The organism is Sphingopyxis sp. A083, from assembly GCF_001468495.1.
GTDB classification, from domain to species: Bacteria; Pseudomonadota; Alphaproteobacteria; order Sphingomonadales; family Sphingomonadaceae; genus Sphingopyxis; species Sphingopyxis terrae.
In genome coordinates this window covers 109,650-164,140 of sequence record NZ_LNSK01000001.1, presented here as the reverse complement: position 1 = coordinate 164,140, position 54,491 = coordinate 109,650, and the positions used below count along the sequence as shown (strand labels likewise).

Sequence of the window (54,491 nt, the reverse complement as noted above, 5' to 3'; positions counted from 1 at the left end):
CCGCCGCCGTCGCTGCGACCGACGAGTTCGGGCGCCAGCGCGTCGAGTTCGGCGCGCAACTGCTCCAGCGTCACCGGATCGCGCGACGTATCGATGATCGTCTTGACCGCATTGGGCTGGTCGTCGCCGAAGCGCAGGCGCAGCTGCGCCTCGAGATAGCCGAGCGGCAGACCGCGATCGAGCGCACGGCGCACCGCGAAGGCGACCAGCAGCCCTTCGGCGCGCGAGGCATTGCCCGACGCCGACGCCGCTTCGAGATTGAGGCGCGACAGCCGCTGTTCCAGCTCGGCCACGCGCGCCGCCAGCGCGTTCGCGCCATCGACAGGCGCGACGACCAGCGCTGGCTGCCCGCTCTGCCCCGCATCGGGTGCCGCTCCAGCGGACGCCGCACCCGGCGCGGTGCCGGTCGCGGGGACATCGGCGACCTTGGCGACCGGCGGCACATCCTTGCCGGTCAGCAGTCGGCTCATCGCCCAGCCGCCGCCGACGATCCCGACCACGAGCAGCGCGAGCGCCGCAATTATCAACGTCCGGAACGATAGCCCCCTGCTGCGGACGCCATCGTCCATACGCACGGGTTTGTCGTTTTCGATTGCCATATTATTCTTTCGCACGACCCTGTCTGGGGCTCTTGTGGCACAAAGCGCGGGCCTGTGCCACCATCGCCGCATCGTCGGGCCGGTCGGCAAGCGCGATCGCCTGCCAATCCCCCCCGGCCCTTGCTGCCACAGCGGGGCTTATCGCGACAAGCGTCAAATGCCCGCGTTGCCCATCGGTCAGCGCCGCGATCCGGTCCGCACCGCGCCCCGAATGGGCGAGCAGCACCGCCGGCGCAGCGATCAGCGCGGCCCAATCGGCGGGCGGCTCGACGGGATCGACCGCATAGCAGGGCAGCGGGGTCAACGCAGCATCGCGCGCCGCCAGCGCGCTATAATCGCGGCCGCAAAGCCACAGGATATGGCGATAATTTCTGGACGTCATGCCATCAAGAAGCTGTTGGCCATCGCGCGTACCGACCTCCACGACGCGCAGGCCCGCCGCTTCCGCGGCTGCAGCGCTCGCGGCGCCCACGGCATGAACGGGCAACGCGGCAAGGGCCTGCAAACCGGGTCCGGCCAGCCGCACCGCCTGCGCGCTGGTGACGAGCAGTGCGTCAAACCCGGCGGGATCGGGCAGCGTCCAGTCGATCGCGCGCGCAGCGAACAGTGGCATACTGCGCGCGTCGAGCCCCAGCGCCCGCGCCCGCGCCACCGTCGCCGCGCCGCCGGGGTCGGCGCGCGTCACGAGTAGCGGCAGCGATTCGGTCATGCCGCGAACAGGCGCCGCACCGATTCGGGCGCCTCGACCAGCAGACGCCGCGCCAGCGCTTCGGCTGCGGCCGGATCGGGCACCAGCGTCTCGCCGATCGCATGGTCGGCGCCATCTTCGGAATAGATTTCGGCATCGAGGCGCAGCGTCCCGTCGGCCAGCCAGCGCGCATAGGCCGCAACCGGCGATCGGCAATCGCCGCCGAGCGCCGCCAGAAACGCGCGTTCGGCCGCAACCGCGCGGTGGGTGGGTTCGTGATTGACCCCGCGCAGCAGCCCCCGCGTGACCGCATCGTCGGCGCGGCATTCGATACCGATCGCGCCCTGCGACGCGGCGGGCAAGAGTATCTCCGCCGGCTGCACGGTTCCGACCGCATGCATGCCAAGCCGTTCGAGCCCCGCCGCGGCGAGCAGAGTCGCATCGACCTCCCCCGCCGCCAGCTTGCCAAGCCGCGTCGCGACATTGCCGCGCAGCAGCGTCGTTTCGAGGTCAGGACGCAGGCGGCGGATCTGCGCGGCGCGGCGCGGGCTGCTCGTACCCAGCCGCGCACCGTGCGGCAGGTCGGCGATCGCCGCAGCCGCGATCCCGTCGCGAACCACCAGCCGGTCGCGCGGGTCGGCGCGCTCGAGCATGGCGCCGAGCGCGAAGCGCGGATCACGCAGCGTCTCGACATCCTTCAGACTGTGCACGGCGATGTCGATCCGCCCGCCGTCGAGTGCCGCGTCGAGCTCGCGCGTCCACAGCGCCTTACCGCCTACCTCGGCGAGCGCGCGGTCCTGGATCTTGTCGCCGGTGGCGGTCATCGGAACGATTTCGATCGCCTCGGGCGCGATGCCATAGGCGGCGATCAGCGCCGCGGCGGCCATATTGGCCTGCGCCATTGCCAGCGGCGAGGCGCGCGTACCGAGGCGGAGCGGGCGGTCGGGCGTGGGAAGCGGAATCGATGCCATGCGCGCCTGCTAGGGCTTCGGCGCGCGAAAGAAAAGGTGGCGCACGGTCTTGCAGGGACTCGATCGTCCGCCGCTTGCCCCCGCCCCCCTGGCACGGGTAAGGGGGCGCAACATTATGTCTCTCATCCTTGGCCTCGAATCGAGCTGCGACGAAACCGCGGCAGCGCTCGTCACCGACGACCGGCGCATCCTCGCGCATCGGGTCGCGGGGCAGGAGGCCGAGCACCGGCCCTATGGCGGCGTCGTTCCCGAAATCGCGGCGCGCGCGCATGTCGACCGCCTCGCCCCGATCGTCGAAGGCGTGCTCGCCGATGCCGGGGTGACGCTCGCCGATGTCGATGCCATTGCCGCGACCGCCGGCCCCGGGCTGATCGGCGGCGTCATGGTCGGGCTGGTCACCGGCAAGGCGCTCGCCCATGCGGCGGGCAAGCCGCTGATCGCGGTCAACCATCTCGAAGGCCACGCGCTCAGCCCGCGGCTAGCCGACCCCGACCTTCGCTTCCCCTATCTGCTGCTGCTCGTCTCCGGCGGGCACTGCCAGCTTCTGCTCGTGCGCGGAGTCGACGATTATCGGCGGCTTGCCACCACGATCGACGACGCCGCGGGCGAGGCCTTCGACAAGACCGCAAAGCTGCTCGGGCTCGGCTATCCGGGCGGTCCGGCGGTCGAACGGCTTGCGGCGGACGGCGATCCGCATGCGGTGCCGCTCCCCCGCCCGCTGGTCGGTAGCGCCGAACCGCATTTCTCCTTCGCCGGTCTCAAGAGCGCCGTGGCGCGCGCGGTCGCATCGGGCGCGCACCGTCCCGCAGACGTAGCCGCGTCTTTCCAGCAAGCGGTCGTCGACTGCCTGATCGATCGCAGCCGCATCGCACTCGCCGCCTGCCCCGAAGCGACCGCCTTTGTCGTCGCGGGCGGCGTCGCTGCCAATGGCGCAATCCGCGCCGCGCTCACCGGCCTCGCCGCCGCGTTCGACAAGCCCTTTGTCGCGCCGCCGCTGTGGCTCTGCACCGACAATGGCGCGATGATCGCCTGGGCGGGCGTCGAGCGCTTCGCCGCGGGGCTCAGCGATCCGCTCGACACGGCGGCGCGGCCGCGCTGGCCGCTCGATCCCGCCGCCGAAACCGTGCGCGGCGCCGGAGTAAAGGCATGACGCGCGACAGCATGACGTCATTTGAAAAGTTCGGCGTCGTCGGCGGCGGCGCCTGGGGCACCGCACTCGCCCAGCTTCTCGCCGCCGAGGGCGCACCGGTGCGCCTGTGGGCGCGCGAGGAAGACGTCGTGGCGGCGATCAACGCCGAGCATCGCAATCCGCTGTTCCTGCCCGGTGCGGCGCTGTCGCCTTCGCTCACGGCAACGAGCGACCTTGGCGCGCTTTCGGGGCTGGACGCGCTGCTCGTCGTCGTGCCGGTGCCCTATCTGCGCGCCGTGCTCGCGGTGCTGCCCGCAGGCGATGCGCCGCTGATCTTCTGCAGCAAGGGGATGGAGGCGGGCAGCTTCGACTTCCCGGTCGACATCGCGCGCGAAATCTTTCCCGGCCGCGGCTTCGCCGTGCTGTCGGGGCCGACCTTCGCGCACGAGGTCGCAGCGGGGCTGCCGACCGCGATCACGCTCGCTGCCGAAAACCCCGCGCTCGCCGAGGGGCTCGCCCGCGCGCTCGCCCGCCCGCATTTTCGTCCTTATGTGTCGACCGACATGATCGGCGCCGAAATCGGCGGCGCGATCAAGAATGTCCTCGCCATCGCCTGCGGCATCGTCGACGGTGCCGGGCTGGGGCTCAACGCGCGCGCCGCGCTGATCAGCCGCGGCTTTGCCGAGATGACGCGCTTCGGGCTCGCGCGCGGGGCGCTGGCCGAAACGCTCGCCGGACTCGCCGGGCTCGGCGATCTGGTCCTTACCTGCACATCATCCAACTCGCGCAATTTCGCGCTCGGCCAAGGGCTGGGGCGCGGCGAGAGCGCAGCGGCCCTGATGGCCGACCGCCGCACCGTTGCCGAAGGCGCGTTCAGCGCCCCGGTGATCGCCGCCGCCGCACGCGCCGATGCGATCGACATGCCGATCACCGACGCGGTGGCGCGGCTCGTCGCGGGCGAAACGCGCGTTGCCGACGCCATTCAGGCCCTGCTCAGCCGCCCGCTGCGACCCGAGGGCCGATGATGCACCGCTGCCGATTGCCTGGATTGCCCGGATTGCCTCGCCCTTTTTCGCACGCTAAACAGCGCACAGGGGAGCAGCAGAAGGGGCGCCAGGCTTGAGCCAGTCGGACAGCGCAGCCGCGCCCCCTTCCGCATCCACCGTGGCCGACCCGGCCGGGCAGGATGCCGACACCGCCGCGCTCGCCAGGGGCGGCCGCACCAATTTCTTCGGCTTCATCCTGCGCCTCGTCGCGCGCCTGCCCTTTCTCTATTTCGCCGGTCGCTGGTATGGCCCCGAAGCGGTCGGCCGCTTCGCCTTTGCCGTGCTCGTCATCGAGCTGGTCGCGCAGCTTGCGACGCTCGGGCTCAAGCGCGGCCTCGCCGAACAGCTCAGCAAGCCGGGCGCCGATCATCGTCATATCGTGTGGGACGGCATGTTCGTCGCCTTCCTCGCCTCGGCGTTCGGCTCGGCGATTCTCTTCGCCTTTCCGCAGCTCATGTTCCCCTCGGGCGATATCGACGGCTGGGATCGCTGGGTGGCGATCACCGTCTTCGCGATCGCCGGGGCCGACATCGCACTCGCGGCCTGCGCCTATCGCTACGACATCGGCGCTACGGTCCGCGCGCGTTCGATCGTCGAACCCTGGGCGATCAGCGCCGCCGCGTTCGGCTTCGCCTTCTATTCGCTGCGCGACGGGTTGATCCTTTCCTACGCCGCCGCGATGATCGCGACCTTCTTCACCGCGCTCATTCCGATGATTCGCCACTATGGCGGCCCCGGCGTCTGGCGCCCGCATCCCGCGCAGCTCATCTCTCTCGCGCGCCGCAACGCGCCGCTCGCCGCTGCCGATGCGATCGAATGGGGGACCCGCCGGCTCGACCTGTTCATCCTCGGCCAGTTCACCTCGCCCGCGATCTACGGCATTTATTATATGGCGCAGCAGGTTGCCTCGCTGCCGCAAAAGCTCAAGACCAGCTTCGAGCCGATCCTCGGCCCCGTCATCACCCGCAATCTGGCGGAGAACCGCCTCGCCGCGGTCGCCGCGCAGGTCAGCCAGGTCGGCTTCTGGATCATCGCGGCGCAAGCAGGAATCGCGCTTGCGCTCGGCATTCCGGGCGAAGCGGTGATGGGCCTCGTCGGCCCGCAGTTCGTCGAGGGCAATGTCGCACTCGCCTTCCTGCTCGCGGCGGAGGTCGTGGCGGCGACGGCGGTGGTGAGCGAAGCCGCGCTCGTCTATGTCGCGCGTCACCGCAATCTGCTGATCAGCATCGCGACGCTTGCACTGCAGGCGGTGCTCAGCGTCGCGCTGATCCTCACCGCCAAATCGATGGGGTTGCCGCCGATCGCCTATGCCGGTGCGGTCGCGCTCGCGCTGATGCTCGCGCTCGGCTTCGCGTCGATGGTGAAGGCGCGGCTGCTTGCGCGTATCCTCGGCGCACCGGTCAACAGCCTGCGCTGGGCGCTCGTCTGGGCGACCGCCGGGGCGACGGTTCTCGGCTGGGGTGCGACGCAGATGCCCGAATGGGCCGAGCTGCTGATCGGCGTTCCCTTCATCCTCGGCATCTATGCGTGGCTGATCTGGACGCGCGGCTTCGGCCAGGCCGACCGGGCGCTGTTCCGCAAGCAGCCTGACGCGGCCGCCCCCGCAAGCTGAACCGCCGCATCAGCCGAGGCGCGCGGCGACCTCCGCTTTCAGATCGCTTTGCGCGCGCGGGCCGACCTGCGCGATGATTTCGCGCGCGCACACCGCACCCATCGTCAGGCAATCGGCGAGCGAGCGGCCCTCGGCCTGGCCCGCAAGGAAGCCCGCAGCGAACAGGTCGCCGGCGCCCGTGGTGTCGACAACCGTCTCGATGGGCTCGGCGCCGACCTCAACGCGCTCACCGTTCGCGACCGCGATCGCGCCTTTTTCGCTGCGCGTCACGACGAGCAGCGGCACGCGCGGCGCGATCGCCGCGACGGCGGCTTCGAAGTCCTGCGTTCCGGCGAGCGCGCAGATCTCGACCTCGTTGGCGAACAATATGTCGAACAGTCCCTCGCCGATCAGCGCGCGGAAATCATCGCCGTGGCGGTCGATGATGAAGGCGTCAGACAGGGTGAAGGCAACCTTGCGGCCGGCGCCGCGTGCGACGTCGATCGCGCGGCGCATCGCGGCGCGCGACAGCGGCGGATCCCACAGATAGCCCTCGAGATAGAGGATGTCGGCGTCGGCGATCCAGTCTTCGGCGATCATCGCCTGTTCGAGCAGATGGCTCGCGCCGAGGAAGGTGTTCATCGTCCGCTGGCCGTCGGGCGTGACGAGGATCAGGCAGCGCGCGGTCGGCGCGCCTTCCTTGAGCGCCGGGGTTTCATAGGCGACGCCGAGCGCGCGCAGGTCGTGCGTGAAGACGCTTCCGAGCTGGTCGTCGGCAACCTGGCCGATGAAGGCGCAGCGGCGGCCGAGCGCCGCCATGCCGGCGAGCGTGTTCGCTGCCGATCCGCCCGACATTTCGATCGCCGGACCCATCGCCGCATACAGGCGCCCCGCCTCTTCGGCATCGATGAGGCGCATCGACCCTTTGGTCAGGCCCTCGGCCTCGATCAGCGCGTCGTCGGCGCGGGCAATGACATCGACGATCGCATTGCCGATCGCAACGACTTCGAAACGGGCGGTGGAGGCCATGAAAAATCCTGTGATGCGTGGGAAAATATGCCGCGCGCCTTAGGGGGCCGCGCGCGCCAAGGCAAGCGCGACGCTTGACGACGCAGCGCCCGCCGCGCCATTCGGACGCATGGCCCGTGCCGTCCAAGCCCTGTTCCTCGCCATCGGCGACCTGTCGAGCCCGCGGGTGCTGCGCATCCTGGCGATCAGCCTTGCCCTCACCCTGCTGCTGTTCATTGCGGCGGGCGCGGCGCTTCTGGCTGGGGCGCGCTGGGCGCTCGCGCATTGGCAGTGGCTGGGCGCGGCGGGGATCGACATGGCGAGCGTGCTGATCCTGCTGCTGCTGATCGCGGGGAGCTGGCTCTTGTTTCGCGCCGTCGCGATTGTCGTCGTCGGGCTGTTCGCCGACGCCATCGTCGCCGATGTCGAGGGGCGCCACTATCCCGCCGCCGCGGCCGGCGCGGTCGATGTCGGCTGGCGGCAGTCGGCCGCCCTCGCGCTCGCATCGCTCGCGCGCCTGATCCTTGGCAATCTTGCCGCGCTGCCCTTTTATGTCCTCCTCCTGGTGACGGGAATCGGCACGCCGATCCTCGCCCTCTTCGTCAACGCGCTGCTGCTCGGCCGCGATCTCGAGGCGATGGTCCTCGCGCGCCATCCCGGCCGGCCACGCCTCGAGCGGCGCGCGCGCTGGTCGCTCGGCCTGCTGTCCGCCGCAAGCTTTCTGGTTCCCGTCGCCAATCTGTTGGCGCCCATCGCGAGCGCGGCTATGGCCGTCCACATGCTCCATCTGCGCCGGGCAGACAGATAAAGGGGAACCGGCTTGACCCGCACCACCAATTTGGCCGCACTCGCCGGCCTTTCGCTGATGCTCGGCGGCTGCGCCGCCACCGCGGTGCCGCGCGTGACGCCGCCGCCGACAAGCAGCGCCCCGGCGCCGCTCAACCCGCCGCGGGTCACCCAGAATAATGCGCTCGTCGGGCGCGATGCCAACAGCGCGCTGCGCCTGTTCGGCAAGCCGCGGCTCGACGTCAGCGAGGGCGCGGGTCGCAAGCTGCAATTCGCCGGGTCGGCGTGCATATTGGATGTTTACTATTACGCCCAGCGCTCAGGCGCCGAAGCGCTTGCCACCCATGTCGACGCGCGCACCCCCGACGGGCGCGACGCGAATGTCGACAGCTGCATCGCCGCGCTGCGGCGGTAAGGCAAAGATCGATCCGGAAATAAGTGCGCTAGGCGCGATCGATCGCGCCCGTATCGAGTAACGGCGCGGCGTCGATGTCGGCGGCGCCGAGCACGATCGCCAGCCGCTCGGTCGCGGCGAGGATCATCGCCTGTTCCCATGCGGGCAGCGCGGCGAAGCGGTCGGCGAATATCTGTTGCAGCATATCGGGCGCCTCGGCGACGCGGCGCCGACCCGCGTCGGTCGCGGTCAGCAGCATCTGTCGCTTGTCGCGCTCGCTTCGCGTCCGCGTCACCAGCTCCATGGCAACCAGCCGATCGACGATGGCGGTGATCGTCGCGTGGCTGAATTGCAGGCGCTGTGCGACCTGCCCCGGCGTGGCGCCCTGCGCCCCCGCCACATCGCGCAGCACGAGCAGCTGCGACGGCGTCAGGCCGGTCGCCGCGCCCAGCTTGCGACTGCCCGTCTCGGTCGCGCGCAGGATGCGCCGCAGCGCGCGCAGGGTGGCGTTGGCAATTTCGGACTCCATCCCGCCTTGTTAGCCGCGCCCGCGGAGGGCGCCAATTGCAAAGTCGCGCCCGCCGGGATGCAGAATTTTATTTCATTGTATGAAACATTATGATCGCCGCGGGGTTGAACGAGGCGACGAACATCCTATATTTCGCGGCATGCCGGGCCGGTTGGCTCGAATGTGCGCATAGCAATATTTCAGGAGATGAAAGATATTTGACCGGCCACAGGAACGGGACACGGCGCCATCCGCAAAGGACACGCCGTCCGGCCGACCCGCCGCGTCGCTGCAATTTCGCAAGCCGGTCGCAACCGACGGGCCGGCGATCACCGCGCTGATCGCGGCCTGCCCGCCGCTCGACCGCAATTCGCGCTACTTCAATCTGATCCAGTGCACCCATTTCGCCGACAATTGCATCATCGCCGAACGCGGCGGTCGCATTCTCGGTTGGATTTCGGGGCATCGCCCGCCCGCCGAACCGAGCGCCTTCTTCGTCTGGCAGGTCGCGGTCGCGCCCGAAGGACGCGGCCAGGGGCTCGCCAGCCGTATGCTCGACGAACTGCTCACGCGGCCGGCGCAGGCGGGCGTGACGCACGTTCTGGCGACGATCACCGCCGACAATGCGGCGTCTTGGGCGCTGTTCCACGGCCTTGCCCGGCGCCACGATACGACGCTCGACCGCAGTATCGTCTTCGAGCGCGACGCCCATTTCGCGGGCGTCCATCCCAGCGAGTTTCAAGCCCGCATCGGGCCATTCGCCATCGATACGACACCGACCGATACGACATCGCCTGAATGACTCAGGCACAATGACACAGGCAGAATAGGGGTATTCACATGATCAACGCACCCAAACCGTCCGGGTCCATTCCCGACCGGAGCATTTACGAACGCCGCGAATCGGTGGTCCGCAGCTATGCCCGCGCGATGCCGCGTCAGTTCGGCAAGGCCGAAGGCGTATGGATGCACGACGATCAGGGCGGTCGCTATCTCGACTTCCTGTCGGGCTGTTCGACGCTCAACTATGGTCACAACCATCCGATTTTGAAGCAGGCGCTGCTCGATTATATCGCCGCCGACGGCATCGCCCACGGGCTCGACCTGCACACCGATGCCAAGGCTGCCTTTCTCGACACGTTCGAGGATGTGATCCTGAAGCCGCGCGCACTCGACTATCGCGTCATGTTCACCGGCCCGACCGGCACCAACGCGGTCGAGGCAGCGATCAAGCTCGCGCGCAAAGTGACGGGTCGCGAACTGGTTATCGCCTTCACCAACGGCTTTCACGGTATGACGCTCGGCGCGCTTGCCTGCACCGGCAATGCCGCCAAGCGCGGCGGCGCGGGCGTCCCGCTCGCCCATGTCGCGCACGAACCCTATGACGGCTATTTCGGCCCCGAGGTCGACACCGCCGAACTGCTCGACCAGCGGTTGGCCGATCCGTCGAGCGGCCTCGACGCCCCCGCCGCGATCCTCGTGGAAACGGTGCAGGGCGAAGGCGGCCTCAACGCTGCCTCGCCCGAATGGCTGCGCAAGATCGCCGACATCGCAAAGCGCCACGGCGCGCTGCTGATCGTCGACGACATCCAGGCGGGCTGTGGCCGCACGGGAAGCTTCTTCAGCTTCGAGGAAATGGGCTTCACCCCTGACATCGTCACGCTTGCCAAATCGCTGTCGGGCATGGGCCTGCCCTTTGCGCTGACCCTGTTCCGCCCCGAACTCGACCAATGGTCGCCCGGCGAACATAATGGGACGTTCCGCGGCAACAACCACGCCTTCGTCACCGCGACCGCCGCGCTCGGCCATTTCTGGAGCAGCGACGCTTTCGCCGACGATGTGCGCCGCCGCGGGGCGCTGCTCGAAGAGCGGCTCGCGCGCATCGCCGCCGAACATGGCTTCGAAACGCGCGGCCGCGGGATGATGCGCGGCATCAACGTCGGGTCGGGAGAACGCGCCGGGGCGATCACCGCCGCCTGCTTCGACGCCGGCCTCATCATCGAAACCAGCGGCGCGCACGACGAAATCGTCAAGGTGCTCGCGCCGCTCGTCATCGATGACGCCCTGCTCTCGGCAGGGCTCGACATTCTCGAAACCAAGATCCGCGAAGCGATGGCCGACGATTACGCCGTCGCCGCCGAATGAAGACAGGAGACCGACCATGATCATCCGCAATCTCGACCAGATCCGCAAATCCGACCGCAACGTCCGCTCGAACGGCTGGGCCAGCGCGCGCATGCTGCTCAAGGACGACGGGATGGGCTTTTCCTTCCACGTCACGACCATGTTCGCGGGCAGCGAGCTGAAAATGCATTATCAGAACCACCTCGAGGCGGTGTTCGTGCTCAAGGGCACGGGGACGATCGAGGATCTGGACAGCGGCGAAATCCATCGGCTCGAACCCGGCGTGATGTATGCGCTCGACAAGCACGACCGCCACATCGTGCGCCCCGAAACCGACATACTGACCGCCTGCGCCTTCAATCCGCCGGTCACCGGCAAGGAAGTGCATGACGCAAGCGGCGCCTATCCGGCTGAGGCCGACATGGCGAGCGAGCCGGCGCGCGAGGCCGCGCCCGCAGCGTAAAACCCATATCAACAGGGGGAAGTCCCATGACCGACATCTACCCATCGCGTCACGCGGCCGCGCCAGAAATGCGGCCGCGGCTCGACCCGGTCGTCCGCAGCGCGTGGACGCCCGACGCACCGATCAGCCGCGAGCAGGCGGAGGGCTTCGATCGCGACGGCTATCTGCTGCTCGAGAACCTCTTCGACGACGAGGAAGTGACCTATTTGCAGCGCGCCGCGGGCAAGCTGCTCGCTGATCCCGACGCGCTCGACGAGGAAACGATCGTCACCGAGCCGCAGAGCCGCGAAATCCGGTCGATCTTCGACATTCACAACCAGAGCGCGATCATGGCGCGGCTTGCTGCCGACGAGCGGCTGGCGGGGATCGCGCGCTTCCTGCTCGGCGACGAGGTTTACATCCACCAGTCGCGCCTCAACTACAAACCCGGCTTCAAGGGCAAGGAATTCTATTGGCACAGCGATTTCGAAACCTGGCATGTCGAGGACGGCATGCCGCGGATGCGCGCGCTTTCAATGTCGGTTCTGCTCGCCGAGAACACGCCGCACAATGGCCCGCTGATGGTCATTCCGGGGTCGCATCGCACCTATCTGACCTGCGTCGGCGAAACACCCGACGACCATTATCGCCAGTCGCTGAAGCGCCAGGAATATGGCGTTCCCGACGAGGACAGTCTCGCCGAACTGGCGCATGATCACGGTATCGTTGCGCCGACCGGCGCGCCGGGAACCGTGATCCTGTTCGACTGCAACCTGATGCACGGGTCGAACGGCAACATCACCCCCTTCCCGCGCGCGAATGCCTTCCTCGTCTATAATGCGGTGAGCAACCGGCTCGAAAAGCCGTTCGGGGTCGACAAGCCGCGCCCCTGGTTCCTCGCGCATCGCGGCGTCCCCGAACCGCTCGCCATCGAGGCGGGCCCGCTCACCGAAAGGATCGCGGCATGACACAGGACGTCAAAAAGGGTGGACACAGCGTCGAAAAGATCGGCGGCACGTCGATGGCGGCGACCGCGACATTGTTCGACAATGTGCTGATCGCCGGCCGCTCGGGCGCCGATCTCTACAATCGCATTTTCGTGGTGTCGGCCTATGCCGGAATCACCAATCTCCTGCTCGAAGACAAGAAGACCGGCGAACCCGGCGTGTTCGGGCGCTTCGTCGCCGACGACGAGGACAGCGATGGCTGGCGCCGCGCGATGGAGGCGGTGCGCGGTGCGATGCACGCGCGCAACGAGGCGATGTTCGCGCGCCGCGAGAGCCGCGACGAGGCCGATGCCTTCGTCGACATGCGACTCGATGCGGTCGCCGCCTGCCTCGACGATCTGGCGCGGCTGCGCAGCCACGGCCGCTTCTGCGTCAAGGAACAGCTCGTCACCGCCCGCGAATTGCTCGCCGGGCTGGGCGAAGCGCACAGCGCCCACAGCACCGCGCTGCTGCTGCGGGATCGCGACGTCAACGCTCGCTTCATCGATCTGACCCCCTGGGATCAGGAGGATCTGCGCACGCTCGACGAGCGGATCACCGAGGCCTTTGCCAACATCGATCTGGCGACGACGCTGCCGATCGTCACCGGCTATGCCGGCTGCCAGGGCGGCATGGTGAAACGCTTTGCGCGCGGCTATACCGAGATGACCTTCTCGCGCATCGCGGTGCTGACCGGCGCGCGCGAGGCGATCATCCACAAGGAATTTCACCTGTCGAGCGCCGATCCCAAGCTGGTCGGCGAGGATAAAGCGCGCAAGATCGGTCGCACCAATTACGATGTCGCCGACCAGCTCGCCAATCTGGGCATGGAGGCGATCCATCCGGGCGCCGGACGCGGCCTCAGGCAGACCGACATTCCGCTGCGTGTGCGCAACACCTTCGATCGCGAAGATGGCGGCACGCTCGTCACCGGCACCTATGTCTCCGACGTGCCGCGGGTCGAGATCGTCACCGGCATCCGCCAGATGCAGGCGCTGCAATTCTTCGAACAGGATATGGTCGGGGTGAAGGGCTATGATGCCGCAATCCTCGACGTGCTGACGCGTCACGGCCTGTGGATTGTCAGCAAGGCGTCGAATGCCAACACCATCACCCACTATCTGTCGGCCAGCGCCGGCGCGGTGAAGAAGGTGATCGCCGATCTGCAAAAACAATATCCCGACGCCGCGATATCGGCGCATCCGGTCGCAATGGTGTCGGTGATCGGCAGCGACATCGCGCGGCCGGGGCTGGTGCCCGATGCGCTGCGCGCGCTTGACGCCGCCGGTGTCGCGATGATCGCGATGCAGCATCAGATCCGTAACGTCGATGTCCAGTTCATCGTCGAAAGCCGCGATTTCGATGCCGCCGTCCGCGCGCTGCACCGCACGCTGGTCGAAGCGGATTCCGGCGGGGCAGAAGGGCGCCGCGCCGCCTGACGCGCGGCACCCGCACCCTTCCGATGCTCGCCACCCTCGCTCCCGTTCGCAGCCTGCTGCTCGCCATCTTCGTGATGATGGCGGGTAGCGGCTTCTTGTCGACGCTGATCGGCCTGCGGCTCGAGCGGGCGGGCAGCGACACGATCCTGATCGGGTTGGTCGCCACCGCCTATTTCGGCGGATTGACGCTCGGCGCCTTGCGCGCCGGCGCGATCGTCCGCCGCGTCGGGCATATCCGCGCCTTTGCCGCCTTCGTCGCGCTGCTTTCAGCGAGCACGCTCACCTATGCGCTGGTCCAGCACCCGCTGCTGTGGGCCTTGCTGCGGCTGGTCGACGGCCTGTGCGTCGCAGGCATGTTCATCTGCGTCGAAAGCTGGCTCAACGACCGCGCCGAACCCGATACGCGCGGCGGTATCCTCGCCGCCTATATGGTCGCCCTCTATTCGGGACAGGCCGTCGGACAGCTTTTCCTGAGCACCGGCGCGGCAACGCCGGCCGTACCCTTCCAGATCGCCTCGATCCTCATTTCGCTCGCCATCCTGCCGGTCTGCCTCACGCGCAGCACCGCACCGACCTTGGGAGAAGCCGACAATCTTCCCCTCGCGCGGCTGTTTGCCGCCTCGCCGCTCGGGCTGGCGGGGGCGGCGATCACCGGGCTGATCCTCGGCGCCTTCTACGGCATGGCTGCGATCTATGCGCGCGGGATCGGCCTGGGGCTCGGCGCGATCGCCACCTTCATGATGACGGTGATTCTCGGCGGCGTGGCGCTGCAATGGCCGCTGGGACGCCTCTCCGACCGCTATGATCGCCGCCGCGTCATCATCGCCTGTTTCGCGCTTGCACTGGCGGTGAGCGTGGCGCTCGCCGCCGCGCCGGGGGGCGCCCTGCTGCTGCTGTTCGGCGCGGCCTTCGGCGGGCTCAGCTTCGCGCTTTATCCGCTGTGCGTCGCGCACGCCAACGACCGCCTGCTCCCGGCCGAGCGGGTAAGCGCCAGCGGCCAGCTTGTGCTTCTCTATTCGGCGGGAGCCGCGCTGGGCCCGCTTGGCGGCGCCGCGGCGATGAACTGGATGGGTCCGGGCGGCCTGTTCCTGTTCATCGCGGCCTGCGCCGCGGCGATGCTGGGGTTCAGCCTGTGGCGGCTTGCCGCCACCGCGCCGGTGCCTGGTCCGGCGCAGCAGGATTTCCAGATGTTGCCCCGCACGACCCCGGTCGCGGCGCTGCTCGACCCCTCCGGCCCCGAAGCCGCCACCGTAAAGGATTAACCGACCCATGGACCGTTCGTCCCCGCTCCCCGCCGCCGGACAGCCCGCGCCGCTCCCCACCCAATCGACGCTGCGCCGCGCGATCGGGGCGTCGGCGCTCGGCAATGCGGTCGAATGGTTCGACTATGGCATCTACGCCTATGGCGTCACCTATATCTCGGCCGCGCTTTTCCCCGGCGAGGCGGGCGAGGCGGTGCTGTTCGCGCTCGCGACCTTCGCCATTTCCTTCCTTGTCCGCCCCCTCGGCGGGCTGTTCTGGGGGCCGCTCGGCGACCGCATCGGCCGCAAGTCGGTGCTCGCAATGACGATCCTGATGATGGCGGGCGCGACCTTCGCCGTCGGCCTGATCCCATCCTATGACAGTATCGGCTTCTGGGCGCCAGCGATCCTCGTCCTGCTGCGGATGGTCCAGGGTTTTTCGACCGGCGGCGAATATGGCGGCGCGGCGACCTTCATGGCCGAATATGCCCCCGACGCCCGGCGCGGCTTCTATGGCAGCTTCCTCGAATTCGGAACGCTCGCGGGCTTTTCCTTCGGCGCCGCGCTGATGCTTGGCTATTCGCTGCACCTTGGCGATGCGGCGATGCACGAATGGGGGTGGCGCATCCCCTTCCTTGTCGCCGGTCCGATCGGGCTGATCGGCATGTATGTCCGCTCGAAGATGGAGGATACGCCCGTCTTTCTGGAGGCGCAGCAGGCGGCCGAGGACCGGCCCTCGCCCGGGCTCGCCGCGCTGGGCCGGAATCACTGGCGGCCGCTGCTCGTCGTCGGCGGGCTCGTCGTGGCGCTCAACGTCGTCAATTATACGCTGCTCAGCTATATGCCGACCTATCTGGAACGGCGGATCGGCCTCGCGCCCGATCAGGCGCTGCTCGTCCCGATCATCGGGATGCTGTTCATGATGGTCTTCCTGCCCTTTGCGGGGGCGCTGTCGGACCGGGTCGGACGGCGGCCGATGTGGCGCTTTTCGCTCATCGCGCTGCTCGTCGCGGTCGTGCCGCTCTATATGCTGATCGGCACGGGCTTCGCGGGAGCGGTCGCGGGTTTCCTGCTGCTCGGCCTGCTCTACGTGCCGCAGCTCGCGACGATCTCTGCGACCTTCCCCGCGCTCTTTCCGACCGCGGTGCGTTTTGCCGGCTTTGCGATCGCCTATAATATCTCGACGTCGATCTTCGGCGGCACCGCACCGATGGTCGGCAGCGCGCTGATCTCCGCGACCGGCGACCCGCTGATGCCTGCCTATTACATGATGGCGGCGTGTCTCGTCGGGCTCGTCGCGCTTCATTACATGCCCGAAACCGCCGGCCGTTCGCTGCGCGGCGACCCGTTCCGGCGCTAGAAACCGGCACAGTTCCGGCCCGGCTTATCGATCAGGCGCGCGAAACCCTCGCTTTGGCTCGCACGGGCATTGACCTGGCGGGCGCAGTTTTCCAAGCGGCGACCTATGGATTGAGCGAGCGAAGGCCGGGGGGCGGGGCGCTTGTATCGGATTCTGGAAGGATCGAGGTTTCGCCCCGCTTATGAAGATTTTCCAACGCTTCGCATCGCACGCACAGGATGTCGCGATCGATCTCGGCACGGTCAACACCGTCATCTATGTCCGCGGCCGCGGTATCGTGCTCAACGAACCATCGGTGATCGCGATCGAAACGCGCGACGGCGTGCGCCGCGTCAAGGCGGTCGGCGCCGATGCCAAGCTGATGATGGGCAAGACGCCCGCCAATCTCGAGGCGCTGCGACCGCTGCGCGACGGGGTGATCGCCGACATCGACCTGGCCGAACAGATGATCAAGCATTTCATCGACAAGGCGCTCGACGGCACAAGCCGCCTGCGGCGCCGCGGCCATGTCGTGGTCTGCGTGCCGTCGGGGTCGACGCATGTCGAAAGGCGCGCGATCCGCGACGCGGCCTCCAACGCCGGCGCGAGCAGCGTTCAGTTGATCGAGGAACCGCTCGCCGCGGCGATCGGCGCCGGCCTGCCCGTCACAGAACCACAGGGAACGATGGTCGTCGACATTGGTGGCGGCACTACCGAAGTAGCCGTGCTGTCGCTCGGCGGCGTCGCGCACAGCAGTTCGGTACGCGTCGGCGGCGACAAGATGGACGACATGATCGCGTCGTATATCCGCCGCAAGCATAATATGATGATCGGCGAGATGACGGCCGAGCGCATCAAGCTCGCGATTGGCTCCGCGGTGCCGCCGCAGGACGAAGGCGTCGTCATGGCCGTCAAAGGGCGCGATCTCGTTAGCGGCCGCCCGTCCGAAATCAGCGTGTCCGAAGCCGAAATCGCCGAGGCACTGGCCGAACCGGTGGGTCAGATCGTCAGCGCAGTAAAGGCGGCGCTGGAACGGACCCCGCCCGAATTGTCGGCGGACATCATCGATGCGGGGATCATGCTCACCGGCGGCGGCGCGCTGCTGCGCCGGATGGATCAGGCCATCTCCGCGGCAACCGGCTTGCCGGTGCTGGTCGCCGAAGATGCGCTGATCTGCGTCGCCATGGGGGCCGGGCTGACGTTCGACGATCGGTCCTACAGCGGCATATTGATGGCCGCCTGATTTCCCTCGCCGCGCCGTCCTGCGGTGCGGGCGCTTTACCGCGCGCTGCTCGCGCACGCAAAAAGGGCGGCTCAGCGCCGCCCTTCGCAATCCCGGCCGTGCCGGGACAAGCCGTTGCCGGCCCGCGCCATCGGGACGCGGGTAACGCGCTTACTTGATCTTGGCTTCCTTGAACTCGACGTGCTTGCGCGCACGCGGGTCATATTTGCGCACCGACATCTTTTCGGTCATCGTGCGCGGGTTCTTCTTGGTGACGTAGAAAAAGCCCGTGTCGGCGGTGCTCACCAGCTTGATCTTGACGGTCGTCGGCTTGGCCATGGCCCTGATCCTCGAACTATTGGCACATCCGCCGGATCGTCCGGCACATGTGGCGGGACTGGGGGCCCCGACGGTTGCTATGAAAAACAAAGAGGGCCGCGCGCGGGCGCCGCCCTCATTTATCCGGGCGCCATTGGCCGGATTCGCGGTCAATGTCAAGCAATCTGTGGTCGAAAAGGGGGCGGGCCGATGGGGTGTGCCCGCCCCCCGGGAGGGGTCTTGCGATGGGGTCAGCCGTTGCGGATCTGGAAATGCACGACCATCACCTTCCAGCTTTCCTCGGCCACCCCGCCGCGCGTCGCGGGCTTGAAGCGCCATTTGGCGAGCGCGCGGCGTTTCGTTTCGGCGAAAAAGCCCGGGCTGTCGGTGCTGACCAGCTCGACCGCCTTCACCCGGCCGTCGGTGCCGATCAGCACGCGCACCTTCGCGCTGCCTTCGATCTCGCGCCGCTGTTCGCTTGCGGGATAATCGGGCTGAAAGCTGCCGGCAAAGCGCTGGTCGAGTTCGGCCAGGACGAGCGGCGGCGGCTTGGGCGGATCGGCGGGCCGGACCGTCGTCGGGCCGGGATCATAGGGAAGCGGGTCGGGCACCACTGGCTTCACCTCGACCCCGCGGTCGGCCGGGGGAAATGTATCGACCAGCGGCCGCACCGCCTCGGTCGGCGTGTTGCTTCTGGGGCTGGGCTTGACCTCGGGCTTCGCCTCGGGCGGCTTGGGTTTTTCGATTTCAATCAGCGTGCCGGTCAGCGGCGCGAGCACAGGCGCCTTTTCGATGATGATCGGCGACAATGCGACCGCAACGACGAGCGCCACCGGCAGGCCGACCGCGAAGGCGAACGCCACGGGTCGATGGCCCGCGCCGGGATCGTAGCTATTGCGGCGCGGCGGCGCGGCGCCGGCAACTGCGGTGGTCGCCTCGGGCGCCGATACGATCGCCGAGATCAGGGGAATCAGGGTCATGGCCTCTCTCCTTGCCTGTGACCGGCTCCGCCCGTTTCTGACCGAGCTGTCTGCCGGATCAGCTTGTGTGATATTATAACGTCACAAATATTGTCAAGCGGCAAGATAGGAATACGCCGACGCCGCGCGTTCAGGAAATGGAGAGACGCGCTATCGCCTGATCCTTGGTGATCAGCGGCAGCAGTTCGGCCATATCGGGCCCATGGTCGCGGCCGGTGAGCGCGCGGCGCAGCGGCAGGAACAGCGGACGCCCCTTCGCGCCGGTCGCGGCCTTCACCGCGGCGGTCAGCGCGTGCCAGGGGTCGGCATCCCAATCGAGCGCGGGTGCCGCGGCCGCAGCGGCGGCAAGTACCGGGCGATCGGCGGCGTCGGGCACGGGCGGCACGAACGGCCCGTCGAACACCGGAACCCATTCCGCAGCCTCGGCCACGGTCATCAGATTGGGACGAATCGCGTTCCAGCGCGCGGCGCCGATCGCGAGCGGCAGGCGCGGCGCAACCGCATGATAATCAGTGTGGTGCAGAATCTTCTGGTTGAGCAGCGCCAGCTCGGCCTCGTCGAAGCGCGCCGGCGCGCGGCCGAAGCGCGCGAAGTCGATCCCTTTGATCAGCGGTGCCGCGCTCGTCACCGGCTCGACCGGATCGCTCGTCCCAAGGCGCGCGAGCAGCGCGACGAGCGCGATCGGCTCGATACCATTCTCGCGCAGCGCTGCCATGCCGAGCGAGCCGAGGCGCTTCGACAGCTTGCCTTCGGTGCCGACGAGCAGCGCCTCGTGCGCAAATTCGGGCGGCGTCGCGCCGAGCGCCTGAAACATCTGGATCTGCGCCGCGGTGTTCGACACATGATCCTCGCCGCGCACGACATGCGTGATACCCATGGCAATATCGTCGATCACGCTCGGCAGCAGATAGAGCCAGCTGCCGTCGGCGCGGCGCACGACCGGGTCGGACATGGTCCTGGGGTCGAAATGCTGCGGGCCGCGAATCAGGTCGGTCCACTCAATCGGCGCGCCCTGATCGAGCCGGAAGCGCCAGTGCGGCGCCACGCCTTCGGGCACCGGCGCGTCGGCGGGCTTACGCTCATAGACCGGCGGCAGCCCGCGCGAGAGCAGAATCTTGCGCCGGATTTCCAGCTCCTCGGGCGTCTCGTAACAGGCGTAGACGCGGCCCGCCGCCTTCAGCTTTTCAAACTCGGCCTCATAGAGCGCGAAGCGCGCCGACTGGCGCTCCTCGCCGTCGATATCGAGACCCAGCCATGCGAGATCGGTGCGGATGCCCTCGACATATTCCTCCTTCGAGCGTTCGAGATCGGTATCGTCGATGCGGAGCAGGAAGCGCCCGCCATGCTTGCGCGCCCACATCCAGTTGTGGAGCGCGGTGCGGACATTGCCGACGTGCAGGCTGCCGGTCGGCGAGGGAGCGAAGCGGGTGATGACGGTCATGGCGCGCCTATAACCGGTTTCGCGCGGGATGCGAGTCAGGCGGTGCGAAAGCCGTGCGTGATCGGATAGCGGCGGTCGCGGCCGAAATTGCGCGTCGACAGCTTGACCCCCGGCGGCGCCTGGCGCCGCTTATATTCGGCGATCGCCAGCAGCCGTTCGATGCGCGCCACCACGTCGCGGTCGAAGCCGTAGCGCGCGACCACATCGTCGACGCTCGCCTCTTCTTCGACCAGCATGTGGAGCATGCGGTCGAGATCCTCATAGGGCGGCAGGCTGTCCTCGTCCTTCTGGTCGGGGCGGAGTTCGGCGCTGGGCGGCTTGGTGATGATGCGGTCGGGCATCACCGGCGTCACCGGATTGCGCGACAGGCGCGGGACATTCGCGTTGCGCCAGCGCGATACCGCGAACACCGTGGTCTTGTAGGCATCCTTCAGCGGGTTATAGCCGCCCGCCATATCGCCATAGATAGTCGCATAGCCGACACTCATCTCGCTCTTGTTTCCCGTCGTCATCAGCATCGGGCCGAACTTGTTGCTGAGCGCCATCAGCGTGACGCCGCGGATGCGCGACTGGACATTCTCCTCAGTCGTATCGACCGCCGCGTCGGCGAAGCTGTCCGACAGCATCGTATCGAAGGCCTCGACCGCCGGGACGATCGAAATCGTGTCGAGCCGGCACCCGATCATGCCCGCGCAGCCCGCCGCATCGTCGAGGCTGTCCTGACTGGTGAAGCGGCTCGGCAGCATCACGCACCACACCTTGTCGGGGCCGAGCGCGTCGGCGGCGATCGCGGCGCAGATCGCCGAATCTATGCCGCCGGACAGGCCCAGCACGACGCCGGGAAAGCGATTGCGCTCTACATAGTCGCGCAGCGACAGCACCATCGCGTCATATATGTCGGCGGGATGCGCATCCCATTCGGCGATCGCGCCGGGCGCGCAGATCCAGCCGTCGGCCTCTTTCGTCCAGCGGGTGACGCGCTCTTCGGCTTCCCAGTCGGTCAGGCGATGCGCCGCGCGCCCGTCGCGGTTCAGCACGAAGGAGCAGCCGTCGAACACAAGCTCGTCCTGCCCGCCGATGCGATTGAGGAAAATGAGCGGCAGTTTCGTTTCGGCAACACGCGCTGCGAACACTTGGGTCAGCCGGCGGTCGTCCTTGTCGATTTCATAAGGACTGCCGTTGACCGAGATCAGAATATCCGCGCCCTGCGCCGCCAGATGCGCGCAGACCGTGGGAAACCAGCCGTCCTCGCAGATCGGCAGTCCCAGCCGCACCCCGCGCCATTCGACGACATCGGGCAGCGGGCCGGGTGCGAAGACGCGCTTTTCATCGAAGGTGCCATAATTGGGCAGTTCGTGCTTGCGCCGCGTCGCGACGATCCGCCCGCCGTCGAGCAGCGCGACGATATTGTAGAGGCGGCCGTCGCCGTTGCGCTCGACCGAACCGACCAGCATCGCCGGACCGCCATCGGCAGTGTCCGCCGCCAGCTCGGTCAGCAGGCGCGCGGCGCGGTCGGCGAGCGCGGGCTTGAGCACCAGATCCTCGGGCGGATAGCCGATCAATTGCAGTTCGGGATAGAGGATCAGGTCGGCGCCGCTGTGCCGCGCGCGGACGGCGCGCATCGCATCGACATTGGCGGCAAGGTCGCCGACGCTCTGCGTCATCTGCGACAGGACGATGGACAGCGTGGCGGCGGGGGCGTCGGTCATGCTCCCGCCAATAGGCCACCGCGCCCCAAATTCAACCGAAAGCCAGCGTCCACAGCGTCCGGCCCGGCGCCATCGCAAAGAAGCCGGCCGCAATCAGGCCGATATAGATGCCACGCATCAGCTTGAGGTGACGGTCGATGTCGCCGATCCGGGCGAACCGGATCGCCCGCGGCAGCTGGACGAGCACGATCAGCGAAAAGATGTGGATCGGGCTGATCGTCCCGGTGACGGTGCGGATCCAGAAGCTGTCGATCGCCGTCACGACCATCATCGCGGCCCAGGCGCGCCCTCCGATCTTGTGCGCCAGGTCGCCCTTGCGGCGGCGCCAGAGCAGCCAGGCGCCAAGCGGCACGGCGGGGACGACAGTCGCAAGATGAAGCCAGATCGCCCACATCGGCGTACGATAAGTCGACGGCCCCATGAACGAACGCGCCAGCAGCGCCGCAACGATGCCGCCGAGAACGAGGAGCGCGGTCAGCCCGATGCGGTGCGACAATTTGGCTGGGCGACGCGCCGTGGCGGCGGGGGCGGCGATGCTGGTCATGGCGGCTTTTCCTTTCGAAGACCGATCTGTTCCGGCGCTGTCGCCGGCGGTTGCCCTCTTCCTGGCCGCGCGCCGTTCACGGACAAGCGCGCCTTCGCCAAGGCGGCCGAATAGTTCGCAAATCCGCCGCTTTGCCCGTTGACGCTTCGTGAAATGGCACGCACAAACGGGGCGATATGGCGAAACGGCTGACGATCGAACTGCTCGCGATGATCGCGCTCGGCCTGTTGATCGGGCTACTCGGGCCGTTCGGCACCTTCAACAATCCGCCGGCCATCCGGATGCTCAACTGGGTGATGTGGCTGCTCGCGGGCTATATCTTCTATCGTCCAACCGGGGTTGTCGCAGGCTGGCTATGCGACGCGACCGGTCTCCCGCCCCTTGGCGGGCGGCTGATCGCGCTGATCGTCGCCAGCGTGCCGGTGACGCTCGTCGTTACGATGATGGCGATGCAGATGAGCTTCGGCGAGGCGCTGCGCTGGCCGGGCTTCTGGACGATGTATCTCTATATCAGCATCGTGTCGGCAGTGGTCGTGGGCGTGATGGGGCTGAGCTTCCGCGCGCAAGCCGACGATGGTCCGCCGCCCGCCGCCGAAACCCAGCCTACAACGGCGACCAAAACGCCGCCGCCCCCCGCCCCCGCACCGGAACCCGATGCCGCGCTGCCGCTGCCGCCCGGTTTCGGCGCCATCCTCGCGCTGAAGGGCGAGGATCATTATGTCCGGGTGATCGGTACGCGATCGGAAGAGCTCATCCTTGTGCGGATGCGCGATGCGATCGCGCGGCTGGGCGATGCCGACGGCCTGCGCATCCATCGCAGCTGGTGGGTCGCACGCGCCGCCGTCGCTGCCGTCCGCCGCGACGGCCGCACCGCGATCGTCACGCTGACAAGCGGCCATGAAGCCCCCGTTGCGCGCGACATGATGCCCGCGCTGCGCGCCGCGGGGTGGATTTAGACGGGATTGCCCCTTTCCCTTCGCGCGCCCGCTGGCTAAGGGGCGCGCATTCATCCCCAATCGGCGACAAGGGGCCCCGCGCATGAAACTGATTTCCGGCAACAGCAATCTTCCCCTCGCCCGCGCCATCGCGGACTATCTGGAACTGCCGCTGACCGATACCAGCGTGCGCCGCTTCGCCGACGAGGAGGTCTTCGTCGAAATCCACGAAAATGTCCGCGGTCAGGACGTTTTCGTGGTTCAGCCGACCAATTTCCCGGCGAACGACAATCTGATGGAACTGCTGATCATCACCGACGCGCTGCGCCGCGCCTCGGCAAAGCGCATCACCGCAGTGATCCCTTATTTCGGCTATGCCCGCCAGGATCGCAAACCCGGCCCCCGCACGCCCATCTCGGCCAAGCTTGTCGCCAATCTCGTCACCACCGCAGGCGCCGACCGCGTGCTGGCGATCGACCTGCACGCCGGACAGATCCAGGGCTTCTTCGACATCCCGACCGACAATCTCTATGCCGCGCCGGTGATGAGCGCCGACATCCAGGCGCGCTTCGGCGACAAGAATCTGATGGTTGTCTCGCCCGACGTCGGCGGCGTCGTGCGCGCCCGCGCGCTGGCCAAGCGGCTCGACAACGCGCCGCTGGCGATCGTCGACAAGCGCCGCGAACGCGCCGGCGAATCCGAAGTGATGAACATCATCGGCGACGTCGAAGGGCGCTTCTGCGTCCTGATCGACGATATCGTCGATTCGGCGGGTACGCTGTGCAACGCCGCCGCCGCGCTGAAAGCCGCGGGGGCGGAGGGCGTCGTCGCCTATTGCACCCACGGCGTGCTGTCGGGCGGTGCGGTCGCGCGCGTCGATGCAAGCGAGTTGACCGAGCTCGTCATCACCGATTCGATCCAGCCGACCGACGCCGTGAACGACAGCAGCAAGGTGCGCGCGCTGACCGTAGCGCCGCTGCTCGGCGAAGCGATCAAACGCATCGCCGACGAAAGCTCGGTCAGCAGCCTCTTCGACTGATCCTATGTCGCTCGAAACCGACATCGCCCTTGCTCATCGCCTCGCCGATGCGGCGGGGGCTGCAATCCGTCCGCTTTTCCGTTCGGGCTGGTCGCACGAAGCCAAGGCCGACGCGTCGCCCGTCACCGAAGCCGATCGCGCCGCCGAAGCAGCGATGCGCAAACTGCTGGACGCCGAAGCCCCGCGCGACGGGATCATCGGCGAAGAATATGGCGCCGAACGGGCGGACGCCGCGCGCCAGTGGGTGCTCGATCCGATCGACGGGACGGTCAGCTTCATGGCCGGCCGGCCGATCTTCGGCACGCTGATCGCTCTCCTGCAGGACGGCTGGCCCGTACTCGGCATCATCGACCAGCCGATTGCGGGCGAACGCTGGACCGGCGCGATGGGCGAGCCCACGCTGTTCAATGGCCGCCCGGCCACGACGCGGACCTGCCGCAACCTTGCCGAGGCGGTGCTCGCAACGACGGGGCCGCAATATTTCAGCGATCATGACGGTGAACATTTCATGGCGCTGGCAGCGCAGACCGCGCACAAGCGGATGGTGTTCGGCGGCGACTGCTACAATTATGGCCTTCTCGCCAGCGGACATATCGATCTGGTGGTCGAGGCGGGGCTGAAACTGCACGATTATGCGGCGCTCGTCCCCATCGTCGAAGGCGCCGGCGGAACGATGTGCGATTGGAACGGCGACCCGCTCCACGCCGACAGCAGCGGGCATGTGATCGCCTTGGGGGATCCCGCGCGCCTGGAGGACGTGATCGAGGGGCTGGCCTGCCACCATTGACGGGCGATTGCCGCAAAAGACCTCACACAAAGACACAAGGAGGGCAGCGCGCCCTGCCGCATCGCTTGCGCACCTTCGCGTGACATAAGGGAAATCGCGCGCCATGCTTGCATTTCCGCGCGAATCCGTCTAGGCGCGCGCCTTCGCACGATAGCAAGCTGACCTGCCTGGCTGAAAGGGCTGCCAGGGCCGGTCGATGTCGTCGCTAACCAAGGAGACGAAAATGCCCAAGCTGAAGACCAAGAGCGGTGTGAAGAAGCGCTTCAAATTCACCGCCTCGGGCAAGGTGAAGCACGGCGTTGCCGGCAAGCGCCACCGCCTGATTTCGCACAATAGCAAATATATCCGCACCAATCGCGGCACCAGCGTGCTCAGCGATGCCGATGCGGGCCATGTGCGCCTCTGGGCGCCCTACGGCCTGAAGTAAGGAGCGCCTGAACCATGTCCCGTATCAAACGCGGCACCACCACGCGCGCCAAGCACAACCGCGTTCTGGCGCAGGCGAAGGGCTATTACGGCCGTCGCAAGAACACCATCCGCGTCGCCAAGCAGGCGGTCGAGAAGGCCGGCCAGTACGCCTATCGCGACCGCAAGGTGAAGAAGCGGAACTTCCGCGCCCTGTGGATCCAGCGTATCAACGCTGCGGTTCGCGCCGAAGGCCTGACCTATTCGCAGTTCATGCACGGCGTTAAGCTCGCCGGCATCGAACTCGACCGCAAGGTCATGGCCGATCTCGCGATGAACGAAGGCGGTGTCTTCACCGCCATCATCGCGCAGGCGAAGGCGGCGCTGCCCAAGGCCGCCTGAGGCTGTCGGCACCGACGAGACAAAGGGGCGGCCCCGCGCAAGGGGCCGCCCTTTTTCGTGTGCGCTAATGGCCGGTTGGACAGGATATCCAAAGAGAGACGGCGCGGAGCCCGCAAGCGCCGCGCCGTCTCGACGATGACCCGAATGGATGCACCGCCCCCCTCCCTCCGTACCGAATAGCCGTGGGTCGCAGATAAGCTGACGGCCGGCGGAAGTATTCCTGTGCCGCGACATATGACGCCGCATCACCGGGAAAAATTGTAAAAATCCGACAGGCGCGTCACCTAGCCTGTTGTTTTTTTGCGCATCGCTTTGCAGGGTGGCGCCATGCCAGGGACCAGGGCGAGCCAGAATCTGCCGCAGGATGTGCGCGTCGTGACGCGCTTTTTTCCCGTGTCGGAAGCCCTGCGCCCCTATTGCAGCATTATCTACCGCACCGATGTCGATGCCCCTGCGGGCGTGCGCATCGACGATTATCTGCACCCCGAATGGGCCAATCTGCGCTTTATTTCCGGAACGACGCCGCTCGCGTCGGTCGGCAGCGATGCGCCGAGCGCCACCGCGCCCTTCATCGCGACCGGTCCGACAAGCCGCGCGACCTTCTTTTCGTGCGGCGCGATGCGGGCCTGGGGGATCGGCATCCTGCCGACCGGTTGGGCGAAATTCTTCGACATTGCAGCCGATTCGATGGCCGATCGCTTTTGCGACGGGGCGACGCACCCAGCCTTCGCGGCACTCGCCCCCCTGCTCGACGAGCTTGCCACGATCGAGGATCTTGAAGTCGGCGCGGCGCTGATCGACGCGCGCTTCGCCGCGATGCTCGCGGGCGCGCCGCCCGACGATCCGGCGATCGCAGCCGCCTATGCCGCGCTTATGGACGACGATCTCGGCAGCGTGGCCGATCTGGCCGACAAGCTGGGGATGTCCGAACGCTCGGTCGAGCGGCTCAGTCAGCGCGCCTTCGGCTTTTCGCCCAAGTTGCTGCTGCGCCGTCAGCGCTTCCTGCGCAGCCTTGCCCGATTCATGCTCGACCCGTCGATGGCGTGGATCGATACGCTCGATTATCACTATTACGATCAGGCGCAGTTCACCCGCGACTTCAAGGCTTTCATGGGCATCGGCCCGCGCGACTATGCGGCGCGGCCCAAGCCCATCCTTGGCGCCGCCGCAATAGCGCGCGCCGCCGCCGCCGGTGCGGCGGTTCAGGGCCTCCACAAGCCCGCAGGCTGAACTGCCCGCCCGCCGCGCGCTTCGGGGTTGACCCGCGCGCGTCCTTCGGTGCAAGCGGCGACGGGGCAATGGCAGGCTTTGCGCCGCCGCAGGCCGGACAGAAACAGGCTAAAGACGGTCGCACGCGAACCGGTGCGCGGCCGCCGCAGGACGAAAAGACGATGAGCGATTATCAGGCCATGCGGGCCAAGCTGGTGGGCGAGATCGACGCCGCCGCCGACCTCGACGCGGTCGAGGCGCTGCGCGTCGCGGCGCTTGGCAAGGCGGGCAGCGTGTCGGCCCTGCTCAAGACGCTGGGCGGCATGACCCCCGACGAACGCCAGACGCAGGGGCCGCAGATCCACGCGTTGCGCGAAGCCGTCACCAACGCGCTCGCCGCGCGCAAGGCCGCGCTCGAAGGCGCGGCGCTCGAGGCGAAGCTCGCCGCCGAGCGTCTCGACATGACGCTGCCCGCCGACGCCGCCCCCAAAGGCAGCGTCCATCCGGTGAGCCAGGTCATGGACGAAATCGCCGAAATATTCGCCGACATGGGCTTTGCGGTCGCGACCGGGCCCGAGATCGAGGACGACTGGCGCAATTTCACCGCGCTCAACATTCCCGAAACGCATCCCGCGCGCGCGATGCACGACACCTTCTATTTCCCCGACAAGGATGCCGAAGGCCGCGCGATGCTGCTGCGCACCCACACCTCGCCGGTGCAGGTCCGCACGATGATGAGCCAGGAGCCGCCGATCCGCATCATCGCGCCCGGCCGCGTCTATCGCAGCGACAGCGACGCCACGCACACGCCGATGTTCCATCAGGTCGAAGGGCTGGTGATCGATCGCGATATCCACATGGGCCATCTCAAATGGACGCTCGAAACCTTCCTGAAGGCCTTTTTCGAACGCGACGACATCGTCCTTCGGCTGCGTCCCTCCTATTTCCCCTTCACCGAACCGTCGGCCGAGGTCGATGTCGGTTACCGCCAGGAAAAGGGGCGCCGGATCGTCGGCGGACATGGCGATGACGACGGCCATGCGTGGATGGAATTGCTCGGCAGCGGCATGGTCAACCGCCGTGTCCTTGCCAATTGCGGCCTCGATCCCGACGCGTGGCAGGGTTTCGCCTTCGGCATCGGTATCGACCGGCTCGCGATGCTCAAATATGGCATGGACGATCTGCGCGCCTTCTTCGACGGCGACCTGCGCTGGCTGTCGCACTATGGGTTCGGCGCACTGAATGTACCGACGCTCAGCGGGGGGATTTCGGCATGAAGATCACCCTCGAATGGCTGAAGGCGCATCTCGACACCGATGCGACCGTCGACGATGTCGTCGCGGCGCTCAACCGCATCGGGCTCGAAGTCGAAGGCGTCGAAAATCCCGCCGAGAAGCTCGCGGGCTTTCGCGTCGCCAAGGTGCTGACCGCCGAACGGCATCCGCAGGCCGACAAGCTGCAGGTGCTGACGGTCGATGCCGGCGACGGCGCCCCGCTCCAGGTCGTGTGCGGCGCGCCCAACGCCCGCGCGGGACTGGTCGGTGTGCTCGGGCTGCCCGGTGCGGTGGTGCCCGCCAACGGCATGGAGCTGAAAATCTCGGCGATCCGCGGCGTCACCTCAAACGGCATGATGTGTTCGACGCGCGAACTCGAACTCGGCGACGATCATGACGGCATCATCGAATTGCCCGCCGACGCACCGGTCGGCGCCGCCTTCGCCGATTATTCGGGCGCGGGCGATCCGGTGATCGACATTTCGGTCACCCCCAACCGGCAGGATTGCATGGGCGTGCGCGGCATCGCGCGCGACCTCGCCGCCGCCGGGCTCGGCACGCTCAAGCCGCTCGACGTCCCCGTCATCGCGGGCGAAGGCGCCCCGGCAACCGCGATCCGCACCGACGACACCGAAGGCTGCCCGGCCTTTTTCGGTCGCACGATCAGCGGCGTCACCAATGGCACCGCCCCCGAATGGATGCGGCGGCGGCTCGAAGCGGTGGGGCAGCGTTCGATTTCGGCGCTGGTCGACATCACCAACTATGTGATGCTCGACCTCGGCCGGCCGAGCCATGTCTACGATCGCGCGACGCTGAACGGCGCGCTCGTTGCACGCCGCGCGCGCGATGGTGAAACGGTGACCGCGCTCAATGGCAAGGACTATGTGCTGACCGACAGCATGACCGTGATCGGCGACGACAGCGGCGTCCACGACATCGCCGGCATCATGGGCGGCGAGCATAGCGGGTGCAGCGAAACGACGACCGACGTGTTGCTCGAGGTCGCCTATTTCACGCCCGAGCGGATCGCGCTGACCGGGCAGGCGCTCGGCCTCACCAGCGATGCGCGCAGCCGGTTCGAACGCGGCGTCGATCCCGCATTCCTGGACGATGCGACCGCGATCATCACCGGATATATCCTCGACATCTGTGGCGGCACGGCCTCGACCGTAACGCGCGCGGGCGAGCCGCCGATCGCGGCGAAGACGATCGCCTATGATCCCGCCCTGTCGGCGACGCTCGGCGGGATCGCGATCGACCCGGCGCGGCAGCGCGCGATCCTCGAGGCACTGGGCTTCGGCGTCACCGAAGGCACGCCTTGGCAGATTGCAGTGCCGAGCTGGCGCCGCGACATGGACGCCGCGCCCGACGTGGTCGAGGAAGTGACGCGGATCGCGGGTTTCGACGCCATCGCATCGGTCGCCCTGCCCCGCGCCGACGGCGTCGCCCGGCCGACCGCAACCCCCGAACAGCTGATCGAACGGCGCCTGCGCCGGGGCGCAGCGGCGGCGGGATTCCACGAGGCGGTGACCTGGTCCTTCGTCTCCGAACGCGAAGCGGCGCCCTTCGGCGGCGGCGCCTGGACGCTCGCCAATCCGATCAGCGAGGATCTGAAGGTCATGCGGCCGTCGTTGCTGCCCGGCCTGCTCGCCGCCACGGCGCGCAATCAGAACCGCGGCGCCGACAGCATCCGTCTGTTCGAGATCGGGCGGCGCTATCTGGCCGACGCCGAGCATCCGACGCTCGCGCTGCTGATGGCCGGCGACAAGCATCCGCGCGGCTGGCAGGCGGGCAAGGCCGCGCCGTTCGACGCTTTCGACGCCAAGGCGGCAGCGCTCGCCCTGCTCGATGCTGCGGGTGCCCCTGCCGACCGTCTGCAGGTGATGGAGCCGGTCGCCGATGGGGCGATCTGGCATCCCGGGCAGTCGGCAACGCTACGACTGGGGCCGAAGGCGGTGCTCGCCGAATTCGGTGCGCTGCACCCCGCGCTCGCGAAGCATTTCGATGTCGACGGGCCGGTGATGGCGGTGCAGATTTTCCTCGACGCGATTCCGGCGAAGCGTGCAAGCGGCACGGCGCGTGCGGCCTTCACGCCACCTGCGCTGCAATCGGTGCGCCGCGATTTCGCCTTCCTCGCGCCCGAAACGCTGGCGGCAGGCGATCTCGTCCGCGCGGTCAAGGGCGCCGACAAGGCGAGCATCATCGATGCGCGGCTGTTCGACCGTTTCGCCGGCCAGGGCGTCCCCGACGGACAGGTCAGCCTGGCGGTCGAGGTCGAGCTGCAGCCGCAGGACAAGAGCTTCACCGACGCCGAGCTGAAGGCGATCGCCGACAAGGTGGTCGCCGCCGCCGCGAAACTGGGCGCGGTGCTGCGCGGATAGGCCGGCGACGGCAGAAGGGAAAAGGGTCATGGATACGCGCCACCTGGTCGATCGCGAGCTTCAGCCCCTGATCGACCTGTTCGGACGCGTCGACCTCGACGCCGCGCCGATCGCCGACATTCGCGCCAAGGCGGCCGAAACCTATGCGATCCTGCCGCCGCCGGCCATCGCGCCCGAAGAGTTGCTGATCCCGTCTATCCACGGCGGGCCGGACATGCTGGCCTTCCTCTTCCGCCCGGCTCAGGCGCGCGCCGGTGCGGGTGCGATCCTGCATATCCATGGCGGCGGCATGGTGATGGGATCGGTGCGTCAGATGCAGGCCGGACCGGCGGCGCTTGCCGCGGCCGCGGGCGTGCCGGTGCTGTCGGTCGAATATCGGCTCGCGCCCGAACATCCCTTCCCGGCGCCGCAGGAGGATTGCCATTCGGCGCTCGTCTGGCTCGCCGGACAGGCCGATGCCCTTGGCTTCGATGCGCAGCGCATCGTCGTTGCCGGCGAAAGCGCGGGCGGCGGCCTCGCCGCGGCGCTGGCGATCATGGCGCGCGACCTCGGCGGGCCGGCGCTTGCGGGGCAATTGCTGACCTATCCGATGCTCGATCACCGGACGGGCGGCGATGCCTGCCCCTATCGCAATCCGGTCACGGGCGAGTTCATCTGGACGCGCGCAAGCAATCGCTTCGGATGGAGCGCGCTGCGCGGCGCCTACGCGGCCGATGACCAACGGCGCGGCTGGTTTTCACCGAGCCTCGCCGACGATCTTTCCGGCCTGCCGCCTGCCTATATCGCGACCGGCAGCCTCGACCTCTTCTTCGATGAAAATCTCGACTATGCGCGCCGTCTCGCTGCGGCGGGGGTGCCGGTCGATCTGCACAGCTATGCCGGCGCCATCCACGCCTTCAACGCAATCCCGACTGCCGCCATCAGCCAGCGCTTCACCGCCGGGCTGCTCGCCGCCGCCGCCGCGATGACGGCCCCGGCGGCAGGATGAGCGGGCGGGTCGCCACCTGCCACTGCGGCTTGCTGCAGCTTCGATGCAGCGGCGATCCGGTCAAGATTTCGATGTGCCATTGCCGCGATTGCCAACGGCGAACCGGATCGCTGTTCAGCGTCGCCGCCTTCTTCCCGCGCGAAGCGGTGGCGGTCGCCGCCGGTTCGGCGCAGAGCTTCCGCCGGCCTTCGGCGAGCGGCCACGACGTGACCTTTCATTTCTGCGCCGATTGCGGATCGAACCTGTGGTGGGAACCCGACCGGATGCCGCACCTCTCCGGCGTCGCAGTCGGCGCCTTTGCCGACCCGGATTTTCCGATGCCCGAACAGGCCGTCTGGTGCGACGACCGCCATGCGTGGCTCGACCTGCCGCCGGCGATTGCGGCGCACGCACGCAATCCGGTGAAACGCGCCTGAGGTCAGGCCGCCACCGCCTCCTCGCTGCGACTCGCCGCGGCTTCGAGCAGGCGCTTTTCGAGCGACTTCACGCGCGCCGTGCTGTCGATCTTGTCGCCAATCAGATCGGTGACGTAGAAGGTATCGACGGCGCGCTCGCCATAGGTCGCGACATGCGCGCTGTGCACCGTCACCTTCGACTGGAAGAGCGCATAGGCGAGCTGGTTCAACAGCGCTGGGCGGTCCTGCGCATTGACCTCGATCACCGTGAACCGGTTGGAAGCCTTGTTGTCGATGAAGACATTGGGCGCGATGCGAAAGGCTTCAGCGCGGGTCCGCGGCAGCGCGCGCGCCTCGAGCTTGGGCAGCAGTTTATGCCGGTTGGCGAGCGCGTCCTCGATCGCGCGGGTCAGCCGGACGATCTGTTCGGCCTCGGCAAACGGGCGGCCGAGCGGATCCTGGACCAGGAAATTGTCGAGTGCCAGCCCGTCGCGCGTCGTGTGGATGCGCGCATCGATGATGTTGCCGCCCGCGAGGTGAATGCCGCCCGCGATGCGATAGAACAGCCCCGGATGGTCGGCGGCGAGCACCATCACCAGCGTCGCGCCGCGATCGTCGTCGGGCACTGCCGCGATATGGAGCGGCGCTCCCGACGATTTCTGGATATGGATCAAATTGGCCGCGATCACCTCGACCGGCTCGGCAATCCAGTAGCTTTCGGGCAGGCGCTTGGCGAGCTTCCCGAAATCCTTGTCGCCCATCTGGAGCAGGGCCTGCGCCTCCTCCTTCTTGCTGGCGATCCGCACCTCGCGGCCACGCTGCTTGTGGCCAAGCCGCAGCACTTCCTCGGCCGCATCGTATAATTCGGTTAGCAATTGCCGCTTCCAGCTGTTCCAGACCCCCGGGCCCACCGCGCGAATATCGACAACCGTCAGCACGAGCAGGAGGCGAAGCCGCTCGGGGCTCTGCACGAGCTGCGCAAAGTCGAGAATCGTCTTGAAGTCGGCAAGGTCGCGCTTGAAAGCGGTCGCCGACATCAGCAGGTGGTGGCGGACAAGCCATGACACGGTCTCGGTTTCCGCCTCGTTCAGCCCAAGCCGCGGACAGACGCGCAGCGCCAGTTCGGCGCCCAGCACGCTATGGTCGCCGCCGCGCCCCTTGGCGATATCGTGGAGCAGCACTGCGACATAGATCACGCGCCGCGAGTGGATCTGGTCCATGATCGCGGTCGACAGCGGATGATCGTCCTTCAACCGGTTCTGTTCGATGTCGGACAACAGGCCGATCGCGCGGATCGTATGCTCGTCGACTGTATAATGATGATACATGTCGAACTGCATCTGCGCGACGACGCGGCCGAAATCGGGCACGAAGCGGCCGAAGACCCCGGCCTCGTTCATCCAGCGCAGCACCGTTTCGGGGTCGCGCGGAGAGGTCAACACATCGAGGAACAGCGCATTGGCGCGCGCGATGCGCCGCACCTTGCCGTCGATCAGTTTCGCATCGTGGCGCGCCTGGCGCATCGCCTGTGGGTGGATTTCGAGGCCATATTTGTCGGCGAGCTGGAATATCTCGAGCAGGCGGACCGGGTCTTTGCGGAAATAGTCGTCCGACGGCAGTGCAAGCCGGCCGCGATCGAGGACGAAGCCGTTGAGCCGGCCCGGCCGCCGCCGCAGCGTCGGCAGAAAGCGCCGCCCGCGCGCCGCGAGCTGCTCGTCGAGATGCGCAAGGAAAGTGCCCGTCAGATCGCCGACGCTCTTCGCGTGGAGAAAATAGAGCTGCATGAAGCGTTCGACCGGGCTTTTGCCGGGCCGATCGGCAAATTGCATCCGCGCCGCGATCTCGCGCTGGAAATCGAAGGTCAGCCGGTCCTCGGCGCGCCCGGCGAGGATATGAAGGTGGCAGCGTACCGCGAGCAGGAAATTTTCGGCGCGCGAAAACTGCCGCAGTTCGCGCGCACTGAGCAGCCCCGCATCGACGAGCTCGGGCACGGTGCGGACGCGGTGGATGAACTTGCCGATCCAGAACAGGGTGTGCAGGTCGCGCAGCCCGCCCTTCCCTTCCTTCACATTGGGCTCGACGACATAGCGCGAATCGCCCATGCGCTTGTGCCGTTCATCGCGCTCGGCGAGTTTTTCGGCGACGAAGGCGCGGGCATTACCCGCCATCACCTCGGCATCGAAGCGCGCCGCCGCCTGATCGTAAAGCGCGCGGTCGCCCCAGATGAAGCGCGCCTCGAGCAGCGCGGTGCGAATCGTCAGATCGTCCTTCGCGGTGCGCACCATCTCATCGAGCGAACGCGACGAATGCCCCACCTTCAGGCCCAGATCCCACAGCGTGTAGAGTTGGGCTTCGATGACCTGCTCTGTCCAGCTCGTCTGCTTGAACGGGGTCAGAAAGCCGATGTCGACGTCGCTGAACGGCGCCATTTCGGCACGGCCATAGCCGCCGACCGCGATCACCGTAATCCGTTCGCCCGCCGACCGATTGCTTGCGGGATAGAGATAATCGACAGTGAAATCATAGGAAAGGCGAACGATCTGGTCGATCAGAAACGCCGTCGCCTGCGCCGCGACGCGCCCCGAAGACGGGTGGTCGAGCAGGCGGCGGGCGATCTCTGCGCGGCCGTCTTCCAATGCCTCCTTCAGCAACGCGACCATCGCGCCGCGGCGCTTGCCGGCGTCGGCCGTCTCGGCGGCGATGGCATCGAGCCGATCGGCGAGCAGGCGCCGGTCGATGATCGCGCGGCGGTGGGGAAGGTCGCTGAAAATGTCGCTCATCCTTCCTCCGCCACGATCTGCTTGAGCCGATAGAGCGCTTCGAGTGCGGCGCGCGGCGCCAACGCATCGGGGTCGATCCCGGCGAGCGCCTCGCGCAGCGCGTCCTTTGCCGCTGCGGGCGCTTCGGCGAGCGTCGCGGCGAACAGCGGCAGATCGTCGAGCCCCGCCGCCAGTCCGCCGGTTGCCTCGCGTCCCGCCTCCAGCTTGGCGAGCACCGCCTCGGCGCGCCTCACGACGCCGGCGGGCACACCGGCGAGCCGCGCGACCGCCAGACCATAGCTCCGGTCGGCAGGCCCCTCGGCCACCTCGTGCAGCAGGACGAGATCGCCCTGCCATTCGCGCGCGCGGACATGGTGGAGCGAAAGCGCGTTCAGCGTTTCGGCAAGCCGCGTCAGCTCATGATAATGGGTTGCGAACAGACAGCGGCACCGGTTCACCTCGTGCACCGCCTCGACCACCGACCAGGCGAGCGCGAGCCCGTCATAGGTCGAGGTGCCGCGCCCGACCTCGTCGAGAATCACGAAGCTCTGCGGGGTCGCCTGCGCGAGGATCGCCGCGGTCTCGACCATCTCGACCATGAAGGTCGATCGCCCGCGCGCCAGATTGTCGCTCGCCCCCACGCGGCTGAACAGCCGGTCGACCAGCCCAAGGGTCGCGGCGCTTGCCGGCACGAAGGCGCCCGCCTGCGCGAGCACGACGATCAAAGCGTTCTGGCGCAGGAAGGTCGATTTACCGCCCATATTGGGGCCGGTGACAAGCCAAAGCCGGTCGGCTTCGGACAGCGACACATCATTGGGGACGAAGCGTTCGCCGCTTTTCGCCAGGGCCGCCTCGACCACCGGATGTCGCCCGCCCCTTACGTCGAGACAGGGTTCGTCGGCGATATCCGGCCGACACCAGTCGTGGCTCATCGCATGGTCGGCGAGCGCCGCGGCGACGTCGATCCGCGCGAGCACGTCGCAGCTCGCGGCGATCGCCTCGCGGCGCTGGGTCGCGGCTTCGGTCAGCGCTTCGAGATGCGCAGCTTCGGCTGCCACCGCATGCACCCCCGCCTGGGTCACGCGCGTCGCCGCTTCGTGCAGATCCGACGAGTTGAAGCGAACGACGCCCGCCAGCGTTTGCCGATGGGTGAAGCCCGATCCGGGCGCCATCAGCGCATCGGCGTGGCGCGCCGGCACCTCGACATGATAGCCGAGCACGCCATTGTGGCGGATCTTGAGCGCCGCGATGCCCGTGCGGTCGCGATAGCCCGCTTCGAGCGCCGCGATCGCCTTGCGCCCGTCGCGCGCGGTCTCGCGCAGCGAATCGAGTGCGGCGTCATAGCCTTCGGCGATATAGCCGCCCTGCGCGGCATCGACCGGCGGGGTTTCGATCAGCGCACGCGTCAGTTCATCGACGAGCGCGCCATGACCATCGAGCCCCGGCAGCAGCCGCGCAAGCAGCGGCGGAAGATCGCCGCGCAGCGCAAGCCGTTCGCGCAGGAGGCGTGCACCGCCGAGCGCGTCGCGAAGCTGCGCCAGATCGCGCGGCCCACCGCGCCCAGCGACAAGACGGCCGAGCGCGCGGCCCGCGTCAGGTAGCGCGCGCAAGGCGGCGCGCAGATCGGCGCGCCACAAGGCATCGCGAGCCAACGCATCGACGAGATCAAGCCGGTCGAGAATCGCGCCCTTGTCGGTGAGCGGGCTTGCAAGGTCGTCGGCAAGCAGCCGCGCGCCCGCCGCGGTCACGGTGCGGTCGATCGTGCCGAGCAGGCTGCCGTCGCGCGCGCCGGCCATGGTGCGAACCAGCTCCAGGCTCTCGCGCGTCGCCGCGTCGATCGCCATCCGGTCGCCCGCGCTGTGCCGCACGGGCGGCTGCAGAAAGACCGCCCCGCCGGTGCCGACATGGTCGAGATAGGCGGCGATCGCGCCCATGGCGGCGATTTCACCGCGCGAGAAATTGCCGAAGCCGTCGAGCGTCTGCACCCCGAACAGCGTCTCGAGCCGTTTCTGCCCCGCGCCACTCGCGAACTCGGCGGCGGGGCGGCGAACGATCTGGCGCGCCGCCGACGGCGGCTGTTCGTCCGCCGCCTCGCTGATCAGCAGTTCGGACGGGGCCAGCCGCGCCAGTTCGGCATCGACCGCTTCGCGCCGCACCGCGACGACCTCGAACCGCCCGGTAGAGATATCGGCGGCGGCGATGGCGACCAGCCCTTCGCTGCCGACCTCGGCAAGCGCCGCAAGCCGGTTCGCGCTGCGCCCTTCGAGCAGCGCCTCTTCGGTCAGCGTGCCCGCCGTGACGAAGCGCACGATGTCGCGCGCGACGAGCGCCTTCGATCCGCCGCGCGCCTTGGCCTCGGCGGGGGTTTCGACCTGTTCGGCGATCGCGACGCGGTGGCCGGCGCGGATCAGGCGGGCGAGATAGGATTCGGCCGAATGGACGGGGACGCCGCACATCGGCACCGGCTCGCCGCCATGCTCGCCGCGCGAGGTCAGCGCGATGTCGAGCGTCGAGGCCGCTGCCTTGGCATCGTCAAAAAACAGTTCGAAGAAATCGCCCATGCGGTAGAAGAGCAGACAATCGCCGGCCTTTTCCTTGAGCGACCAATATTGCGCCATCATCGGCGTCGCGGCGGGAGGGGCCTTGCTGTTGCTGTTGGCGGGAGCGGGAACGGACATCCGCCCCTGCTTAGTCATTGGGGCTCGCATGGCAAGGCGCGCGGGCCAGAAACACAGGGTTCCATTTCGCCAAGCCGACGCTAGGGAATGGGCTCGGACGCGCATCCTGATAATCGAAGTAGGGGATAAAGAATGGACGGCGGCAGCAAGGTGCAATTTTCGGACCGCGAGGCCCTGCTCTATCACAGCTATGGGCGGCCAGGGAAAATCGAGATCATCGCGTCGAAGCCGATGGCGACGCAGCGCGACCTCAGCCTCGCCTATTCGCCCGGCGTTGCCGTCCCCGTCAACGCCATCGCCGAAAATCCGGCGGCCGCTTATGATTACACCGCGAAGGGCAACCTCGTCGCCGTCATCTCGAACGGCACCGCGATCCTGGGTCTCGGCAATCTGGGCGCGCTTGCATCGAAGCCGGTGATGGAAGGCAAGGCCGTCCTCTTCAAGCGCTTCGCCGACGTCGATTCGATCGACCTTGAGCTCAAGACCGAAGACCCGCAGGCGTTCATCGACGCGGTCGAACTGCTCGAACCGAGCTTCGGCGGCATCAACCTTGAGGACATCGCGGCCCCCAACTGCTTCATCATCGAGGCGGCGCTCAAGGAAAAGATGAACATCCCGGTGTTCCATGACGACCAGCATGGCACCGCGATCATCACCGCCGCCGGGCTCATCAACGCGTGCCATCTGACCGGGCGCGATCTGGCCGACATCAAGGTTGTCGTCAACGGCGCCGGCGCTGCGGCCATCGCCTGCACCGCGCTGATCAAGGCGATGGGCGTGCGGCACGAAAATGTCATCATGTGCGACCGCAAGGGCACCATCTATCAGGGCCGCACCGAAGGAATGGACCAGTGGAAATCGGCCCACGCCGTTCCGACCGAAGCGCGCGACCTGACCGAAGCGCTTAGCGGCGCGGACGTCTTCCTCGGCCTGTCGGCGGCGGGCGCGCTCAAGCCCGAGATGGTGAAGGACATGGCGCCCGCGCCGATAATCTTCGCGATGGCGAACCCCGACCCCGAAATCTCGCCCCCCGATGCCCGTGCTGCGCGCCCCGACGCGATCATCGCAACGGGGCGTTCGGACTATCCCAACCAGGTCAACAATGTGCTGTGCTTCCCCTTCATCTTCCGCGGCGCGCTCGACGTGCGCGCGACCGCGATCAACGAAGAGATGAAGATTGCCGCCGCCTATGCGATCGCCGATCTCGCGCGCCAGCAGGTGCCCGAGGAAGTGGCGGCGGCCTATGGCGGCCGCGCGTCGAGCTTCGGCCCCGAATATATCATCCCCTCGCCCTTCGACCCGCGGCTGATGGAGATCGTCCCCGCGGCGGTCGCGAAGGCGGCGATGGAGACGGGCGTCGCGCAGCAGCCGATCGACGATCTGGAGGCGTATCGCACGCGGCTGCGTGCCCGGCTCAATCCGACCACATCGGTCCTCACCCTCGCCTATGAAGCGGCGCGCGCCAATCCCAAGCGCGTCGTCTTTGCCGAGGGCGAGGAAGAAGTGGTGCTGCGCGCCGCGATCCAGTTCCGCGACGGCGGCTATGGCATCCCCGTCCTCGTCGGGCGCGAAGGTCTGCACAACAAGCTGCGCGACATGGGCGTCGCCGACCCCGAAAGCTTCGAGGTTCATAACAGCGTCAATTCGCCGCACGTCCCGCAGATGGTCGAAATGCTCTATGAGCGGCTCCAGCGCCGCGGCTATCTGCGCCGCGACATCGAACGTATGGTCAACCGCGATCGCAACATCTTCGGCTCGCTGCTGCTCAAACTCGGCCTTGGCGATGCGATGATCACCGGCGTGACGCGCACTTATTCGCAGACGATGCGCGAAGTGCGGCGGGTGATCGACCCTGCCGAGGGCAAGACGGCCTTCGGCATTCACGTTCTCGTCGGACAGCATCACACCATCTTCATGGCCGACACGACGGTCAACGAACGCCCCTCGGCCGAAATGCTCGCCGACATCGCCGACCGCACGGCGCAGGTCGCACGCCGCATGGGTCACGAACCGCGCGTCGCATTCCTGTCCTATTCGACCTTTGGCAACCCGCCGGGATCGTGGCTCGACAATATCCGCGATGCCGTCCACATCCTCGACGATCGCCAGCCGGCCTTCGAATATGAAGGCGAAATGTCGCCCGACGTCGCGCTGAATCCGCGCGTCATGGCCAATTATCCCTTCTGCCGCCTCTCGGGCCCCGCGAATGTTCTGGTGATGCCGGGGCTGCAGTCGGGCAATCTGTCGGCAAAGCTGCTGCGCGAACTCGGCGGCAGCGCCGTCATCGGACCGATGCTGATCGGGATGGAAAAGCCGGTGCAGATTGCAACCATGGCATCCACCGCCTCGGATCTGGTCACGCTGGCGGTTCTGGCGGCCGGCGGCATCGCAGTCTGATCAAACGAAAAACGGCGCCGATCCATGGATCGGCGCCGTTTTGCTTTCTTCTGCCGATCGGCAAGCGAGGTTTATTGCCCCTGTGCGCCGCCCCCGACACCCGGCGCGCCGACCGCGCCGATATTGCCGAAAATATCCTCGAAGAAGCTGCGATGACGGCCCAGCGTCGGCGTGCTGTCGCCGTTCGGGCTGATCTTGCTCACCTGTTCGAGCCCGGTGCGATCGACGCCGACGACATTGCCTGCGGGATCGAAGCTGACGCGCAGCACCTGCTGTGCCACGGGCCGCGGGTGGGCGAAGGCGAGCTGGCGCGTTTCGCGCGACAGATAATAATATTCATTGTTGCCGAACTGGCCGACGAAGGTCGGACGGCCAAGCGTCTTTTCCACCGACTCGCGATTGTCGACGCCGGGGGTGATCGCCTGGGTCAGCACCGGATCAACGATATAACCCTGACGCCCCTTGAGCTGGGCGCATCCCCCCGCCGACAGCGCAAGCGCGACCCCGGCAAGGATGAGGCCCGCGCGGCGGCCGGTAAGCGAGGCAATGGTTTTCGGCATCAATCGGTCTCCGTTGCGCGCGGCTCGCCGGACGGCGGCGCAGGCGCTGGCTTGTGCGCCTCTTAACCGCAAGCGGACGGGACGCACAAGCGGCTTATGCCGCCGCAAAGCTTGCTGCAGGCTGACCGGTGCCTCTTTTCCGCGACGCCGAATGGGCCTAAGCGGTGGGCCATGTTCTCGATCAGCAAATTCTTCCGATCCGCCCCCGATCCCCGCGAAGCGCGGCGTCCGCTCTGGAATGCCGTCGTCGCGGCCGCGCGTGCGCCGCACTGGTATCTGGCGGGACAGGTTCCCGACACGCTCGACGGCCGCTTCGACATGGTCAGCTTGGTGCTGGCGCTCGTCCTCCATCGCATCGACGATGATCCCGACCAGGCGCTGGCGGGGGTTGAACTGACCGAATTGTTCGTCGCCGACATGGATGGGCAGATGCGCCAGATCGGCTTTGGCGACATGGTGGTCGGCAAACAGGTCGGTCGCATGGTTGGTGCGCTCGGCGGACGGCTGGGAGCCTATCGCGCGCCCGACGGATCGGCGGCGCTGGAAGAAGCGCTGGTGCGCAATCTGTGGCGCGGCAAGGCGCCGCCCGCCGAAGGACTGGCGCATGTCATGGCAGCGGTCGCGGCCCTGCGCACGGGGCTTGCCGCGATCCCGGTTGCGGACCTGGTCGTCGCCGACCGCTTGCCCGGAGAGCCCGCATGACCAATCCCGAGCTTTCGCACATCGTCACCCTCGCCGACGCGATGCAGGGCCGCAAGGTCGCGCTCGACGCCGACGAAGCGACCCGCGCCGCGATCGCCAAGCGTCTCGGCCTGATCGCGCTCGATCGCTTCGTCGTCGAGGCCGAGGTGTTCGCCGTCGCCGGCGGGATCGCCGCAAGAGGCCGCATCACCGCAGAGGTCGTACAGGCGTGCGCCGCCACCGATCTCCCCGTCCCCACGCACATCGCCGACCCCTTCGACCTGCGCTTCCTGCGCGACATCGGCGCCGACGCGAGCGAGGAAGAAGAGGTCGAGATCAGCGCGGATGATTGCGATGTCCTGCCGCTCGAAGGCGATCGCGTCGATATCGGCGAAGCCGCGGTGCAGACGCTGTCGCTGGCGCTCGAGCCCTTTCCGCGCCATCCCGATGCCGACCGCATCCTCGCCGAAAAGGGCGTGCTGACCGAAGAACAGGCCGGCCCCTTCGGCGCGCTCGCCCAGCTGCGCGACAAGGACGCTTCCTGACGTCGGCAGCGGGCTTCAGTCGCGCTTGGGCTCGTCCTTGACGAGATCAGCGACCGCGGCGTCGAGACCCGAATCAGCGGGTGCCGGCTCCTCCGCCGCGCCGTCCGCATCGGCATTGCTATCCGCCGGTTTGGCCGCTTCGTCCGCGCCTTCGCCGGACTTATCCTCGGCCGGCTTGTCGCCGCGCGCGACCGGGAGCGATCCGCCGAGCGCGTTCGCGAGCCCGACCATCTGTTCGGCCAGTACCTTGTCGACGGCGGGAGCGATGTCGGCGACCTTGAAGCGCATATAGCCGCCGACGACATAGTCGAAGCGGATCGCGCTGCCCGTCGGCGTCTTTTTGATCTGGATCGTCAGCGTCCCCGTGACCGCCTCGCCCTGCAGCGGCCCGAATGCGCCCGACAGGCGCATCATTTCGCCCGGCTTGGCGAAGATGATCCGCGCGTGCTGGACGCTGCCGACGCCCTGTCCTTCGTCGGGAAGTTTTTCGCAGAAACAGCCGCCAGCCTGCGAATCGAGCCAGAAATTGGCGGCATCGCCCGACCAACTATGCTCCTTCGACCACCATTTGTCGGGCGTGCGGAGCATTTTCCACACATCTTCGGGCGTCGCGGCGACCTGCGCCGTATGCGCGACGGTGAAACCGATGTCGCTCTGGTCGATGACCTTGGACGCTGCCGGCGAGGCGATGCACGTCGCCGCGAACAGGAGCGCGCCGAAAGACGATTTCACATGCATGGATCATTCCCCCTTCGCCATCTTCATAGACGGCGCCAGGGGGGCTGACTAGCTGGCGTCGCTTCGCAGGATCGCCTCGATCGCATCGTTGACGGCGTCGATCGCGGCCATGCCATCGACCTTGCTGACGATCCCGCGCGCTTCGTAGATCGGCAGGATCGGTTCGGTCTTCGCGCGATATTCGGCCATGCGCGTGCGCACCGTTTCCTCATTGTCGTCGGGACGGCGCTTGAAATCATGGCTGCCGCACACGTCGCAGGTGCCTTCGACCTTCGGCAGCTTGTAGCGATCGTGATAGCCTTCGCCGCAATTTGCGCACGAAAAGCGTCCGGTGATCCGGTCGACGAGCGCGTCTTCGTCAACGACCAGTTCGACGACATGGTCGAGCTTGCGACCGCGCGCCGACAAGATGCCGTCGAGCGCCTCGGCCTGCGCCGCGGTGCGCGGATAGCCGTCGAAGATGACCGAGGTTTCGTTCCCGAGCTCGTCGAGCCGCTCGCCGATCAGGCCCGAGACGATTTCGTCCGACACCAGTTCGCCCGCGTCCATCACCGCCTTGGCCTGCAGGCCGATCGGCGTTCCCGCCTTGACGGCCGCGCGGAGCATGTCACCGGTGGAAAGCTGGACCATCCCATGCTCTTCCACCAGACGCGAAGCCTGCGTTCCCTTGCCGGCTCCCGGCGGTCCAAGCAAAATGATGTTCAGCGTCATGACGCCCCCTGTTGCCTACCCTGTCAGGATTTCGCCTAGCGACCGCGTCAGCGGCGCGCAATGCCGCCCTTCAATTTGGCCTTCTTGATCAGATCGCCATATTGGTGAGCGAGCATGTGGCTCTGGATCTGGCTGATCGTATCGATGGTGACATTGACGATAATCAGCAGGCTGGTGCCGCCAAGCTGGAACGGCAGGCCCGATCCGGCGATGAAATATTCCGGGATGAGGCAGATGAGCGCAAGATAGCCGGCGCCGATAACGGTGATGCGGGTCAGCACGAAATCGAGATAGGCCGCGGTATTCTTGCCCGGGCGGATGCCGGGGATGAAACCGTTCTGGCGCTTCAGATTGTCGGCGGTTTCCTCGGGGTTGAAGACGACCGCGACGTAGAAGAAGCAGAAGAAGATGATGCCCGCGGCATAGAGCGCCATATAGAGCGGCTGGCCGTGCGCGAGATACTGGTTGATCGTGATGAGGAAATCGCCCCAGGCGGTGTCGCCCTTCACATTATTGCCCAGCATCTGCGTGACGGTCAGCGGCATCAGCAGCAGCGACGAGGCGAAGATCGGCGGAATCACGCCCGCAGTATTGACCTTCAGCGGCAGGTGGCTGCGCTCGGCCTGCATCACGCCGCGCTGCGTCGCGCGCTTCGGATATTGCACCAGCACGCGGCGCTGTGCGCGTTCCATGAAGCTGATGAAGGCGATGATGATGATCGCGCCGCCGATGACTGCGACGATCGTGCCGCCGCCCATCGATCCTTCACGAACCTGCGTGAACATCTGGGCAAAGCTGCGCGGAAGCTGCGCGAGAATGCCCGCCATGATGATCAGCGAGACGCCGTTGCCGATCCCGCGGCTGGTGATCTGTTCGCCAAGCCACATCAGGAACAGCGTGCCGCCGACGATGCTGATGACTGCGCCGACGCGGAACATCATGCCCGGATCGACGACCGCGGCGATGCCCTGGCTCTGCCCGAGCGTTTCCAGGCCGACGGCGATGAAATAGCCCTGGATCGCGGTGAGCAGCACGGTGCCGTAGCGCGTATATTGGTTGAGCTTCTTGCGGCCGCTTTCGCCCTCTTTCTTGAGCGCGGCGAGGCTCGGGGCCAGCGCCGCGGCGAGCTGCACGACAATCGACGCCGTGATATAGGGCATGACGCCGAGCGCGATGATGCTCATGCGCTCCAGGCTGCCGCCCGAGAAGGTGTTGAAGATGTCGAGGATGCCGCCCGACGCCGCCTGGCTGTAAAGGCGCGACAGCGCCACGGGGTCGACCCCGGGCAGCGGCACGAACGACAGGAAGCGGAAGACGATCAGCGCACCGATCGTGAACCAGATGCGGTTCTTGAGTTCGGTCGCCTTGCCGAACTTCGAAAAATTGATGCTGGAAGCAAGCTGGTCGGCGCGAGAGGCCATGGGTAGTTTCCTCGAGGATATTCCGGACCGCGCCCCCGGCGACCCCGCGCCTATGTGCGTTCGGCGGTTACGAAGCGCAAGGGGAAAGGCCCATTTTTGATGGGGCGTTCATTCGCCCCATCGATCCGTTCGCATTGGGCAGGGCGGGAATGCCTCTCGAACCTGCGCTATCGAACGGGAATAGAGATGGTCACAAAGACGAAGGGCGATCCCTTTCGGAACCGCCCCTTGTCCGAATTACTCGGCCTTCGCTTCGGCCGCCGGCAGGTCGACCTTGCCGCCCGCCTTTTCCACCGCCTCGATCGCGCCCTTCGACGCGCCGGCAACGGCGAAGTTGAGCTTCGCGGTCAGTTCGCCCTTGGCGAGGAGACGGACGCCGTCCTTGCCGCCGCGGGCCACACCGGCCGCCTTGAGCGCCGCATGGTCGACAGTCGCCTTGGGGTCGAGCTTCTTGGCATCGACCAGCTTCTGCACCTGGCCCAGGTTCACGATCGCGAAATCTTTACCGAAGATGTTGTTGAAGCCGCGCTTCGGGATGCGCATGTGGAGCGGCATCTGGCCGCCTTCGAAGCCGTTGATCGCGACACCGCTGCGGGCCTTCTGGCCCTTCTGGCCGCGGCCGGCAGTCTTGCCCTTGCCCGAACCGATGCCGCGTCCGACGCGCATACGGCCCTTGCGGGCGCCATTGTTGTCACGAAGATCGTTAAGCTTGATAGTCATTGCACTCGCTTTCGCTTTTGTCGCGCTTTGAACCCGGTGTTTCAGTCGGGTTCGATTTCACTCGACGGTTGGAAGCCGGGATAAGGCCCGGCCTTTTCCATCACGATCGCCTGCGCCACATGGCCGCGGCCATCAACGCAGGTGATCGACGGACTTCCGTGAAGTTGCCACCCCCGATTGAGCAGCCCTTCGACACGCGCGCAGAAGGCGGCATCATCGGGACCGGTCAACAGGCGATACAGCTTCACCTTAGCCCTCGATTACTTCCACCATGTGGGGAAGCTTGCGGATCATGCCGCGCACTTCCGGGGTGTCGACCAGTTCGACTTCGCGGTTCATCTTGCCCAGGCCGAGGCCGGTCAGGATCTTGCGCTGGTCCTTGGGACGACGGATCGGCGAACCGATCTGGCGGATCTTGATCTTCTTGTCGGCCATTGTCTTACTCCGTCACCGCCGCGGCTTCAGCCTCGGCTGCACGATCGGACACGCCGCCGCGCTTGATCAGGTCCGAAACCTTCTTGCCGCGACGCTGCGCGACCGACTTCGGGCTGGTCTGTTCGCCGAGCGCCTGGAAGGTCGCGCGGATCATGTTGTAGGGGTTCGACGTGCCGACCGACTTGGTCACCACATCGGCAACACCGAGCGATTCGAACACGGCACGCATCGGGCCACCAGCGATGATGCCGGTACCTGCAGGCGCCGAACGCACGGTGACGTTGCCGGCGCCGAAATGGCCGCGACCGTCATGGTGCAGCGTGCGGCCGTCGCGCAGCGGAACGCGAATCATCGCCTTTTTCGCAGCGGCGGTCGCCTTCGAAATGGCTTCGGGCACTTCGCGCGCCTTGCCATGACCGAAACCGGCGCGGCCCTTGCCGTCACCGACGACGACGAGCGCGGCGAAACCGAAGCGCTTGCCGCCCTTCACGGTCTTCGAGACGCGGTTGATGTGGACGAGCTTTTCAATCAGCTCTTCGCCACCGTCTTCGTCGCGCGGACGCCGGTCGTCGCGGCGACCACGGCCACCGTCGCGACCGCCACGTCCGCCATCACGACCGCCGCGACCACGGCGACCCGTGACTTCGGCGTTGGTGGTTTCAGGCGCCAGGATCGCCTCGGGCTGGTTGCCCTGACCCGTGGTGTTTTCGTCAGCCATAATCAGAACTCCAATCCGCCTTCGCGCGCCGCGTCGGCCAGCGCCTTGATGCGCCCGTGGAACAGGAAGCCACCGCGGTCGAACACGACCTGCGTCACGCCCGCCTTCTTGGCGGCGTCGGCAAGGCGCTTGCCGACTTCGGCAGCAGCCGAAGCCGTCGCGCCGGTCTTGCCGCGCAGATCCTTGTCGAGCGTCGAAGCCGCAGCCAGCGTCTTGCCGGCGGCGTCATCGATGAGCTGCGCATAGATGTGGCGGCCCGAGCGGTGCACCGAAAGGCGCGGACGCCCGGCAGCACGCAGACGGAGTGCGGTACGAACGCGCTGGCGGCGTTTTTCGAAAGGGGTAAGATGTGCCATGGCTTACTTCTTCTTGCCTTCTTTGCGGAAGATGTACTCGCCGCGATACTTGATACCCTTGCCCTTATAGGGTTCGGGCTTGCGCCAGCGACGGATTTCCGCCGCGACCTGGCCAACCTGCTGCTTGTCGATACCGCTGATCTCGATCGTCGTGTTATCCGGCGTCTTGATCTCGATGCCTTCCGGCACCGCGAAATCGACATCGTGGCTGTAGCCGAGCTGCAGCTTCAGATTCTTGCCCTGCGCGTTGGCGCGGTAGCCGACACCCGTGATTTCGAGCACCTTGGTGAAGCCTTCGGTCACGCCCGTGATCAGGTTCTGCACCAGCGTGCGCTGCATGCCCCAGAAAGCGCGCGCTTCGCGGCTTTCGTTCGCGGGCTGCACCGAGATGGCGCCTTCGCCGACTTCATATTTGATGTTGTCGGACAGCGGCATCGCCAGCGTGCCCTTGGGGCCCTTGACCGACAGCTGGCCGCCGTCGATCGCAGCGGTAACGCCGCTGGGGATCGCCACTGCCTTTTTACCGATGCGCGACATTAGAACACCTCCGCCAGCACTTCGCCGCCGACATTATGCTCGCGTGCTTCGGCGTCCGAAAGGACACCGCGCGGGGTCGACACGATGGTGATGCCCAGGCCGTTGCGAACCACCGGCAGTTCTTTCGAACCCGAATAGACGCGGCGGCCCGGCTTCGAGACGCGCGCCACGTGGCGGATCGCCGGCTGGCCTTCGAAATATTTGAGCTCGATGCGGATGCCCTTGTGCTGGCCCTTGGTGCCGAGCACTTCTTCGCTGTAGCCACGGATGTAGCCTTCGCGCTTGAGCACGTCGAGAACGCGGACACGCAGCGTCGAAGCCGGCGTCAGGACGCTGTCCTTCTTCGCCTGCTGGCCGTTGCGGATGCGGGTGAGCATATCACCCAAAGGATCGGTCATTGCCATGTTGCGTGTTCCTTACCAGCTCGACTTCACAACGCCGGGGATCAGGCCCTTGTTGGCCAGATCGCGGAGCTGAATACGGCACAGCCGGAATTTGCGATAATAAGCGCGCGGACGGCCCGTCAGTTCGCACCGGTTACGGATACGGGTCGGGTTACCGTTGCGCGGAATTTCCGCCATCTTGAGGCGCGCGATCAGACGCTCGCCGTCGTCGAGCGAGGTGTCGGCCGCTATGGCCTTCAATTTCGCATAGCGGCCGGCATATTTCTTCACCAGCTTCTTGCGACGCTCATTCTTGTTCACCGAACTCAGTTTCGCCATGACTTAAGTTCTCTTTCCTTGTTCCTGTCCGGCCCGAGGTCCCAGCGGGGACTCAGGCGGCTTCCTTGGCCTGGGCTTCGATCGGGAAGGGGAAGCCGAACAGCTTGAGCAGTTCGCGGGCTTCCTCGTCCGTACGTGCCGACGTGGTCACGATCACATCCATGCCGCGCACCTGATCGATGCGGTCATAGTTGATCTCGGGGAAGATGATCTGTTCCTTCAGGCCGAGGGCATAGTTGCCCCGACCGTCGAAGCTCTTCGGCGACACGCCGCGGAAGTCGCGGATGCGCGGCATCGCGATCGTGATCAGGCGGTCGAGGAATTCATACATCCGCTCGCGACGCAGGGTCACCTTGCAGCCGATCGGCATGCCTTCACGCAGCTTGAAGCCGGCAATCGACTTCTTCGCCTTGGTGATAACGGGCTTCTGGCCCGCGATCAGTTCCATTTCCGAAGCGGCCGTTTCGACCTTCTTCTTGTCCTGGACCGCATCGCCCACGCCCATGTTGAGCGTGATCTTCTCGATCTTCGGAACTTCCATCGCATTCTTGTAACCGAACTTTTCGGTCATCGCCTTGACGATCTGGTCGTCATAGAGCTTGCGCATGCGCGGGGTGTAGTTGTCAGCCATTGATCGTCTCCCCGGACTTCACGGCCACGCGGACCTTCTTGCCGTCCTTGGTTTCAAAGCGGACGCGCGTCGGCTTGCCGGTCTTGGGATCGGCAACCGCGACCTTGCTGACGTGCAGCGGCGCTTCCTTGCGCTCGAGGCCGCCCTGCGGATCCTGCTGGCTCGGCTTCTTGTGGCGGGTGATGATGTTGACGCCCGCGACGACGACCTTGCCGTCCTTCGGCAGGCTCTGCGTCACTTCGCCGGTCTTGCCCTTGTCCTTGCCGGACAGGACGACGACGGTGTCACCCTTCTTGATCTTGGCCATACCCATGGTCAAAGCACCTCCGGCGCCAGGCTGATGATCTTCATATAGCCCTTGCCGCGAAGTTCGCGGACGACGGGGCCGAAGATACGGGTGCCGATCGGCTCTTCATTCTTGTTGACGAGCACGGCGGCGTTGCTGTCGAAACGGATCACCGAACCGTCGGCACGACGAACGTCCTTGGCGGTGCGAACGATGACGGCACGATGCACGTCGCCCTTCTTCACCTTGCCGCGCGGCTGGGCTTCCTTGATCGAGACGACGATAAGGTCGCCCACGCCGGCCGTGCGACGCTTCGAGCCGCCCAGCACCTTGATGCACTGGACGCGCTTCGCGCCGCTGTTGTCGGCGACTTCCAGTTGTGACTGCATCTGGATCATCGATGCATTTCCTTCTTCCTTGGCCTACCGGGCCATCCCGGCGGTTCCGTGAAACTTGCGTGAAGCCCTCAGGCTTCGGCCGCTTTCGGCTTGGTGGAGGTTTCGACCTTTTCGAGAACCTTCCACGTCTTCAGCTTCGAAATCGGCTTCGTTTCCTCGATGCGGACGGTTTCGCCAGCCTTGATGGCGTTGTCCTCATCATGGGCGTGATACTTCTTCGAACGCCGGATGATCTTGCCGTAGAGCGGGTGCTTAACCTTACGCTCCACCTTCACCACGACGGTCTTGTCGCCCTTGTCGGACACTACCGTGCCGGTCAGAATGCGCTTCGGCATGACAGTCTCCTTACTTCGCCGCCGCGCGAACGCGCGCGGTTTGTTCGGTCTTGATGCGGGCGATCGTGCGCCGCACTTCCTTGACCCGCGAAGCCTTTTCGAGCTGGCCCGTGGCGGCCTGGAAACGGAGGTTGAATGCCTCGCGCTTCAGTTCGCCAAGCTGTTCGGCGAGCTGGTCGTCGGTCTTCTTGGTCACATCTTCGGTCTTGGCCATGGCCCTCAACCCTCCAGGTGCGAGGTGTCGCCGAGGCGGGCGACGACCTTCGTCTTGATCGGCAGCTTCATCGCCGCACGCTCGAACGCCAGCGCGGCCACGGGGCCGGGAACGCCGTCGAGTTCGAACAGGATGCGGCCGGGCTTGACGCGAGCGGCCCAATATTCGGGCGCGCCCTTGCCTTTACCCATACGGACTTCGGCGGGCTTCGACGACACGGGAAGGTCGGGAAACACGCGAATCCAGAGGCGGCCCTGACGCTTGATCGCACGGCTGATCGCACGGCGAGCCGCTTCGATCTGGCGCGCGGTGATGCGCTCGGGTTCCATCGCCTTCAGGCCGTAGGAGCCGAAGTTCAGGCTGGTGCCACCCTTGGCATTGCCATGGATGCGGCCCTTGAAGGCCTTGCGGAACTTGGTTTTCTTCGGTTGCAACATGTCAGCGTTCCTTAACGGCGTTCATCGCGCGCCGGGCGAACGCCCGACGTCTGCGCGTCGAGCATCAGCCGGTCGGTCGCCATCGGGTCGTGGCCCAGGATCTCGCCCTTGAAGATCCAGACCTTCATGCCGCACACGCCATAGGCGGTGTGGGCTTCGGCCTCGGCATAATCGACGTTCGCACGCAGCGTGTGCAGCGGAACGCGGCCTTCGCGATACCATTCGGTGCGGGCGATTTCCGCGCCGCCGAGACGACCCGCACAGTTGATGCGGATGCCTTCTGCGCCCAGACGCATCGCCGACTGAACCGCGCGCTTCATCGCACGGCGGAAGGCAACGCGGCGTTCGAGCTGGTCGGCAATGCCCTGCGCGACGAGCTTGGCATCGACTTCCGGCTTGCGGATTTCGACGATGTTCAGGCTCACGTCGCTGCCGGTCATTTCACCGAGCGCCTTGCGCAGCTTTTCGATGTCCGCGCCCTTCTTGCCGATGATGACGCCCGGACGGGCGGCATAGATCGACACGCGGCACAGCTTCGCCGGCCGTTCGATGACGACCTTCGAAATCGCGGCCTGCGGCAGGGTCTTGAACACATATTTGCGGATCTTCAGATCCTCGATAAGCATGCGTCCATAATCCTGGCCTTCCGCGAACCAGCGGCTGTCCCAGGTGCGGTTGACCTGCAGGCGCAGGCCGATCGGGTTGCTCTTCTGGCCCATCTTACGCCTCTTCTTCCTGTTCGCGGACGACGATGCGGATGCGGCTGAACGGCTTTTCGATCCGGGTCGATTTGCCGCGACCGCGCGCATGCCAGCGCTTCATCGTGAACGACTTGCCGACGCTCGCTTCCTTGACGACGAGTGCATCGACATCGAGGTTGTGATTGTTTTCCGCGTTGGCGACGGCGCTGGCGAGAACCTTGCGCACGTCGACAGCCATCGCCTTCTTCGAGAAAGCGAGGACGTTCATCGCGTCTTCGACCTTGCGGCCGCGGATCAGCGCGGCAACGAGGTTCAGCTTCTGCGCCGAACCGCGAATCTGCGTGCCGACCGACAGCGCCTCATTGTCCGCAACGCGGCGAGGGGATTTTTCCTTGCCCATTAGCGTTTGCCCTTCTTGTCGGCCGCGTGACCGGGGAAGAAGCGCGTCGGCGCAAATTCACCCAGCTTCATGCCGACCATGTCTTCATTGACCGACACCGGCACGAACTTGCGGCCGTTGTAGACGTTGAAGGTCAGCCCGACGAACTGCGGCAGGATAGTGGAGCGACGCGACCAGGTCTTGATCGGGGCAGAGCTGCCGCCGTCCTGAGCCGCTTCGGCTTTCTTGAGGAGATGAAGGTCGACGAACGGACCCTTCCAGACCGAGCGTGCCATGGCTTACCTCTTCTTCTTCGCGTGACGCGACCGGATGATCATCTTGTCGGTCGACTTGTTGTGGCGGGTACGGGCGCCCTTGGTCGGCTTGCCCCACGGGGTGACCGGGTGACGGCCGCCCGAGGTGCGGCCTTCACCACCGCCGTGCGGGTGGTCGACCGGGTTCTTGGCGACGCCGCGGGTCAGCGGACGCTTGCCGAGCCAGCGGCTGCGGCCGGCTTTGCCCAGGTTGGTGTTCTGGTTGTCGGGGTTCGACACCGCACCGACCGTGCCCATGCACTCGCCGCGAATGTAGCGCTGCTCGCCCGAACCGAGACGCACGATGACAAGACCGCGGTCACGACCGACGACCTGGGCATAAGTGCCGGCCGAACGGGCGATCTGGCCGCCCTTGCCCGGCTTCATCTCGATATTGTGGACGATCGTGCCGACCGGCATCTGCGACAATTCCATCGCATTGCCGGGCTTCACGTCGGTCTTCTTGTCCGCGACGACCGTATCGCCGACCGCCAGGCGCTGCGGCGCCAGGATATAGGCCAGATCACCGTCCTCATATTTGATGAGCGCGATGAAGGCCGTGCGGTTCGGGTCATATTCGAGCCGTTCGACGGTCGCCGGAACGCCCCACTTGCGACGCTTGAAGTCGATGAAGCGATACTTCTGCTTGTGACCGCCGGCGATGCCGCGCGAGGTCACATGGCCCTTGTTGTTGCGGCCACCGGTCTTGCGCTTGCCTTCGGTCAGCGCCTTGACGGGCTTGCCCTTCCACAGCGACGACTTGTCGACGAGGATCAGGCCACGCTGTCCAGGGCTGGTCGGATTATAGGATTTGAGTGCCATTTTCTCTGCCTTCCCCTATCCGTCAGACGCCGGTGGTGACGTCGATCGACTGGCCTTCGGCCAGGCGAACGATCGCCTTCTTCACGTCGCTGCGGGTGTAGGGCTTGCCCTTCCAGCGCTTGGTCTTGCCCTTGGCAACCAGCGTGTTCACGCTGAGCACCTTGACATCGAACAGCGCCTCGACGGCGGCCTTGATCGCCGGCTTCGTTGCGTCGTTGGCGACGCGGAAGACGACGGCGTCGTTTTCGCTGAGCAGCGTCGACTTTTCGGTGATCACTGGCGACAGGATCACGTCATAGTGACGCGCATCGATGGTCTTTGCCTTAGCCATTGCAGCGGGCCTCCAGCTTTTCGACCGCCGCGCGGGTCAGGACCAGCGTGTCGGCGCGAAGGATGTCATAGACGTTGGCACCGATCGCCGGCAGCGAATCGACGCCGACGATGTTGGCCGAAGCCTGGGCGAAGCTGTCATGGACCGCATCGCCGTCGATGAAGAGCGCACGGCGACCGAGGTCGAGCTTGCCGAGCTTGCCGGCCAGCACCTTGGTCTTGGCCTCCTTGAGCTCGAGCGTGTCGATGACAACGAGCTTGCCGCCCTTTGCCTTGTCGCTCAGCGCCATCTTGAGACCAAGAGCGCGGATCTTCTTGTTCAGCGAGTGGCCGAAAGTGCGGGCCCGGGGACCGTGCGCCTTGCCACCGCCGATGAAGATCGGCGCCTTGCGATCGCCGTGACGGGCGGTACCGCCGCCCTTCTGGCGACCGAACTTCTTGCCGGTGCGGGCAACGTCGCTGCGCTCGCGGGCGGCGCGGGCGGGGCCGCGACGCTTTTCGAGCTGCCAGGCGACGACACGGTGGAGGATGTCCGCCCGCGCGTCGACGCCGAAGACGTCGTCGTTAAGATCGATGTCGGCGCCAGCCTTGCCATCGAGGGTCTGTACCTTGACCTTCATGATCAGGACTCCTGTGCGCCGTCGGCCGCGGTCGTTTCGACCTCTGCTTCCGCAGGGGTTTCAGCCGGGGCATTGTTGCTGTTCGCCGCGCTCTTGACCGCCGCCGGATAAGGGGCTTCGGGGTGACGCGGCAGCTTCATCGCATCGCGAACCAGCAGCCAGCCGCCCTTCGAGCCAGGGACCGAACCCTTGACGAAGAGAAGACCGCGCTCGGCGTCGGTGCGGACGATTTCGAGATTCTGCTGGGTGCGATTGCGCGCGCCCATGTGGCCAGCCATCTTCTTGTTCTTGAAGACGCGGCCCGGATCCTGGCGGTTACCGGTCGAACCATGGGCACGGTGGCTGATCGACACGCCGTGGGTGGCGCGCATACCGCCGAAACCCCAGCGCTTCATCGCACCGGCAAAGCCCTTACCCTGGGTGACACCCTGGATATCGACCATCTGGCCGGCGACGAAATGGTCGGCCGACAGTTCGGCGCCGACGTCGAGCGTCGCGTCGTCAGCAACGCGGAATTCGACGAGCTTCGCCTTGGGCTCGACTTCGGCCTTGCCATAGGCCCCGCGCTGCGGCTTGGCGACATTCTTCGCCTTTGCCGAGCCGGCACCGAGCTGGACGGCCACATAGCCGTCGCGTTCCTTTTCGCGAACCGAGACGACCTGGCAGCCTTCGAGGCTCAGAACGGTGACGGGCACATGGCGGCCATCGTCCTGAAAAAGGCGGGTC

Annotated in this window: 63 protein-coding genes (2 of these 63 cut by a window edge); 26 read left to right on the top strand and 37 right to left on the bottom strand. The window is 66.6% G+C overall.

Annotation, left to right across the window (positions count from 1 at the left end):
* The 3 genes in view from ATE59_RS00855 to hemC are tightly spaced (at most 1 nt apart) and all read right to left on the bottom strand, a layout consistent with a single transcriptional unit that may run on beyond the window.
* Nucleotides 1-599: the 5' portion of a mitofilin family membrane protein gene (locus tag ATE59_RS00855; RefSeq protein WP_058810872.1), read on the bottom strand. 313 nt of this gene lie to the left of the window's left edge; 599 of the gene's 912 nt are visible here — the first part of the coding sequence; its start codon is at nt 597-599; its stop codon lies beyond the left edge, outside the window.
* A gap of 1 nt (nt 600) precedes the next feature.
* Complete coding sequence (locus tag ATE59_RS00850) at nt 601-1,308, bottom strand: uroporphyrinogen-III synthase (protein WP_058810871.1); 708 nt, start codon at nt 1,306-1,308, stop codon at nt 601-603.
* Nucleotides 1,305-2,258 (bottom strand): hydroxymethylbilane synthase, encoded by a 954-nt coding sequence (hemC, locus tag ATE59_RS00845; protein ID WP_058810870.1) that lies wholly within the window; start codon nt 2,256-2,258, stop codon nt 1,305-1,307. Before hemC ends, ATE59_RS00850 begins: the two co-directional genes overlap by 4 nt.
* A gap of 115 nt (nt 2,259-2,373) precedes the next feature.
* Here hemC and tsaD point away from each other — a divergent pair, with 115 nt between their 5' ends.
* The 3 genes from tsaD (at nt 2,374) to ATE59_RS00830 (ending at nt 6,045) form a co-directional block, all read left to right on the top strand.
* Nucleotides 2,374-3,408, top strand: a complete 1,035-nt coding sequence (gene tsaD / locus ATE59_RS00840) for a tRNA (adenosine(37)-N6)-threonylcarbamoyltransferase complex transferase subunit TsaD (RefSeq protein WP_058810869.1) — start codon at nt 2,374-2,376, stop codon at nt 3,406-3,408.
* Complete coding sequence (locus ATE59_RS00835) at nt 3,405-4,412, top strand: NAD(P)H-dependent glycerol-3-phosphate dehydrogenase (protein WP_003042372.1); 1,008 nt, start codon at nt 3,405-3,407, stop codon at nt 4,410-4,412. Before tsaD ends, ATE59_RS00835 begins: the two co-directional genes overlap by 4 nt.
* 94 nt (nt 4,413-4,506) lie before the next feature.
* The gene (locus ATE59_RS00830) at nt 4,507-6,045 is read left to right on the top strand and encodes a lipopolysaccharide biosynthesis protein (RefSeq protein ID WP_058810868.1); all 1,539 of its coding nucleotides are present in this window, start codon (nt 4,507-4,509) and stop codon (nt 6,043-6,045) included.
* Between the two features lie 9 nt (nt 6,046-6,054).
* Here the strand turns inward: ATE59_RS00830 and ATE59_RS00825 are convergent, their stop codons facing one another.
* Nucleotides 6,055-7,053 carry an adenosine kinase gene (locus tag ATE59_RS00825; RefSeq protein ID WP_058810867.1) on the bottom strand — a complete coding sequence of 333 codons (999 nt, stop codon included), beginning with the start codon at nt 7,051-7,053 and terminating at the stop codon, nt 6,055-6,057.
* A 109-nt stretch (nt 7,054-7,162) separates the two neighbouring features.
* On the opposite strand from ATE59_RS00825, the gene ATE59_RS00820 reads away from it, so the two are divergent.
* Together ATE59_RS00820 and ATE59_RS00815 are read left to right on the top strand one after the other, a co-directional pair.
* Complete coding sequence (locus ATE59_RS00820; RefSeq protein ID WP_058810866.1) at nt 7,163-7,840, top strand: EI24 domain-containing protein; 678 nt, start codon at nt 7,163-7,165, stop codon at nt 7,838-7,840.
* Nucleotides 7,841-7,852: 12 nt separating this feature from the next.
* Nucleotides 7,853-8,233, top strand: a complete 381-nt coding sequence (locus ATE59_RS00815) for a hypothetical protein (RefSeq protein WP_058810865.1) — start codon at nt 7,853-7,855, stop codon at nt 8,231-8,233.
* Nucleotides 8,234-8,261: 28 nt separating this feature from the next.
* Here the strand turns inward: ATE59_RS00815 and ATE59_RS00810 are convergent, their stop codons facing one another.
* Nucleotides 8,262-8,741 (bottom strand): MarR family winged helix-turn-helix transcriptional regulator, encoded by a 480-nt coding sequence (locus ATE59_RS00810; RefSeq protein WP_058810864.1) that lies wholly within the window; start codon nt 8,739-8,741, stop codon nt 8,262-8,264.
* 193 nt (nt 8,742-8,934) lie between these two features.
* On the opposite strand from ATE59_RS00810, the gene ectA reads away from it, so the two are divergent.
* The 8 genes from ectA to ATE59_RS00770 all read left to right on the top strand — a co-directional run bounded on the left by ectA (nt 8,935) and on the right by ATE59_RS00770 (nt 17,534).
* Nucleotides 8,935-9,522 (top strand): diaminobutyrate acetyltransferase, encoded by a 588-nt coding sequence (ectA, locus tag ATE59_RS00805; RefSeq protein ID WP_331270947.1) that lies wholly within the window; start codon nt 8,935-8,937, stop codon nt 9,520-9,522.
* Between the two features lie 38 nt (nt 9,523-9,560).
* Nucleotides 9,561-10,865 carry a diaminobutyrate--2-oxoglutarate transaminase gene (gene ectB / locus ATE59_RS00800; protein ID WP_058810863.1) on the top strand — a complete coding sequence of 435 codons (1,305 nt, stop codon included), beginning with the start codon at nt 9,561-9,563 and terminating at the stop codon, nt 10,863-10,865.
* A 16-nt stretch (nt 10,866-10,881) separates the two neighbouring features.
* Nucleotides 10,882-11,307, top strand: a complete 426-nt coding sequence (locus ATE59_RS00795; protein ID WP_058810862.1) for an ectoine synthase — start codon at nt 10,882-10,884, stop codon at nt 11,305-11,307.
* A gap of 26 nt (nt 11,308-11,333) precedes the next feature.
* Complete coding sequence (gene thpD, locus ATE59_RS00790) at nt 11,334-12,254, top strand: ectoine hydroxylase (protein ID WP_058810861.1); 921 nt, start codon at nt 11,334-11,336, stop codon at nt 12,252-12,254.
* Nucleotides 12,251-13,711 (top strand): aspartate kinase, encoded by a 1,461-nt coding sequence (locus ATE59_RS00785; protein ID WP_058810860.1) that lies wholly within the window; start codon nt 12,251-12,253, stop codon nt 13,709-13,711. Before thpD ends, ATE59_RS00785 begins: the two co-directional genes overlap by 4 nt.
* Nucleotides 13,712-13,734: 23 nt before the next feature.
* Nucleotides 13,735-14,973, top strand: a complete 1,239-nt coding sequence (locus ATE59_RS00780; RefSeq protein WP_058810859.1) for an MFS transporter — start codon at nt 13,735-13,737, stop codon at nt 14,971-14,973.
* A 7-nt stretch (nt 14,974-14,980) separates the two neighbouring features.
* Nucleotides 14,981-16,312: an MFS transporter gene (locus ATE59_RS00775; RefSeq protein WP_058810858.1), complete on the top strand. Its 1,332-nt coding sequence runs from the start codon at nt 14,981-14,983 to the stop codon at nt 16,310-16,312.
* 181 nt (nt 16,313-16,493) lie between these two features.
* Nucleotides 16,494-17,534, top strand: a complete 1,041-nt coding sequence (locus ATE59_RS00770) for a rod shape-determining protein (protein ID WP_058810857.1) — start codon at nt 16,494-16,496, stop codon at nt 17,532-17,534.
* Nucleotides 17,535-17,684: 150 nt separating this feature from the next.
* Here the strand turns inward: ATE59_RS00770 and rpmG are convergent, their stop codons facing one another.
* From rpmG to ATE59_RS00745, 5 genes are all read right to left on the bottom strand, one after another.
* Nucleotides 17,685-17,852, bottom strand: a complete 168-nt coding sequence (gene rpmG / locus ATE59_RS00765) for a 50S ribosomal protein L33 (protein ID WP_003042331.1) — start codon at nt 17,850-17,852, stop codon at nt 17,685-17,687.
* A gap of 230 nt (nt 17,853-18,082) precedes the next feature.
* Nucleotides 18,083-18,811 (bottom strand): energy transducer TonB, encoded by a 729-nt coding sequence (locus tag ATE59_RS00760; RefSeq protein WP_058810856.1) that lies wholly within the window; start codon nt 18,809-18,811, stop codon nt 18,083-18,085.
* A gap of 130 nt (nt 18,812-18,941) precedes the next feature.
* Entirely contained in the window at nt 18,942-20,252 is a 1,311-nt protein-coding gene (gltX, locus tag ATE59_RS00755) for a glutamate--tRNA ligase (RefSeq protein ID WP_058810855.1), read from the bottom strand.
* 35 nt (nt 20,253-20,287) lie between these two features.
* Nucleotides 20,288-21,961, bottom strand: a complete 1,674-nt coding sequence (locus tag ATE59_RS00750) for an NAD+ synthase (RefSeq protein ID WP_058810854.1) — start codon at nt 21,959-21,961, stop codon at nt 20,288-20,290.
* Nucleotides 21,962-21,992: 31 nt separating this feature from the next.
* Entirely contained in the window at nt 21,993-22,505 is a 513-nt protein-coding gene (locus tag ATE59_RS00745; protein ID WP_058810853.1) for a DUF2306 domain-containing protein, read from the bottom strand.
* 176 nt (nt 22,506-22,681) lie between these two features.
* Here ATE59_RS00745 and ATE59_RS00740 point away from each other — a divergent pair, with 176 nt between their 5' ends.
* From ATE59_RS00740 to ATE59_RS00695, 10 genes are all read left to right on the top strand, one after another.
* Entirely contained in the window at nt 22,682-23,461 is a 780-nt protein-coding gene (locus tag ATE59_RS00740; RefSeq protein WP_058810852.1) for a LytTR family DNA-binding domain-containing protein, read from the top strand.
* A gap of 82 nt (nt 23,462-23,543) precedes the next feature.
* Nucleotides 23,544-24,479: a ribose-phosphate pyrophosphokinase gene (locus tag ATE59_RS00735; protein WP_003042312.1), complete on the top strand. Its 936-nt coding sequence runs from the start codon at nt 23,544-23,546 to the stop codon at nt 24,477-24,479.
* Between the two features lie 4 nt (nt 24,480-24,483).
* The gene (gene hisN, locus ATE59_RS00730) at nt 24,484-25,266 is read left to right on the top strand and encodes a histidinol-phosphatase (RefSeq protein WP_058810851.1); all 783 of its coding nucleotides are present in this window, start codon (nt 24,484-24,486) and stop codon (nt 25,264-25,266) included.
* Nucleotides 25,267-25,489: 223 nt separating this feature from the next.
* Nucleotides 25,490-25,693, top strand: coding sequence for a 50S ribosomal protein L35 (gene rpmI, locus ATE59_RS00725; protein WP_003042306.1), 204 nt, complete (start codon nt 25,490-25,492; stop codon nt 25,691-25,693).
* Between the two features lie 14 nt (nt 25,694-25,707).
* On the top strand, nt 25,708-26,073 hold the full coding sequence (gene rplT, locus ATE59_RS00720) for a 50S ribosomal protein L20 (protein ID WP_003042303.1): 366 nt from the start codon (nt 25,708-25,710) through the stop codon (nt 26,071-26,073).
* 327 nt (nt 26,074-26,400) lie between these two features.
* Entirely contained in the window at nt 26,401-27,303 is a 903-nt protein-coding gene (locus ATE59_RS00715; protein WP_082657243.1) for a helix-turn-helix domain-containing protein, read from the top strand.
* A 161-nt stretch (nt 27,304-27,464) separates the two neighbouring features.
* A complete protein-coding gene (gene pheS, locus ATE59_RS00710; RefSeq protein WP_058811263.1) occupies nt 27,465-28,559 on the top strand; it encodes a phenylalanine--tRNA ligase subunit alpha in 1,095 nt (364 codons plus the stop codon).
* The gene (gene pheT / locus ATE59_RS00705) at nt 28,556-30,937 is read left to right on the top strand and encodes a phenylalanine--tRNA ligase subunit beta (protein ID WP_058810850.1); all 2,382 of its coding nucleotides are present in this window, start codon (nt 28,556-28,558) and stop codon (nt 30,935-30,937) included. The genes pheS and pheT overlap by 4 nt, the downstream gene beginning before the upstream one ends.
* Nucleotides 30,938-30,965: 28 nt before the next feature.
* A complete protein-coding gene (locus ATE59_RS00700; RefSeq protein ID WP_058810849.1) occupies nt 30,966-31,925 on the top strand; it encodes an alpha/beta hydrolase in 960 nt (319 codons plus the stop codon).
* A complete protein-coding gene (locus tag ATE59_RS00695; protein ID WP_058810848.1) occupies nt 31,922-32,341 on the top strand; it encodes a GFA family protein in 420 nt (139 codons plus the stop codon). The genes ATE59_RS00700 and ATE59_RS00695 overlap by 4 nt, the downstream gene beginning before the upstream one ends.
* A gap of 2 nt (nt 32,342-32,343) precedes the next feature.
* Here the strand turns inward: ATE59_RS00695 and ATE59_RS00690 are convergent, their stop codons facing one another.
* Both ATE59_RS00690 and mutS read right to left on the bottom strand, forming a co-directional pair.
* The gene (locus tag ATE59_RS00690; protein WP_003042285.1) at nt 32,344-35,100 is read right to left on the bottom strand and encodes a [protein-PII] uridylyltransferase; all 2,757 of its coding nucleotides are present in this window, start codon (nt 35,098-35,100) and stop codon (nt 32,344-32,346) included.
* Nucleotides 35,097-37,757: a DNA mismatch repair protein MutS gene (gene mutS, locus ATE59_RS00685; protein ID WP_058810847.1), complete on the bottom strand. Its 2,661-nt coding sequence runs from the start codon at nt 37,755-37,757 to the stop codon at nt 35,097-35,099. The genes ATE59_RS00690 and mutS overlap by 4 nt, the downstream gene beginning before the upstream one ends.
* 132 nt (nt 37,758-37,889) lie before the next feature.
* Between mutS and ATE59_RS00680 the strand changes: the two genes are divergently transcribed.
* Nucleotides 37,890-40,154: an NADP-dependent malic enzyme gene (locus ATE59_RS00680; protein WP_003042279.1), complete on the top strand. Its 2,265-nt coding sequence runs from the start codon at nt 37,890-37,892 to the stop codon at nt 40,152-40,154.
* A 71-nt stretch (nt 40,155-40,225) separates the two neighbouring features.
* Here the strand turns inward: ATE59_RS00680 and ATE59_RS00675 are convergent, their stop codons facing one another.
* Nucleotides 40,226-40,714, bottom strand: a complete 489-nt coding sequence (locus ATE59_RS00675; protein WP_003042276.1) for an outer membrane protein assembly factor BamE — start codon at nt 40,712-40,714, stop codon at nt 40,226-40,228.
* A 171-nt stretch (nt 40,715-40,885) separates the two neighbouring features.
* Here ATE59_RS00675 and ATE59_RS00670 point away from each other — a divergent pair, with 171 nt between their 5' ends.
* Nucleotides 40,886-41,416 (top strand): ubiquinol-cytochrome C chaperone family protein, encoded by a 531-nt coding sequence (locus ATE59_RS00670; protein ID WP_003042274.1) that lies wholly within the window; start codon nt 40,886-40,888, stop codon nt 41,414-41,416.
* On the top strand, nt 41,413-41,940 hold the full coding sequence (locus ATE59_RS00665; RefSeq protein WP_058810846.1) for a YceD family protein: 528 nt from the start codon (nt 41,413-41,415) through the stop codon (nt 41,938-41,940). Before ATE59_RS00670 ends, ATE59_RS00665 begins: the two co-directional genes overlap by 4 nt.
* Nucleotides 41,941-41,955: 15 nt before the next feature.
* On the opposite strand, the gene ATE59_RS00660 is transcribed toward ATE59_RS00665, so the two are convergent.
* The 24 genes from ATE59_RS00660 to rplC all read right to left on the bottom strand — a co-directional run.
* Nucleotides 41,956-42,678 carry a hypothetical protein gene (locus ATE59_RS00660; RefSeq protein ID WP_058810845.1) on the bottom strand — a complete coding sequence of 241 codons (723 nt, stop codon included), beginning with the start codon at nt 42,676-42,678 and terminating at the stop codon, nt 41,956-41,958.
* Between the two features lie 48 nt (nt 42,679-42,726).
* The gene (locus ATE59_RS00655; protein ID WP_197409112.1) at nt 42,727-43,389 is read right to left on the bottom strand and encodes an adenylate kinase; all 663 of its coding nucleotides are present in this window, start codon (nt 43,387-43,389) and stop codon (nt 42,727-42,729) included.
* A 47-nt stretch (nt 43,390-43,436) separates the two neighbouring features.
* Nucleotides 43,437-44,810: a preprotein translocase subunit SecY gene (gene secY, locus ATE59_RS00650; protein ID WP_003042263.1), complete on the bottom strand. Its 1,374-nt coding sequence runs from the start codon at nt 44,808-44,810 to the stop codon at nt 43,437-43,439.
* A 237-nt stretch (nt 44,811-45,047) separates the two neighbouring features.
* Entirely contained in the window at nt 45,048-45,530 is a 483-nt protein-coding gene (gene rplO / locus ATE59_RS00645; protein ID WP_062767596.1) for a 50S ribosomal protein L15, read from the bottom strand.
* Between the two features lie 41 nt (nt 45,531-45,571).
* Nucleotides 45,572-45,778 carry a DUF1737 domain-containing protein gene (locus tag ATE59_RS00640; RefSeq protein ID WP_003042257.1) on the bottom strand — a complete coding sequence of 69 codons (207 nt, stop codon included), beginning with the start codon at nt 45,776-45,778 and terminating at the stop codon, nt 45,572-45,574.
* Between the two features lies 1 nt (nt 45,779).
* On the bottom strand, nt 45,780-45,965 hold the full coding sequence (gene rpmD / locus ATE59_RS00635; protein WP_003042255.1) for a 50S ribosomal protein L30: 186 nt from the start codon (nt 45,963-45,965) through the stop codon (nt 45,780-45,782).
* Between the two features lie 4 nt (nt 45,966-45,969).
* On the bottom strand, nt 45,970-46,683 hold the full coding sequence (rpsE, locus tag ATE59_RS00630; protein WP_003042253.1) for a 30S ribosomal protein S5: 714 nt from the start codon (nt 46,681-46,683) through the stop codon (nt 45,970-45,972).
* Between the two features lie 2 nt (nt 46,684-46,685).
* Complete coding sequence (gene rplR / locus ATE59_RS00625) at nt 46,686-47,039, bottom strand: 50S ribosomal protein L18 (protein ID WP_003042250.1); 354 nt, start codon at nt 47,037-47,039, stop codon at nt 46,686-46,688.
* Between the two features lie 3 nt (nt 47,040-47,042).
* The gene (gene rplF, locus ATE59_RS00620; RefSeq protein ID WP_003042248.1) at nt 47,043-47,576 is read right to left on the bottom strand and encodes a 50S ribosomal protein L6; all 534 of its coding nucleotides are present in this window, start codon (nt 47,574-47,576) and stop codon (nt 47,043-47,045) included.
* A complete protein-coding gene (rpsH, locus tag ATE59_RS00615) occupies nt 47,576-47,980 on the bottom strand; it encodes a 30S ribosomal protein S8 (protein WP_003042244.1) in 405 nt (134 codons plus the stop codon). Before rpsH ends, rplF begins: the two co-directional genes overlap by 1 nt.
* Before the next feature lie 12 nt (nt 47,981-47,992).
* Nucleotides 47,993-48,298, bottom strand: coding sequence for a 30S ribosomal protein S14 (gene rpsN, locus ATE59_RS00610; protein ID WP_003042242.1), 306 nt, complete (start codon nt 48,296-48,298; stop codon nt 47,993-47,995).
* Between the two features lie 52 nt (nt 48,299-48,350).
* Complete coding sequence (gene rplE / locus ATE59_RS00605) at nt 48,351-48,929, bottom strand: 50S ribosomal protein L5 (RefSeq protein ID WP_003042239.1); 579 nt, start codon at nt 48,927-48,929, stop codon at nt 48,351-48,353.
* On the bottom strand, nt 48,922-49,242 hold the full coding sequence (rplX, locus tag ATE59_RS00600; RefSeq protein ID WP_058810844.1) for a 50S ribosomal protein L24: 321 nt from the start codon (nt 49,240-49,242) through the stop codon (nt 48,922-48,924). Before rplX ends, rplE begins: the two co-directional genes overlap by 8 nt.
* A 2-nt stretch (nt 49,243-49,244) precedes the next feature.
* Nucleotides 49,245-49,613: a 50S ribosomal protein L14 gene (gene rplN / locus ATE59_RS00595; RefSeq protein ID WP_003042233.1), complete on the bottom strand. Its 369-nt coding sequence runs from the start codon at nt 49,611-49,613 to the stop codon at nt 49,245-49,247.
* A 68-nt stretch (nt 49,614-49,681) separates the two neighbouring features.
* Nucleotides 49,682-49,948: a 30S ribosomal protein S17 gene (rpsQ, locus tag ATE59_RS00590; protein WP_003042229.1), complete on the bottom strand. Its 267-nt coding sequence runs from the start codon at nt 49,946-49,948 to the stop codon at nt 49,682-49,684.
* Nucleotides 49,949-49,958: 10 nt separating this feature from the next.
* On the bottom strand, nt 49,959-50,162 hold the full coding sequence (gene rpmC / locus ATE59_RS00585) for a 50S ribosomal protein L29 (RefSeq protein WP_003042226.1): 204 nt from the start codon (nt 50,160-50,162) through the stop codon (nt 49,959-49,961).
* Nucleotides 50,163-50,167: 5 nt separating this feature from the next.
* A complete protein-coding gene (gene rplP, locus ATE59_RS00580) occupies nt 50,168-50,599 on the bottom strand; it encodes a 50S ribosomal protein L16 (protein WP_003042223.1) in 432 nt (143 codons plus the stop codon).
* A gap of 11 nt (nt 50,600-50,610) precedes the next feature.
* A complete protein-coding gene (gene rpsC / locus ATE59_RS00575) occupies nt 50,611-51,318 on the bottom strand; it encodes a 30S ribosomal protein S3 (RefSeq protein ID WP_003042222.1) in 708 nt (235 codons plus the stop codon).
* Between the two features lies 1 nt (nt 51,319).
* Nucleotides 51,320-51,700 carry a 50S ribosomal protein L22 gene (rplV, locus tag ATE59_RS00570; protein ID WP_003042218.1) on the bottom strand — a complete coding sequence of 127 codons (381 nt, stop codon included), beginning with the start codon at nt 51,698-51,700 and terminating at the stop codon, nt 51,320-51,322.
* Complete coding sequence (gene rpsS, locus ATE59_RS00565; protein ID WP_003042215.1) at nt 51,700-51,975, bottom strand: 30S ribosomal protein S19; 276 nt, start codon at nt 51,973-51,975, stop codon at nt 51,700-51,702. The genes rplV and rpsS overlap by 1 nt, the downstream gene beginning before the upstream one ends.
* Nucleotides 51,976-51,978: 3 nt before the next feature.
* Nucleotides 51,979-52,815, bottom strand: coding sequence for a 50S ribosomal protein L2 (gene rplB / locus ATE59_RS00560; protein WP_003042210.1), 837 nt, complete (start codon nt 52,813-52,815; stop codon nt 51,979-51,981).
* Nucleotides 52,816-52,837: 22 nt separating this feature from the next.
* Nucleotides 52,838-53,146, bottom strand: coding sequence for a 50S ribosomal protein L23 (locus ATE59_RS00555; protein WP_058810843.1), 309 nt, complete (start codon nt 53,144-53,146; stop codon nt 52,838-52,840).
* Nucleotides 53,139-53,765: a 50S ribosomal protein L4 gene (rplD, locus tag ATE59_RS00550; protein ID WP_003042204.1), complete on the bottom strand. Its 627-nt coding sequence runs from the start codon at nt 53,763-53,765 to the stop codon at nt 53,139-53,141. The genes ATE59_RS00555 and rplD overlap by 8 nt, the downstream gene beginning before the upstream one ends.
* A gap of 2 nt (nt 53,766-53,767) precedes the next feature.
* Nucleotides 53,768-54,491, bottom strand: partial view of a 50S ribosomal protein L3 gene (rplC, locus tag ATE59_RS00545; RefSeq protein WP_040589724.1) — the 3' portion only. It continues 35 nt past the right edge of the window; 724 of the gene's 759 nt are visible here — the last part of the coding sequence; its start codon lies beyond the right edge, outside the window — the gene reads right to left on this strand; its stop codon occupies nt 53,768-53,770.

Coding starts and splice junctions, on each gene's coding strand:
- ATE59_RS00850 (WP_058810871.1), bottom strand. CDS start 1,308: ATGACCGAATCGCTGCCGCTACTCGTGACGCGCGCCGACCCCGGCGGC.
- hemC (WP_058810870.1), bottom strand. CDS start 2,258: ATGGCATCGATTCCGCTTCCCACGCCCGACCGCCCGCTCCGCCTCGGT.
- tsaD (WP_058810869.1), top strand. CDS start 2,374: ATGTCTCTCATCCTTGGCCTCGAATCGAGCTGCGACGAAACCGCGGCA.
- ATE59_RS00835 (WP_003042372.1), top strand. CDS start 3,405: ATGACGCGCGACAGCATGACGTCATTTGAAAAGTTCGGCGTCGTCGGC.
- ATE59_RS00825 (WP_058810867.1), bottom strand. CDS start 7,053: ATGGCCTCCACCGCCCGTTTCGAAGTCGTTGCGATCGGCAATGCGATC.
- ATE59_RS00820 (WP_058810866.1), top strand. CDS start 7,163: ATGGCCCGTGCCGTCCAAGCCCTGTTCCTCGCCATCGGCGACCTGTCG.
- ATE59_RS00810 (WP_058810864.1), bottom strand. CDS start 8,741: ATGGAGTCCGAAATTGCCAACGCCACCCTGCGCGCGCTGCGGCGCATC.
- ectB (WP_058810863.1), top strand. CDS start 9,561: ATGATCAACGCACCCAAACCGTCCGGGTCCATTCCCGACCGGAGCATT.
- ATE59_RS00795 (WP_058810862.1), top strand. CDS start 10,882: ATGATCATCCGCAATCTCGACCAGATCCGCAAATCCGACCGCAACGTC.
- thpD (WP_058810861.1), top strand. CDS start 11,334: ATGACCGACATCTACCCATCGCGTCACGCGGCCGCGCCAGAAATGCGG.
- ATE59_RS00785 (WP_058810860.1), top strand. CDS start 12,251: ATGACACAGGACGTCAAAAAGGGTGGACACAGCGTCGAAAAGATCGGC.
- ATE59_RS00780 (WP_058810859.1), top strand. CDS start 13,735: ATGCTCGCCACCCTCGCTCCCGTTCGCAGCCTGCTGCTCGCCATCTTC.
- ATE59_RS00775 (WP_058810858.1), top strand. CDS start 14,981: ATGGACCGTTCGTCCCCGCTCCCCGCCGCCGGACAGCCCGCGCCGCTC.
- ATE59_RS00770 (WP_058810857.1), top strand. CDS start 16,494: ATGAAGATTTTCCAACGCTTCGCATCGCACGCACAGGATGTCGCGATC.
- rpmG (WP_003042331.1), bottom strand. CDS start 17,852: ATGGCCAAGCCGACGACCGTCAAGATCAAGCTGGTGAGCACCGCCGAC.
- ATE59_RS00760 (WP_058810856.1), bottom strand. CDS start 18,811: ATGACCCTGATTCCCCTGATCTCGGCGATCGTATCGGCGCCCGAGGCG.
- gltX (WP_058810855.1), bottom strand. CDS start 20,252: ATGACCGTCATCACCCGCTTCGCTCCCTCGCCGACCGGCAGCCTGCAC.
- ATE59_RS00750 (WP_058810854.1), bottom strand. CDS start 21,961: ATGACCGACGCCCCCGCCGCCACGCTGTCCATCGTCCTGTCGCAGATG.
- ATE59_RS00745 (WP_058810853.1), bottom strand. CDS start 22,505: ATGACCAGCATCGCCGCCCCCGCCGCCACGGCGCGTCGCCCAGCCAAA.
- ATE59_RS00740 (WP_058810852.1), top strand. CDS start 22,682: ATGGCGAAACGGCTGACGATCGAACTGCTCGCGATGATCGCGCTCGGC.
- ATE59_RS00735 (WP_003042312.1), top strand. CDS start 23,544: ATGAAACTGATTTCCGGCAACAGCAATCTTCCCCTCGCCCGCGCCATC.
- hisN (WP_058810851.1), top strand. CDS start 24,484: ATGTCGCTCGAAACCGACATCGCCCTTGCTCATCGCCTCGCCGATGCG.
- rpmI (WP_003042306.1), top strand. CDS start 25,490: ATGCCCAAGCTGAAGACCAAGAGCGGTGTGAAGAAGCGCTTCAAATTC.
- rplT (WP_003042303.1), top strand. CDS start 25,708: ATGTCCCGTATCAAACGCGGCACCACCACGCGCGCCAAGCACAACCGC.
- ATE59_RS00715 (WP_082657243.1), top strand. CDS start 26,401: ATGCCAGGGACCAGGGCGAGCCAGAATCTGCCGCAGGATGTGCGCGTC.
- pheS (WP_058811263.1), top strand. CDS start 27,465: ATGAGCGATTATCAGGCCATGCGGGCCAAGCTGGTGGGCGAGATCGAC.
- pheT (WP_058810850.1), top strand. CDS start 28,556: ATGAAGATCACCCTCGAATGGCTGAAGGCGCATCTCGACACCGATGCG.
- ATE59_RS00700 (WP_058810849.1), top strand. CDS start 30,966: ATGGATACGCGCCACCTGGTCGATCGCGAGCTTCAGCCCCTGATCGAC.
- ATE59_RS00695 (WP_058810848.1), top strand. CDS start 31,922: ATGAGCGGGCGGGTCGCCACCTGCCACTGCGGCTTGCTGCAGCTTCGA.
- ATE59_RS00690 (WP_003042285.1), bottom strand. CDS start 35,100: ATGAGCGACATTTTCAGCGACCTTCCCCACCGCCGCGCGATCATCGAC.
- mutS (WP_058810847.1), bottom strand. CDS start 37,757: ATGTCCGTTCCCGCTCCCGCCAACAGCAACAGCAAGGCCCCTCCCGCC.
- ATE59_RS00680 (WP_003042279.1), top strand. CDS start 37,890: ATGGACGGCGGCAGCAAGGTGCAATTTTCGGACCGCGAGGCCCTGCTC.
- ATE59_RS00675 (WP_003042276.1), bottom strand. CDS start 40,714: ATGCCGAAAACCATTGCCTCGCTTACCGGCCGCCGCGCGGGCCTCATC.
- ATE59_RS00670 (WP_003042274.1), top strand. CDS start 40,886: ATGTTCTCGATCAGCAAATTCTTCCGATCCGCCCCCGATCCCCGCGAA.
- ATE59_RS00665 (WP_058810846.1), top strand. CDS start 41,413: ATGACCAATCCCGAGCTTTCGCACATCGTCACCCTCGCCGACGCGATG.
- ATE59_RS00660 (WP_058810845.1), bottom strand. CDS start 42,678: ATGCATGTGAAATCGTCTTTCGGCGCGCTCCTGTTCGCGGCGACGTGC.
- ATE59_RS00655 (WP_197409112.1), bottom strand. CDS start 43,389: ATGACGCTGAACATCATTTTGCTTGGACCGCCGGGAGCCGGCAAGGGA.
- secY (WP_003042263.1), bottom strand. CDS start 44,810: ATGGCCTCTCGCGCCGACCAGCTTGCTTCCAGCATCAATTTTTCGAAG.
- rplO (WP_062767596.1), bottom strand. CDS start 45,530: ATGACTATCAAGCTTAACGATCTTCGTGACAACAATGGCGCCCGCAAG.
- rpmD (WP_003042255.1), bottom strand. CDS start 45,965: ATGGCCGACAAGAAGATCAAGATCCGCCAGATCGGTTCGCCGATCCGT.
- rpsE (WP_003042253.1), bottom strand. CDS start 46,683: ATGGCTGACGAAAACACCACGGGTCAGGGCAACCAGCCCGAGGCGATC.
- rplR (WP_003042250.1), bottom strand. CDS start 47,039: ATGGCACATCTTACCCCTTTCGAAAAACGCCGCCAGCGCGTTCGTACC.
- rplF (WP_003042248.1), bottom strand. CDS start 47,576: ATGTCGCGCATCGGTAAAAAGGCAGTGGCGATCCCCAGCGGCGTTACC.
- rpsH (WP_003042244.1), bottom strand. CDS start 47,980: ATGGCAATGACCGATCCTTTGGGTGATATGCTCACCCGCATCCGCAAC.
- rpsN (WP_003042242.1), bottom strand. CDS start 48,298: ATGGCGAAACTGAGTTCGGTGAACAAGAATGAGCGTCGCAAGAAGCTG.
- rplE (WP_003042239.1), bottom strand. CDS start 48,929: ATGGCTGACAACTACACCCCGCGCATGCGCAAGCTCTATGACGACCAG.
- rplX (WP_058810844.1), bottom strand. CDS start 49,242: ATGGGTATGGCCAAGATCAAGAAGGGTGACACCGTCGTCGTCCTGTCC.
- rplN (WP_003042233.1), bottom strand. CDS start 49,613: ATGATCCAGATGCAGTCACAACTGGAAGTCGCCGACAACAGCGGCGCG.
- rpsQ (WP_003042229.1), bottom strand. CDS start 49,948: ATGCCGAAGCGCATTCTGACCGGCACGGTAGTGTCCGACAAGGGCGAC.
- rpmC (WP_003042226.1), bottom strand. CDS start 50,162: ATGGCCAAGACCGAAGATGTGACCAAGAAGACCGACGACCAGCTCGCC.
- rplP (WP_003042223.1), bottom strand. CDS start 50,599: ATGTTGCAACCGAAGAAAACCAAGTTCCGCAAGGCCTTCAAGGGCCGC.
- rpsC (WP_003042222.1), bottom strand. CDS start 51,318: ATGGGCCAGAAGAGCAACCCGATCGGCCTGCGCCTGCAGGTCAACCGC.
- rplV (WP_003042218.1), bottom strand. CDS start 51,700: ATGGGCAAGGAAAAATCCCCTCGCCGCGTTGCGGACAATGAGGCGCTG.
- rpsS (WP_003042215.1), bottom strand. CDS start 51,975: ATGGCACGCTCGGTCTGGAAGGGTCCGTTCGTCGACCTTCATCTCCTC.
- rplB (WP_003042210.1), bottom strand. CDS start 52,815: ATGGCACTCAAATCCTATAATCCGACCAGCCCTGGACAGCGTGGCCTG.
- ATE59_RS00555 (WP_058810843.1), bottom strand. CDS start 53,146: ATGGCTAAGGCAAAGACCATCGATGCGCGTCACTATGACGTGATCCTG.
- rplD (WP_003042204.1), bottom strand. CDS start 53,765: ATGAAGGTCAAGGTACAGACCCTCGATGGCAAGGCTGGCGCCGACATC.